56 protein-coding genes and 1 tRNA gene (1 of these 57 only partly in view) are annotated in these 55,595 nt (G+C 61.6%); 29 read left to right on the top strand and 28 right to left on the bottom strand.

The window, feature by feature from the left end; translation table 11 throughout:
- Positions 1-163: 163 nt before the first annotated feature.
- The 3 genes from N2A41_RS20460 to ftsE all read right to left on the bottom strand — a co-directional run bounded on the left by N2A41_RS20460 (position 164) and on the right by ftsE (position 2,613).
- Positions 164-874: a YdcF family protein gene (locus tag N2A41_RS20460; RefSeq protein ID WP_170257059.1), complete on the bottom strand. Its 711-nt coding sequence runs from the start codon at positions 872-874 to the stop codon at positions 164-166.
- 73 nt (positions 875-947) lie between these two features.
- On the bottom strand, positions 948-1,961 hold the full coding sequence (locus N2A41_RS20455) for a cell division protein FtsX (protein ID WP_017966348.1): 1,014 nt from the start codon (positions 1,959-1,961) through the stop codon (positions 948-950).
- The gene (gene ftsE / locus N2A41_RS20450; RefSeq protein ID WP_003543317.1) at positions 1,954-2,613 is read right to left on the bottom strand and encodes a cell division ATP-binding protein FtsE; all 660 of its coding nucleotides are present in this window, start codon (positions 2,611-2,613) and stop codon (positions 1,954-1,956) included. Before ftsE ends, N2A41_RS20455 begins: the two co-directional genes overlap by 8 nt.
- 205 nt (positions 2,614-2,818) lie before the next feature.
- On the opposite strand from ftsE, the gene N2A41_RS20445 reads away from it, so the two are divergent.
- The 4 genes from N2A41_RS20445 (at position 2,819) to N2A41_RS20430 (ending at position 4,725) form a co-directional block, all read left to right on the top strand.
- Positions 2,819-3,469 (top strand): hypothetical protein, encoded by a 651-nt coding sequence (locus tag N2A41_RS20445; RefSeq protein ID WP_260111078.1) that lies wholly within the window; start codon positions 2,819-2,821, stop codon positions 3,467-3,469.
- A gap of 134 nt (positions 3,470-3,603) precedes the next feature.
- Positions 3,604-4,146, top strand: coding sequence for a hypoxanthine phosphoribosyltransferase (gene hpt / locus N2A41_RS20440; RefSeq protein ID WP_003543314.1), 543 nt, complete (start codon positions 3,604-3,606; stop codon positions 4,144-4,146).
- On the top strand, positions 4,139-4,381 hold the full coding sequence (locus N2A41_RS20435) for a hypothetical protein (protein WP_170260996.1): 243 nt from the start codon (positions 4,139-4,141) through the stop codon (positions 4,379-4,381). Before hpt ends, N2A41_RS20435 begins: the two co-directional genes overlap by 8 nt.
- Positions 4,366-4,725 (top strand): response regulator, encoded by a 360-nt coding sequence (locus N2A41_RS20430; protein WP_003543311.1) that lies wholly within the window; start codon positions 4,366-4,368, stop codon positions 4,723-4,725. Before N2A41_RS20435 ends, N2A41_RS20430 begins: the two co-directional genes overlap by 16 nt.
- Positions 4,726-4,973: 248 nt before the next feature.
- Here the strand turns inward: N2A41_RS20430 and N2A41_RS20425 are convergent, their stop codons facing one another.
- From N2A41_RS20425 to argH, 4 genes are all read right to left on the bottom strand, one after another.
- Positions 4,974-7,628, bottom strand: a complete 2,655-nt coding sequence (locus tag N2A41_RS20425) for a TIGR02302 family protein (RefSeq protein WP_260109576.1) — start codon at positions 7,626-7,628, stop codon at positions 4,974-4,976.
- Between the two features lie 165 nt (positions 7,629-7,793).
- Positions 7,794-9,062, bottom strand: coding sequence for a diaminopimelate decarboxylase (gene lysA, locus N2A41_RS20420; protein WP_017966352.1), 1,269 nt, complete (start codon positions 9,060-9,062; stop codon positions 7,794-7,796).
- 11 nt (positions 9,063-9,073) lie between these two features.
- Positions 9,074-9,286 (bottom strand): LPS translocon maturation chaperone LptM, encoded by a 213-nt coding sequence (lptM, locus tag N2A41_RS20415; protein ID WP_260109575.1) that lies wholly within the window; start codon positions 9,284-9,286, stop codon positions 9,074-9,076.
- A 132-nt stretch (positions 9,287-9,418) separates the two neighbouring features.
- Positions 9,419-10,822: an argininosuccinate lyase gene (argH, locus tag N2A41_RS20410; RefSeq protein WP_170260999.1), complete on the bottom strand. Its 1,404-nt coding sequence runs from the start codon at positions 10,820-10,822 to the stop codon at positions 9,419-9,421.
- 40 nt (positions 10,823-10,862) lie between these two features.
- On the opposite strand from argH, the gene tlpA reads away from it, so the two are divergent.
- On the top strand, positions 10,863-11,525 hold the full coding sequence (tlpA, locus tag N2A41_RS20405) for a thiol:disulfide interchange protein TlpA (protein ID WP_170257055.1): 663 nt from the start codon (positions 10,863-10,865) through the stop codon (positions 11,523-11,525).
- Between the two features lie 178 nt (positions 11,526-11,703).
- Here the strand turns inward: tlpA and N2A41_RS20400 are convergent, their stop codons facing one another.
- The 7 genes from N2A41_RS20400 to N2A41_RS20370 form a co-directional block, all read right to left on the bottom strand.
- Positions 11,704-12,585, bottom strand: a complete 882-nt coding sequence (locus N2A41_RS20400) for a 3-hydroxybutyryl-CoA dehydrogenase (RefSeq protein ID WP_222386999.1) — start codon at positions 12,583-12,585, stop codon at positions 11,704-11,706.
- 151 nt (positions 12,586-12,736) lie between these two features.
- On the bottom strand, positions 12,737-13,666 hold the full coding sequence (locus N2A41_RS20395) for an electron transfer flavoprotein subunit alpha/FixB family protein (protein WP_170261002.1): 930 nt from the start codon (positions 13,664-13,666) through the stop codon (positions 12,737-12,739).
- Between the two features lie 25 nt (positions 13,667-13,691).
- Positions 13,692-14,441: an electron transfer flavoprotein subunit beta/FixA family protein gene (locus tag N2A41_RS20390; RefSeq protein WP_260109574.1), complete on the bottom strand. Its 750-nt coding sequence runs from the start codon at positions 14,439-14,441 to the stop codon at positions 13,692-13,694.
- Between the two features lie 183 nt (positions 14,442-14,624).
- The gene (locus N2A41_RS20385; RefSeq protein ID WP_260109573.1) at positions 14,625-15,410 is read right to left on the bottom strand and encodes a rhomboid family intramembrane serine protease; all 786 of its coding nucleotides are present in this window, start codon (positions 15,408-15,410) and stop codon (positions 14,625-14,627) included.
- Positions 15,411-15,443: 33 nt separating this feature from the next.
- A complete protein-coding gene (locus N2A41_RS20380) occupies positions 15,444-16,022 on the bottom strand; it encodes a cob(I)yrinic acid a,c-diamide adenosyltransferase (protein WP_260109572.1) in 579 nt (192 codons plus the stop codon).
- Between the two features lie 21 nt (positions 16,023-16,043).
- Positions 16,044-16,247 (bottom strand): twin transmembrane helix small protein, encoded by a 204-nt coding sequence (locus N2A41_RS20375; protein ID WP_017966362.1) that lies wholly within the window; start codon positions 16,245-16,247, stop codon positions 16,044-16,046.
- 18 nt (positions 16,248-16,265) lie between these two features.
- On the bottom strand, positions 16,266-17,099 hold the full coding sequence (locus tag N2A41_RS20370) for an SDR family oxidoreductase (RefSeq protein ID WP_260109571.1): 834 nt from the start codon (positions 17,097-17,099) through the stop codon (positions 16,266-16,268).
- 76 nt (positions 17,100-17,175) lie between these two features.
- Here N2A41_RS20370 and N2A41_RS20365 point away from each other — a divergent pair, with 76 nt between their 5' ends.
- Positions 17,176-18,099: a YihY/virulence factor BrkB family protein gene (locus N2A41_RS20365; RefSeq protein ID WP_170281923.1), complete on the top strand. Its 924-nt coding sequence runs from the start codon at positions 17,176-17,178 to the stop codon at positions 18,097-18,099.
- Here the strand turns inward: N2A41_RS20365 and gluQRS are convergent.
- Positions 18,064-18,945, bottom strand: coding sequence for a tRNA glutamyl-Q(34) synthetase GluQRS (gene gluQRS, locus N2A41_RS20360; protein ID WP_260109570.1), 882 nt, complete (start codon positions 18,943-18,945; stop codon positions 18,064-18,066). The genes N2A41_RS20365 and gluQRS overlap by 36 nt on opposite strands.
- Between gluQRS and N2A41_RS20355 the strand changes: the two genes are divergently transcribed.
- Entirely contained in the window at positions 18,944-19,636 is a 693-nt protein-coding gene (locus N2A41_RS20355; protein ID WP_260109569.1) for a DNA-3-methyladenine glycosylase family protein, read from the top strand. The two genes, gluQRS and N2A41_RS20355, sit on opposite strands and share 2 nt — an antisense overlap.
- A gap of 111 nt (positions 19,637-19,747) precedes the next feature.
- Complete coding sequence (locus N2A41_RS20350) at positions 19,748-20,305, top strand: HNH endonuclease (RefSeq protein ID WP_017966367.1); 558 nt, start codon at positions 19,748-19,750, stop codon at positions 20,303-20,305.
- 73 nt (positions 20,306-20,378) lie between these two features.
- Here the strand turns inward: N2A41_RS20350 and N2A41_RS20345 are convergent, their stop codons facing one another.
- Positions 20,379-20,900 carry a disulfide bond formation protein B gene (locus N2A41_RS20345; RefSeq protein WP_017966368.1) on the bottom strand — a complete coding sequence of 174 codons (522 nt, stop codon included), beginning with the start codon at positions 20,898-20,900 and terminating at the stop codon, positions 20,379-20,381.
- Positions 20,901-20,922: 22 nt separating this feature from the next.
- Entirely contained in the window at positions 20,923-21,519 is a 597-nt protein-coding gene (locus N2A41_RS20340) for a YqaA family protein (RefSeq protein ID WP_017966369.1), read from the bottom strand.
- Positions 21,520-21,715: 196 nt separating this feature from the next.
- Here N2A41_RS20340 and N2A41_RS20335 point away from each other — a divergent pair, with 196 nt between their 5' ends.
- Positions 21,716-22,006, top strand: coding sequence for a hypothetical protein (locus N2A41_RS20335; protein ID WP_017966370.1), 291 nt, complete (start codon positions 21,716-21,718; stop codon positions 22,004-22,006).
- 117 nt (positions 22,007-22,123) lie between these two features.
- Positions 22,124-22,453 carry a hypothetical protein gene (locus N2A41_RS20330; protein WP_260109568.1) on the top strand — a complete coding sequence of 110 codons (330 nt, stop codon included), beginning with the start codon at positions 22,124-22,126 and terminating at the stop codon, positions 22,451-22,453.
- A 52-nt stretch (positions 22,454-22,505) separates the two neighbouring features.
- Here the strand turns inward: N2A41_RS20330 and N2A41_RS20325 are convergent, their stop codons facing one another.
- Entirely contained in the window at positions 22,506-24,254 is a 1,749-nt protein-coding gene (locus N2A41_RS20325) for a cation:proton antiporter domain-containing protein (protein ID WP_260109567.1), read from the bottom strand.
- A 121-nt stretch (positions 24,255-24,375) separates the two neighbouring features.
- Positions 24,376-24,714, bottom strand: a complete 339-nt coding sequence (locus N2A41_RS20320) for a hypothetical protein (protein ID WP_260111134.1) — start codon at positions 24,712-24,714, stop codon at positions 24,376-24,378.
- Between the two features lie 13 nt (positions 24,715-24,727).
- Between N2A41_RS20320 and N2A41_RS20315 the strand changes: the two genes are divergently transcribed.
- Positions 24,728-25,015, top strand: a complete 288-nt coding sequence (locus tag N2A41_RS20315) for a hypothetical protein (protein WP_017966374.1) — start codon at positions 24,728-24,730, stop codon at positions 25,013-25,015.
- A gap of 80 nt (positions 25,016-25,095) precedes the next feature.
- Here the strand turns inward: N2A41_RS20315 and N2A41_RS20310 are convergent.
- Both N2A41_RS20310 and N2A41_RS20305 read right to left on the bottom strand, forming a co-directional pair.
- Positions 25,096-25,180 (bottom strand) — tRNA-Leu (locus N2A41_RS20310).
- A gap of 125 nt (positions 25,181-25,305) precedes the next feature.
- Positions 25,306-26,601 carry an MFS transporter gene (locus tag N2A41_RS20305; protein WP_017966375.1) on the bottom strand — a complete coding sequence of 432 codons (1,296 nt, stop codon included), beginning with the start codon at positions 26,599-26,601 and terminating at the stop codon, positions 25,306-25,308.
- 129 nt (positions 26,602-26,730) lie between these two features.
- On the opposite strand from N2A41_RS20305, the gene N2A41_RS20300 reads away from it, so the two are divergent.
- The gene (locus N2A41_RS20300) at positions 26,731-27,309 is read left to right on the top strand and encodes a TetR/AcrR family transcriptional regulator (protein WP_011653696.1); all 579 of its coding nucleotides are present in this window, start codon (positions 26,731-26,733) and stop codon (positions 27,307-27,309) included.
- 89 nt (positions 27,310-27,398) lie between these two features.
- Here the strand turns inward: N2A41_RS20300 and N2A41_RS20295 are convergent, their stop codons facing one another.
- Complete coding sequence (locus tag N2A41_RS20295) at positions 27,399-28,379, bottom strand: aldo/keto reductase (RefSeq protein WP_260109566.1); 981 nt, start codon at positions 28,377-28,379, stop codon at positions 27,399-27,401.
- Between the two features lie 217 nt (positions 28,380-28,596).
- Between N2A41_RS20295 and N2A41_RS20290 the strand changes: the two genes are divergently transcribed.
- On the top strand, positions 28,597-30,228 hold the full coding sequence (locus N2A41_RS20290; RefSeq protein WP_260109565.1) for an AMP-binding protein: 1,632 nt from the start codon (positions 28,597-28,599) through the stop codon (positions 30,226-30,228).
- On the opposite strand, the gene N2A41_RS20285 is transcribed toward N2A41_RS20290, so the two are convergent.
- From N2A41_RS20285 to secA, 3 genes are all read right to left on the bottom strand, one after another.
- Positions 30,225-31,502 carry a GNAT family N-acetyltransferase gene (locus tag N2A41_RS20285; protein WP_260109564.1) on the bottom strand — a complete coding sequence of 426 codons (1,278 nt, stop codon included), beginning with the start codon at positions 31,500-31,502 and terminating at the stop codon, positions 30,225-30,227. The genes N2A41_RS20290 and N2A41_RS20285 overlap by 4 nt on opposite strands.
- Positions 31,503-32,918: a lipopolysaccharide biosynthesis protein gene (locus N2A41_RS20280; protein ID WP_260109563.1), complete on the bottom strand. Its 1,416-nt coding sequence runs from the start codon at positions 32,916-32,918 to the stop codon at positions 31,503-31,505.
- Positions 32,919-33,096: 178 nt separating this feature from the next.
- Positions 33,097-35,814: a preprotein translocase subunit SecA gene (gene secA, locus N2A41_RS20275; protein ID WP_260109562.1), complete on the bottom strand. Its 2,718-nt coding sequence runs from the start codon at positions 35,812-35,814 to the stop codon at positions 33,097-33,099.
- A 246-nt stretch (positions 35,815-36,060) separates the two neighbouring features.
- Here secA and N2A41_RS20270 point away from each other — a divergent pair, with 246 nt between their 5' ends.
- The 6 genes from N2A41_RS20270 to N2A41_RS20245 all read left to right on the top strand — a co-directional run bounded on the left by N2A41_RS20270 (position 36,061) and on the right by N2A41_RS20245 (position 40,179).
- Positions 36,061-36,945, top strand: a complete 885-nt coding sequence (locus N2A41_RS20270; protein WP_170257038.1) for a peptidylprolyl isomerase — start codon at positions 36,061-36,063, stop codon at positions 36,943-36,945.
- A gap of 112 nt (positions 36,946-37,057) precedes the next feature.
- Complete coding sequence (gene argJ / locus N2A41_RS20265; protein ID WP_260109561.1) at positions 37,058-38,299, top strand: bifunctional glutamate N-acetyltransferase/amino-acid acetyltransferase ArgJ; 1,242 nt, start codon at positions 37,058-37,060, stop codon at positions 38,297-38,299.
- Complete coding sequence (locus tag N2A41_RS20260) at positions 38,280-39,086, top strand: GNAT family N-acetyltransferase (protein ID WP_260109560.1); 807 nt, start codon at positions 38,280-38,282, stop codon at positions 39,084-39,086. The genes argJ and N2A41_RS20260 overlap by 20 nt, the downstream gene beginning before the upstream one ends.
- Positions 39,083-39,496 (top strand): 8-oxo-dGTP diphosphatase MutT, encoded by a 414-nt coding sequence (mutT, locus tag N2A41_RS20255; RefSeq protein ID WP_170278765.1) that lies wholly within the window; start codon positions 39,083-39,085, stop codon positions 39,494-39,496. Before N2A41_RS20260 ends, mutT begins: the two co-directional genes overlap by 4 nt.
- Positions 39,497-39,622: 126 nt before the next feature.
- Complete coding sequence (locus N2A41_RS20250) at positions 39,623-39,937, top strand: hypothetical protein (RefSeq protein WP_260109559.1); 315 nt, start codon at positions 39,623-39,625, stop codon at positions 39,935-39,937.
- A gap of 74 nt (positions 39,938-40,011) precedes the next feature.
- Entirely contained in the window at positions 40,012-40,179 is a 168-nt protein-coding gene (locus N2A41_RS20245) for a Flp family type IVb pilin (RefSeq protein WP_017966387.1), read from the top strand.
- Between the two features lie 15 nt (positions 40,180-40,194).
- Here N2A41_RS20245 and N2A41_RS20240 read toward each other — a convergent pair whose 3' ends face one another.
- Positions 40,195-41,079: a class I SAM-dependent methyltransferase gene (locus tag N2A41_RS20240; RefSeq protein ID WP_260109558.1), complete on the bottom strand. Its 885-nt coding sequence runs from the start codon at positions 41,077-41,079 to the stop codon at positions 40,195-40,197.
- 77 nt (positions 41,080-41,156) lie between these two features.
- On the opposite strand from N2A41_RS20240, the gene N2A41_RS20235 reads away from it, so the two are divergent.
- The 4 genes from N2A41_RS20235 to N2A41_RS20220 are packed head-to-tail and all read left to right on the top strand — an operon-like array spanning position 41,157 to position 43,515.
- Complete coding sequence (locus tag N2A41_RS20235; RefSeq protein WP_260109557.1) at positions 41,157-41,933, top strand: ComF family protein; 777 nt, start codon at positions 41,157-41,159, stop codon at positions 41,931-41,933.
- A gap of 31 nt (positions 41,934-41,964) precedes the next feature.
- Positions 41,965-42,222 carry a glutaredoxin 3 gene (gene grxC / locus N2A41_RS20230; protein WP_260109556.1) on the top strand — a complete coding sequence of 86 codons (258 nt, stop codon included), beginning with the start codon at positions 41,965-41,967 and terminating at the stop codon, positions 42,220-42,222.
- A 10-nt stretch (positions 42,223-42,232) separates the two neighbouring features.
- Complete coding sequence (locus tag N2A41_RS20225; protein ID WP_260109555.1) at positions 42,233-43,090, top strand: carbon-nitrogen hydrolase family protein; 858 nt, start codon at positions 42,233-42,235, stop codon at positions 43,088-43,090.
- Entirely contained in the window at positions 43,087-43,515 is a 429-nt protein-coding gene (locus tag N2A41_RS20220) for a DUF1178 family protein (RefSeq protein WP_260109554.1), read from the top strand. The genes N2A41_RS20225 and N2A41_RS20220 overlap by 4 nt, the downstream gene beginning before the upstream one ends.
- A gap of 79 nt (positions 43,516-43,594) precedes the next feature.
- On the opposite strand, the gene ubiG is transcribed toward N2A41_RS20220, so the two are convergent.
- Positions 43,595-44,341, bottom strand: a complete 747-nt coding sequence (gene ubiG, locus N2A41_RS20215) for a bifunctional 2-polyprenyl-6-hydroxyphenol methylase/3-demethylubiquinol 3-O-methyltransferase UbiG (RefSeq protein WP_260109553.1) — start codon at positions 44,339-44,341, stop codon at positions 43,595-43,597.
- A 296-nt stretch (positions 44,342-44,637) separates the two neighbouring features.
- Between ubiG and N2A41_RS20210 the strand changes: the two genes are divergently transcribed.
- From N2A41_RS20210 to clpB, 6 genes are all read left to right on the top strand, one after another.
- The gene (locus N2A41_RS20210) at positions 44,638-45,912 is read left to right on the top strand and encodes an aspartate kinase (RefSeq protein ID WP_260109552.1); all 1,275 of its coding nucleotides are present in this window, start codon (positions 44,638-44,640) and stop codon (positions 45,910-45,912) included.
- 89 nt (positions 45,913-46,001) lie between these two features.
- Positions 46,002-48,269: a phosphoenolpyruvate--protein phosphotransferase gene (ptsP, locus tag N2A41_RS20205; protein WP_017966394.1), complete on the top strand. Its 2,268-nt coding sequence runs from the start codon at positions 46,002-46,004 to the stop codon at positions 48,267-48,269.
- A 29-nt stretch (positions 48,270-48,298) separates the two neighbouring features.
- Positions 48,299-49,378 carry a peptide chain release factor 1 gene (prfA, locus tag N2A41_RS20200; protein ID WP_222386983.1) on the top strand — a complete coding sequence of 360 codons (1,080 nt, stop codon included), beginning with the start codon at positions 48,299-48,301 and terminating at the stop codon, positions 49,376-49,378.
- Positions 49,375-50,235 carry a peptide chain release factor N(5)-glutamine methyltransferase gene (prmC, locus tag N2A41_RS20195; protein ID WP_170257030.1) on the top strand — a complete coding sequence of 287 codons (861 nt, stop codon included), beginning with the start codon at positions 49,375-49,377 and terminating at the stop codon, positions 50,233-50,235. The genes prfA and prmC overlap by 4 nt, the downstream gene beginning before the upstream one ends.
- Positions 50,236-50,577: 342 nt before the next feature.
- A complete protein-coding gene (locus tag N2A41_RS20190) occupies positions 50,578-51,333 on the top strand; it encodes a DUF4167 domain-containing protein (RefSeq protein WP_260109551.1) in 756 nt (251 codons plus the stop codon).
- Between the two features lie 252 nt (positions 51,334-51,585).
- Positions 51,586-54,186, top strand: coding sequence for an ATP-dependent chaperone ClpB (clpB, locus tag N2A41_RS20185; protein WP_017966398.1), 2,601 nt, complete (start codon positions 51,586-51,588; stop codon positions 54,184-54,186).
- Positions 54,187-54,251: 65 nt separating this feature from the next.
- On the opposite strand, the gene N2A41_RS20180 is transcribed toward clpB, so the two are convergent.
- Positions 54,252-55,595 carry the 3' portion of a M23 family metallopeptidase gene (locus N2A41_RS20180; protein WP_170263031.1) on the bottom strand. The gene runs 597 nt beyond the window's last position, so 1,344 of the gene's 1,941 nt are visible here — the last part of the coding sequence; its start codon lies off the right edge, out of view; it ends in the stop codon at positions 54,252-54,254.

Raw genomic sequence — 55,595 nt, 5'->3', positions numbered from 1 at the left:
CCGTCATAAAAAGCGTTTGATGCTGCCCTGATGTAAAAGGCTGAAGCATTCCAGCAAAAGTGCGCAGCAACAGATAGCGCATGCCCCCGAAAATCGGAATCGATTTTCCGAACGGATTGTGCGCACGTCTAAAGCGATAGAGCTTCCTATCCGAAGCGCGGCTTTATTGCTGGCCGGACGCATTTGCCGAGCGCAGCCCGGTATGGCGGCCGAAGCCGGTGATGTTGCGGGTGCCTGCCAGCAGCACTTTCGCATATTCGGCAAGCATGACGCGCATCGCATTCGGATCGGTGAACCAGTTGCTGCTCTTCAAATCCGAATTGACCACGGGATAAGCGATAAATTCGATGTCGGGATCGACATAGGAGAGTTCGGCGAGGCTTCGCGGCATGTGGTAATTGTTGGTGACGATCAGAACGCTCCGGTATCCCTTGGCGTGGATCCAGTTCGAAGCCTCCTCAGCATTGCCGATCGTGTCGATCGCATCGTAGCCGATATCGACACAGCAGGAGAAGAGATCGGCCGAGCCCTGCGTCATCTTGCGGATCTGTGCCGGCGTCGTCGTCGGGTGGACGCCGGAAATGAGCAAGCGCTTGCCGGCACCCTTCTGCAGCAGCTCCACAGCCTGGTCGATGCGCTGGTAGCCACCCGTCAGTACCACGATCGCATCCGCCTTCGGCTCGGCCGGCGGCCTGAGTGTCGTCACCGAATCAGCGAAACGCAGAAAGCCGCCGAACACCAGGGCGATTACCAGCAGGCAGCCAAAGCCGCCCCAGCGCAGCAGGCGGCGGATCGGCCCGCGCCGCGGCAGCAAACCCGCCGAGCGATCAAGCTCCGGGTCCTGATGAATCGGGTTGGGTGTCGTATGTCCCATGGTCATGAATCGTGATTATACGCTGATTGCGGCACGGAACAGACGCTTTCATGGCAAAACGGCACGGTCACGATCAACTTCCGATGCCGTCGGTGCGTGTCGGGTCCGAGCGTAGTGTATCGATTTCGTAGATTGTCCGCATGACGGTCAGCCGCGCGGTGAAGGTGGTGAGGAGCGCGATGACGATCATCGTTGCGAAGATGCCGGCATAACCAAGCACGCCGACGGAGAAGGTGCCGAAGAGCGCGGTCGCCTGGTCCGTTTCCGGGGTGGCGAGGGTGCGGCTTTGCCAAAAACCGGCGGTGGCGAAGAAGAGAGCGGCAAGCGCGCTGCCGATCGCCGAACCCTTGAGGCTGATCTTCAGGAAATGCTTCTGGAATTCGGTGGCGACGAAGGAGCTTTCGGCGCCGACGAAATGCAGCACTTCGACGACGTGCCGATTGCCCGACAGCGCGCCGCGCGTGGCGAAGACGACGGTGAGCACCATCGCCGTGAAAACCAGGAGCAGGATGCCGGTGCCAATCATGACCGTCGTGTGCGCCATAGACACCAGCCGGTCGACCCAGGTGCGGTGATCATCGAGGCTGGCCTGCGGGATACTGTCCTTCAGCAGCGACCGCATCGAATCGAAATCCGGCGGATTGCTCTCGTCGATGGTGATGATGACGAGGCGGGGAACGGGCAGATCCTTGAGATCGAGGCCGGGGCCGAGCCAGGGTTCGAGCAGGCGAGCGGTCGCCGCCTCGTCAACGATCTGGCCGCTCTTGGTGCCGACGAAGGTCAGCGCCAGGTCGCGCGCCTGGGTCAGCGCCTTTTCCATGTCGAGATTGTCGTCCGGCTTGATCTGAATGGTGATCTCGCGGGAGATCTGGCTCTCCCAGCTTGCCGCCGTCGAGCGCACCATGCTGACGCCGCCGAGCGTCAGGCAGGCGAGAAAGGCCATGATTGATATCACCACCATCAACGCACTGCCCTGGATGTTGGACGGCGGCAGGATCGGCGCGGTCGGACGCACGCGCAATTCCGGCCGCTTCTGCTGGATCTTGGCAGCCGCCTTTTCGGGGTTTCTGGACGGGGGCTCAGTCATAAATATCGAGATGCCCCTCTGAGAGGATCATGCGGCGCGCTTCCACCTGTTCCATCAGCGCCAGGTCATGCGTGGCGATCACGACCGCCGTGCCGAGGCGGTTCAGCTCGAGGAAAAGGTTGAGCAGGCGTTTGGCCATAGGCGGGTCGACATTGCCTGTGGGTTCGTCGGCCAGCAGCACTTCCGGCCGGTCCATCAGCGCCCGGGCGATTGCGGCGCGCTGCTTCTCGCCGCCGGAGAGCACGGGCGGCAGCACATTGATGCGTTCGCCAAGGCCGACCCATTTCAACAGCTCCAGCACGTCGGTCTTGTAGGAGCTCTCATCCTTGCCGCGCACCCGTAAGGGCAAAGCGACATTCTCATAGGTAGTGAGATGGTCGAGGAGGCGGAAATCCTGGAAGACGATGCCGACGCGGCGGCGCAGAAGCGGCAGTTCGGGGCGAGGGATTTCGGAAATGTCGCGCCCGAACATGCGGATCAGGCCGCGTGTCGGCTGCAGAGACATGAAAAGCATCCGCAGCAGCGACGTCTTGCCGGCACCCGATGGGCCTGTCAGGAACTGAAAGGATTTCTTCGGGATGTCGAAGGTCAGGTCCCGGAGGATTTCCGGGCCCATGCCATAGCGCAAACCGACATTCTCAAAGTGGATCAACGGGCAGCTCAGTCTGTTGTGGGTTTCACCGCACGACTTGTTAACCAACACCGTTAACAGCCGGTAAATTTTGCTGGAAAGACGCCCGTTTGATGGCAATCTTTGCGAAGCATTAACCATTAAAATTTACGACTGAGCGGGATTCGTTTCAATGCCAGATTTCTCCTGGCAACGAAACCATGTGGACATCTGCGAGGCAGCCACCATGGAAGCATCCTCCTTCAGTCGCCGGACGCCGGGCCAGGCCTATGATTTCCTGCCGCCGGAACCCGCCAATCGTCAGTACCGCTCGGCGCGACCTGCCGATATCTCCGACGCTGAATTCGTTACCCTCGGCAACTTGCGGACCAGGGAATTCAGTGCAAGGACCCATAACGACAACCGCAAGCGCATGGCTGCCGCACGCGCCGCCCCGCCGCCCATGCCGGCAATGGCTGCTTCCGTTCTGCAGACCATGGAATCCTGGCTGCAGCGCGCGTCGACGCGGAGCTTCGCAGCGCTGGTGCTGGCGCTCGTCGTGCTCGTCTTCGGGCTTGCGGGTGGTTTTTCCGGCCTTTCCGGCGCGCGCGCCACTTCCGGAGCGCCGCTGCATTTCACCCACGTCACGGTGACGCCGCGTGATGCAAACGGCATGCGCGTGCTCGTCATCAACGGCATCATCGAAAACGAGGGCGGCACGACGCAGACGGTGCATCCGATCCGTGCCGATCTGGTGACCGACGAGCGGCTGACGGCAAGCATCGTCATCGACCCGCCGGCCGATGTGGTCTATGGCGGCCAAAGCCGAGGCTTCTCGGCTCGCGTCCAGCATGCCGGCGGAAGGACGCCGGAGGTCCGGCTCTCCTTCCTGCCATAGATGTAACAGGACATGAAATGGCCGACTTTCTCGCCACAGGCCGGGCCAATCCCGTTAATTTCATTGCCAGCGAGGCTGTTTCAGGCTCGCATATGTGCTAACGGCTTACCCTTCTTTTCATGGAGCAAGCCCTTATGCCTGTCGTGCGCGGAAAAAACATAGAGCCGCTTTTCACCGCCGAGCAGATCGCCGAGCGCAATCATTCGATGGCGCGGGAGATCGCCAGTGGCCCGACCAAGGACCTGCTCGTCATCGCCGTGCTCAAGGGCTCCTTCATTTTCGCCGCCGACCTGATCCGCGCCCTGCATGATAGCGGGCTTGCCCCGGAGGTTGAGTTCATCACACTGTCGAGCTATGGCATCGGCACGGTTTCTCAGGGCGTACGTATCGTCAAGGATATCGATAGCGACGTGCATGGCCGCGACGTCCTGTTGATCGACGATATCCTCGAATCCGGCCGGACGCTGCTCTTTGCCAAGGAACTGCTCTTCGAGCGTGGCGCGCGCAACGTCACGATCGCCGTGCTGCTCGACAAGCGCGTCAAGCGTAAGGAAAAGCTGGAGGCCGACTATGTCGGCTTCGAATGCCCTGACTATTTTGTCGTCGGCTACGGCATGGATGTCGCCTATGCCTTTCGCGAACTGCCCTTCGTCGGCGTGGTGACCGGGGATGCCTGAGCTGCTGCATAATTCCTCAAATCGCAATCGATTTAAGGATAAAGTTATGCAGCAATTAAAAGTGTTACAGCGTCCTTTGCGCGTCTTAAAGGCGCGCGGCGCTGTAATGCTTTCAAGACGAGTTGTTAACCATCTCGCCCATCGCTTCGTCATCTTTACCGATCGAAAAGGAAAGTCTGGTGATTTCCGTCGCGGGGCTGACGACGGAGCGATGCACATATGGCAAGAATTCTGATTACGGAAGACGAGGACTCCCTGCGGTCGTTCGTAGCCCGAGCCCTGCGGCTCGATGGCCACGAGACCGACGAAGCGGCCGATGGAGCCGAGGGCTTGGAGAAGCTCAAGGACGGGGTCTACGATCTGCTGCTTTCAGACATCCGCATGCCTGTGATGGACGGCATTGAACTCGCCCATCAGGCAAAAGACGCTTTTCCTGGCTTGAAAATCCTGCTGATGACCGGCTATGCCGAACAACGCGAACGGGCCGACGATCTTGCCGAGAAGATCATCGATGTCGTCGCCAAACCATTCGCGCTTCCCGATATCCGCAAGGCGGTCGCCCGGGCGCTTGTCGCTTAGAGCCAGGATGCCGAAAAGTGTCAGCGCTTTTCGGCATCCTGGCTCTATTTCTCTGATTTAGATCCAGGTTCAGCTTCTAAAGCGCGTCGCAATCTTTCAGATTCGCTGCTTGCGCTTTAGGTCTTTATTCCCAACGCATGTCGTTCGCGCAAAACCGCTGCACAGTTTTGCGCGACATGCTTTAGGCCGATCCGGTCTAGAATCATCCTTTCCCGTGCGCGTCCTATTTTTGCGCGGAGTCGTAAGGCCTACTGGATGTCCAGCAACCGTTCGAGATATCGCCGTTCCATTTCCTGCGGTGGATTGTTGCCGAGCTTTTCGCGGATCGCGTCAAGGATTTCTCGCGCCCGCTGAACGTCGATTTCGTCAGGCACCTTCACGCTGTTGTCGCCGAAATCCGGTCCTTGGGTCCGGCGCGGCCGGCCGAGCGGGTCGCGGCCGTTCTGGTCGCCTTGGCCTACCTGGCCGTTCGGACCTTGACCCTGCTGGCCCTGCTGCGCCTGCATCATCTGGTTCATCATGTCGCGGGCGCCCTGGCGAAGCGCTTCCAACGCGCGGCCCTGGCCCTCGACGGCCGGTTGGCCGCGGCCCTGGCCGAGTTCACGGCCGGCGCCTTCCATTTCGCGTTGCGCCTGGCCAAAACCCGGGCCGGGCTTCATTCCCATCTCGCCGAGGCTCTTCTGCAATTCGCCGAGTTGCTTGCCCAACCCATCCTGCTGCGCGCGCAGCTGTTTCAGCGCCTCACGCAGCTGCTCGGCCGTCATCTGGTCGGAGGGCTGCTGTCCATCCTTGCCTTGCCGGCCCTGCTGCTGATCCTGCGGCTCGCCGTTTTCTCCGGGGTTCATCTCGTCGAGCAGCGGATCGTTCTCGCCCATGTCGGGCTCGCCGCGTTGCATGCGGTCCCTGAGCTGCTGGTCGAGCCGGAAGGTCTGCTCCATCAGCTTTTGCTGGTCGCGCAGGATCTCGCCGAGCTTGTCGATCTGCTTGCGGGCCTCGCTGTTTTCCTGGCTCTGCTGGCTGCGCTGCGGCCGGCCGGCCTGCAGGTTGTTCATCATCCGCTGCAATTCCGACAGCATCTGCTGGGCCGCGTCACGATTGCCGGAGCGGGCGAGATTTTCGATCTGATCCATCATCCGCTCCAGATCCTGCTGGCGCAGAATGTTCTGCGCGTTCTGGTTCGGCTGCATCGGCGCGTTCTGCATGCGTTGGGCGAGCTCGGTCATATAGTCCTGCATCGCCTTGCGCAGCTCGTCCATCAGCTTCTTGATCTCCGCGTCCGGGGCGTTGCGGTCCAACGCGTCGGCGAGGTTCTGCTGGGCCTCGCGCAGCTTGCGCTCGGCCAGCGAAAGATCGCCGTCCTCCATGCCGAGGGCGATCTCCCACAGATATTGGGCCGTATCCTTCAACGCATCATCGCCCTTTGCGAGCTTCATACGCGTCAAGGCGGATTCCAAGAGCAGGTAGTTGGTGAGCTTCGGGATGGTCTCCTCGGGGCGGATGGTCAGCGCCTCGTTCAGGGCGATTGCCTGCGGCATCTTGCGCGTATCGAGCGCGAAAACCTGCCGTTCCTCGGCGACGGCCGCGGCAAGCGGCTCGTTGAAGGGGCGTGACGGCAGCGTCATCTCATGCGGCGGGCTGCGGCCGGTCTGGCCGGCGGCATCCTTGGCGACGAGCGTGATGCGCACACGTTTGCCGGCAAGCGGATGTTCGGTCAGGTTCCGGCTGGTCACAGCCTTGGCGTCGCGGGCGTTGCGGCGCGGAATATCCAGCCGGTATTCCGGCAGTGGATAGAGCGGCGTTGCCGTCGGATCGGGGTCGACAGGAACGATTTCCGCATGCGCTTCCTGGACGCCGTAATCGTCCCTGACGGTGAAGCCGATTTCAAGCGCGCCGTTGACGCTGGGCTTCGGCAAACCGTCGAAGGCAATTTCCGGCGCCTTGTCGGGCAGCACGTTGAAGCTCCAGCGGCGGCCGTTGACCTCGAGTGCGCCGTTCTCCTGCAGCTTCATCATATGCGTCTGCGCGACGAGAGCCTGGCTGGCCGGTGCCGCCGTCTCCTGCTCGCTGCCTGATACCGCCGTCTGCTGCGGCTTGGTATCGGCCTGCACGGCGATATCCTGCGCCTCGCCGTTCGCCTTGCGGAACACGACCTTTTCGGCCGTCCTTCCGCCGCTGACCCGGACAGTGAGGCCTGAAAACTGGGGAATGCCGATCGGCGCCTGCTCGCTCCCGTCAGCCGTAAGGTAAACCGGAGCGCGGCCGGTATAGGAAGGCGGCGTTACCCAGGCGTCGATGCGCACCGCCGGATCGTTAACCACCTGCGCGGGCGCTGCCTGCAACGCGTCGCGGATCGAGCCGCCGTTGATCGATAGCGAATAAGCGAAGGCCGTGACGAGCAGCAGCGCCGGGACGGCGCGCAGGGCGAAACGATCATGCGCGGCGATATCAGGTCGCGGCAGTCCGGCATCGAGCGCTGCGATCTTTTCAGCCATGCGCGTCTGGTGCTCGCGCCAGAGCGCGCGGCCGAAGGGCGTATCGAAGGCCGGCTCGTCTTCCTGGACGGTGACCGGCTGGTGCGGCAGGCCGTTGCGCTCTTCCAGCACGCGGTCGGCCTCGGCGATCCTCGGCCAGCGCAAGGTGCGGAAGGGGAGGAGCGAGACGAGAAAAGCGGCAGCAAAGGCGATGAGCAGCAGGATGCGCAGCCAGTCCGGCACGCTGCGGAAGAGACCGAACCAGGAGGCGGAGAGGTAAAAGGCGATGACGGACAGTACCGGCATCAGAGGCGGCAGCAACTGCTCGAAAAGGAGCACGATGCGCGCCAGCAGGCGTTTCGTCGTCACCAGCCGGGCAAGCGAGGGACGGAAGGCAAATGCACCTTTCTTCTGCCTCGAGGGGCTTGTCATCGGTCCGGTCTCCGCGATCTGGCGTTCTGGAACAGAGGGCGCTTCCGGCGATTGCGGGGCAATACGCTCATGAACGAAAGGATAACACTCTTTGTGGCGAAGGCGAGGGCGAGCGGCCGGTAATACCGGCTTTTCACGTTTATTCGCCAAAAAGTGATGGCTTGTTCAGTCGAGCCAGGCCGGAACGGAATCGAGGCTGATCAACTCGGCATAGGTTCTGCGCGGTCGAATCGTATGGAAATCGCTGCCCCTGACCAGAACTTCGGGCACCAGCAGGCGGCTGTTATAAGTGCCGGCCTGGACCGCGCCATAGGCGCCGGCAGTGCTGACGGCCATCAGGTCGCCGGGCTTCGGCATCGCCATCTCGCGGTCGAGCGCCAGATAGTCGCCGGTCTCGCAGACGGGGCCGACGACATCGGCGCGGATGCGCGGCGCGTTGGCCGCCGAAATCGTTACAGGGCGAATCTCGTGATAGGCCTCGTAGAGCGTCGGGCGGATGAGATCGTTCATCGCGCCGTCGACGATGACGAAGGTCTTTTCGCCGCCATCCTTCACATAGAGGACTTCTGTCACGAGAATGCCGGCATTGCCGACGATCAGGCGGCCGGGTTCGGTGATGATCTTGCAGTCCAGGCCGCGCAGCTGGTTCTTGACGATTGCCGCGTAGGCGTCCGGCAGCGGCGGCGGATTGTTATCGTCCTTGTAGGGAATGCCGAGGCCGCCGCCGATATCGACGTGGTGGATGGTGTGGCCGTCGGCACGGAGCGTCGCGACAAGGTCGTGCAGCAGCTTGAAGGCGTCGTCGAAGGGCTGGAGTTCGGTGATCTGGCTGCCGATATGCATGTCGATGCCGGTGACCGCGATGCCGGGCAGCTTGGCGGCATGGGCATAGATGGCGCGGGCGCGCTCCCAGGAGATGCCGAACTTGTTTTCCTTCTTGCCGGTCGAGATCTTGGAATGCGTCTTCGCATCGACATCCGGGTTGATGCGGAAGGAGACCGGCGCTTTCTTGCCCGCGCTCACGGCGCGCTGGTTGAGAATTTCAAGCTCGGGCTCGGATTCGACATTGAAGCAGTAGATGCCGGCCTCAAGGGCGAAATCCATCTCGGACGGCGTCTTGCCGACACCTGAGAACATGATGCGGTCTGCCGGAATGCCGGCGGCAAGCGCGCGGCGCAGTTCGCCTTCAGAGACCACGTCGATGCCGGCGCCGAGACGGCCCAGCGTCTTCAGCACTGCCTGGTTCGAATTCGCCTTCATCGCATAGCAGACCATGGAGTCCATGTCGGCGAAGGCTTCCGAAAAGACGCGGTAATGACGCTCCAGCGTTGCAGTGGAATAGACGTAGAAAGGCGTGCCGACCGCCTTGGCGATCTCGGGAACGGGAACGTTCTCGGCATGAAGGACGCCGTCGCGGTACTCGAAATGGTTCACGGGCTTGTGCCTTAAAGAAGGGGATCGAGAAGGAAGGGCTTGTCGACGGTTCCCGGCTGTTTCGTGGGCTTGGAAACGTCGCCTTCCTTGGTTGCCGCAGCGCTCGGCGGATCGAGGTCGCCCTTGCGCCCGCATCCGGCAACGGCAAGGCCGATGACGGCGAGAGCCGCCGTCAGGCGGACGAGGTGGGGCAGGCTCTTCATGGATATCCTCTTCTGCGGCATGTGACGGCATCATTCATATCGAATGACGGACATCTTCATAGCGAAGTTTATCCGCCTTGTGCACCCTGATTGTTGGCGGTCTTTCCGCGCCTGCAGGAAGGGTGCGGCGGCTTTTCGCCGGCCCTGTATCTCTTAGTTGCGGGCGCGCCAGAAGGCGATCTGCCTGCGTACTTCGGACGGCGCCGTGCCGCCGAAGCTCTTGCGGCTGGCGACCGAGGCCTCGACGGTCAGCACATCATAGACCTTGTCGGTGATGTCGGGATGGATCGCCTGCAGATCGGAGAGCGGCAGCTCGGCAAGGTCGCAGCCCTTGCTTTCGGCGAGTGCAACGGCGCGGCCGGTGACGTGATGGGCGTCGCGGAAGGGGAGGCCTGCTTCGCGCACCAGCCAGTCGGCAAGATCGGTCGCCGTCGAATAGCCGGAGCCGGCCGCCGCCTTCATGCGTGCGGTGTTGACAGTCATGTCGCGCATCATGCCGGTCATGGCGGCGATTGCCAGTTCCAGGCTCTCGGCTGCGTCGAAGACCTGTTCCTTGTCTTCCTGCATGTCCTTGGAATAGGCGAGCGGCAGGCCCTTCATGATCGTCAGCAGCGCCACCAGCGAGCCGTTGATGCGGCCGGTCTTGGCGCGCACCAGTTCGGCAGCGTCCGGGTTCTTCTTTTGCGGCATGATCGACGAGCCGGTCGAGAAGGCGTCGGACAGGCGCACGAAACCGAATTGCGGGGTCGACCAGATGACGATCTCTTCCGCCAGACGCGACAGGTGCATGCCCGCAATCGCTGCGATCGACAGGAATTCGATGGCGAAATCGCGATCGGAGACCGTATCGATGGAGTTGCGGGTCGGCTCGCGGAAACCGAGCGCCTTGGCCGTCATATGGCGGTCGATCGGATAGCCGGTGCCGGCGAGGGCGGCGGCACCGATCGGGCTTTCATCCAGATGCTCGATGGCGTGGCGCACGCGCGAGCGGTCGCGGCCGAACATTTCGACATAGGCCATGCAGTGGTGGCCGAAGGTAACGGGCTGGGCGGTCTGCAGATGGGTGAAGCCCGGCATGACGCTTTCGGCATGTTCTTCGGCGCGGTCGAGGAAGGCCGCGATCAGGCCGGTCAGCATCTGCTCGGTTTTCTCAAGCTCTTCCTTCACCCAGAGACGGAAGTCGAGCGCCACCTGATCATTGCGCGAGCGGGCGGTGTGCAGCCGGCCGGCGGCCGGTCCGATCAGCGTCGCCAGGCGTGCCTCGACATTCATATGGATGTCTTCGAGCTGACGCGAGAATTCGAAATTGCCGCTTTCGATTTCTGACAGGATCGTGTTTAGCCCGTGAACGATCTTGTCCTTATCGTCAGCAGAAATAATCCCTTGATGGGCAAGCATCGTCGCATGGGCAATGGAACCGCGGATATCCTGCGCGAATAGCTTCTTGTCGAAACCGATCGAGGCATTTATCTCCTCCATGATCGCGTCCGGGCCGGAGGCGAAGCGACCGCCCCACATCTGGTTGGAGGATTTGGTGTCCGTGTTGTCGTCGGCCATGAAGGTGCCCGCCTTGAGGATGCATGTCCAGGAGAATGAAATGACGACAAGAAAACCCCTCGGGCTGCCATCCCTGAAATGGATCGCGATAGCCGCCGTTGCGGGTGTCGTTGCCGGTGCGGCAGCGGTATACGTGAAGGAGACGGGGATTGGCAATGGCGGCGGCGAAACGGCGTCGGCCGAATGCAAGCTCGCCAAAGACCGCATCGCCGGCATTACACCGCTGATGAGGGGACAGGTGGCCGCCATGGTCGCCGCCAATGAGCCGCGCAAGCTGACCGCCATTTCCTTCAACGGGCCGGACGGCAAATTGCTGACGCTCGATCATTTCGCCGGCAAGATCGTGCTTCTCAATCTCTGGGCGACATGGTGCGTCCCCTGCCGTGAGGAGATGCCGGCGCTGAATGCGCTCGAGAAGGAGATGGGCAGCGACCGGTTCCAGGTGGTGCCGGTCAATATCGATACCGGCGACGACGAGAAGCCGAGGACCTTCCTCGCGGACACCGGCGTCGATGCGCTGCAGCTCTATCGCGACAATACGATTTCGGTATTCAACAGCCTGAAGAAGGAAGGCCTCGCTTTCGGGCTGCCGGTGACGCTGCTGATCGATGACAAGGGATGCCTGATCTCCGCCATGAACGGCCCTGCCGCCTGGGACAGCGAGGATGCCAGGGCGCTGATCAAGGGTGCGATCGGATCGTGAGAACCCCGGTCAGGAGTCTCCGTCGCCTTTTATGAGGAACACACCCGCAAGTCCGATGAGTACGAAGCATTGCAGCAGGAACATCGGAGTTTCGGTCGACATTGCGTTTCCTCGCGTTCACGGCAAGGAAAGCATTTCGCGGGCGCTCGGTCCATTCAGCCTTTCTGATGATGTCAGCTTAGCGCGTCGGGACCGGCACTTCGCCGCGATAGTCATAGAAGCCGCGGCCGGACTTGCGTCCGAGCCAGCCGGCCTCGACATATTTCACCAGCAGCGGACAAGGACGATATTTCGAGTCCGCCAGGCCGTCATGCAGCACCTGCATGATCGAAAGGCAGGTGTCGAGGCCGATGAAATCGGCAAGCTGCAGCGGCCCCATCGGATGGTTGGCGCCGAGCTTCATCGCCGTATCGATGGCGTCGACGGTGCCGACGCCTTCATAGAGCGTGTAGATCGCTTCGTTGATCATCGGCAGCAGGATGCGGTTGACGATGAAGGCCGGGAAATCTTCGGCGACGGTTATGGTCTTTTCCAGGGTGCCGACGAATTCCTTGGCGGCGGAGAAGGTCTTTTCGTCGGTGGCGATGCCGCGCACCAGTTCGACCAGCTTCATCACCGGCACCGGGTTCATGAAATGTATGCCCATGAAGTGTTCGGGGCGGTCGGTGGCGGCAGCAAGCCGCGTGATGGAAAGCGAAGAGGTATTGGTGGCAAGCAGCGCTTCCGGCTTCAGGACCGGACAGACCTGCGCGTAAATCTTGCGCTTGACCGTTTCATCCTCGGTGGCGGCCTCGATCACGAGATCGGAGGGGGCGAGATCGTTGACATCGGACGAGCCTGATATGAGCGACAAGGTCGACTTGCGTTCCGCTTCGGTCATCTTGCCGTTCGTCACCAGGCGGGCAAGATTGCCGTTGATGGTGGCAAGGCCAGACTCGATGCGGTCCTGGGAGAGATCGTAGATGTGGACCCTGTAACCTGCGGCGGCCGAAACATGCGCGATGCCGCAGCCCATCTGGCCGGCACCGATAATACCAATATTCTTCAACACCGCATTCATCTCCAAACCCCCGCACGGCATTCGCCCCCGCGCCGCCGTATTTTTCTAGCAATACTGCCGGACGAAGGATCGCCCGGCAGCAGTAGTAGTAGCCCGATAAAAGATAATTTTCCAGTCATTCGCAAGTGCGAAAGAAAAGCATTTGACGCAGCTAGAGCGCCTTTTGCAATTCCGGCAAGACATCGAAGAGATCGGCGACCAATCCGTAGTCGGCGACCTGGAAGATCGGCGCCTCCTCGTCCTTGTTGATGGCGACGATCACCTTCGAATCCTTCATGCCGGCCAGATGCTGGATGGCGCCTGAAATGCCGCAGGCAATGTAGAGATCAGGCGCCACCACCTTGCCGGTCTGGCCGACCTGCCAGTCGTTCGGCGCATAACCGGCATCGACGGCGGCTCTGGATGCGCCGACGGCGGCACCGAGCTTGTCGGCCAGCGGCAGGATGACTTCCCTGAACTTTTCCGCCGAACCGAGTGCCCGGCCGCCGGAGATGATGATCTTGGCCGAGGTCAGTTCCGGCCGGTCGGAGGCCGACAGCGCATCGGCGACGAAGGTGGAAAGACCCGGATCGGATATCGCCGGGATTGCCTCGACGGTGGCCGAGCCACCCTCCGGCGCGGAGGCAAAGGATGCGGTGCGCACGGTGATGACCTTCTTGGCATCGCTCGCCTGCACCGTCTGGATGGCGTTGCCGGCATAGATCGGCCGCTTGAAGGTGTCGGACGAGATCACCTCGATGATCTCCGAGATCTGGGCAACGTCGAGAAGGGCAGCGACGCGCGGCAGCACGTTCTTGCCGACGGAGGTGGCGGCCGAGATAATCGTGTCGTAGCTGCCCGCCAGCGAAACGATCAGGTCGCCGAGCGGTTCGGCCAGATTGTTGGCGAGTTCGTCGCTTTCGGCGAGCAGCACTTTCGAGACGCCGGCAAGCTTGGCGGCTTGTTCGGCAGCAGGCTTGGCAGCTTTGCCGGCAACGAGAATATGAACATCGCCGCCGATCTTGGTGGCGGCCGTCAGCGCCTTGGCGGTCTGATCGGACAGGCTGGCATTGTCGTGGTCAGCCAAAAGAAGAATGGTCATGATATTGGCTCCTGTTCCCAGCTGATTACAGCACGCCGGCTTCGTTCTTGAGCTTGTCGATCAGTTCGGCGACCGACTTGACCTTGACGCCGGCCTTGCGGCCGGACGGCTCCTCGGTCTTCAAGACCCTGAGGCGCGGTGTGGTGGAGACGCCGAAGTCGGCGGGGCTCTTCTTGTCGAGCGGCTTCTTCTTCGCCTTCATGATGTTCGGCAGCGAGGCATAGCGCGGTTCGTTCAAGCGCAGATCGGTGGTCACAACCGCCGGCAGTTTGATCTCGATCGTCTGCAGGCCGCCATCGACTTCGCGGGTGACGGTTGCTTTGCCATCACCGATCTCGATCTTCGAGGCGAAGGTCGCCTGGGCAATTCCCATCAGTGCTGCCAGCATCTGGCCGGTCTGGTTGCTGTCGTCATCGATCGCCTGCTTGCCTGATATGATCAGCCCCGGCTGTTCGGCATCGGCCACAGCCTTGAGGATCTTGGCAACCGTGAGCGGTTCTACAGCATCGTCGGTCTCGACCAGGATCGCCCGGTCGGCGCCCATGGCAAGGGCGGTCCGCAGCGTCTCCTCGGCCTTGGCCGGACCGATCGACACCACCACCACTTCCTCGCACTTGCCGGCTTCCCTCAGCCGCAGCGCCTCTTCCACCGAGATCTCGTCGAACGGGTTCATCGACATCTTCACATTGGCAAGCTCGACACCCGTGCCATCCGGCTTCACCCGGATCTTCACGTTATAGTCGACAACCCGTTTGACTGGGACGAGTATCTTCATGGGGTCCTTCCTTCAGGAGAAACTGGCTTCGGAGCCTTTTTTAGAAAATGCGCGCTTAGGCGCCGCTCCGATTGTCGAATGGCGACATGGATACGCGTTTTTCCTCCAAATTCAACGCATGCATGACGCCGGCAAGCGATTTGCCTCGGCAATATGTGGACGTTTACGTTCACGTCAATATCGTCAGTGTCGGCCCCAGGAAAAGCGCTGCGCCGTCCGCCCGTCCGTGCCGGCCGCGATGGCCGGGCCGATGCCCGGGTCGTTTCTGACGGCGCGAGGCGTGACGATCTGCCGGTCGAAGAGCGGCACACCAGGCCGGCGGAACACCAGGATCAGGAAAGCGCCGGCAAGGATGCCGCCGACATGCGCGCCCCAGGAAACGTCGCCGTCAGACGCGATCGCCAGCATGAAGAACTGCTGCCCGATCCATAAAAGCAGCGGCACGAAGGCCGGCAGGGGCAGCGGCACACGGAAAAACACCAGCACCCAGACCCGGACGCGTGGATGCAGCATGACATAGGCGGCAACGACGCCGGAGACCGCCCCCGATGCGCCGACCAGCGGCGCTTCCGAGGTCATGGTCAGCAGGCCGTGACAGAATGCGCCGGCGGCGGCACAGATGAGATAGAAGATCAGGAAGCGCAGATGCCCCATCGCATCCTCGACATTGTCGCCGAAGACCCAGAGGAAGATCATGTTGCCGGCCAGATGCCAGAAGCCGGTATGAACGAAGGCGTAGGTGAGGTAGGTGAGGGGTTCCGGCACGATCTCCAGCCCTTGCGCCAGCACCGCGTGGCCGAAGGCGATTGCCGGGATATAGCCGAGCCCGACGGTCGTCGCCTGGGCTGCCTGTTCGTTCTCAAAACTGGTCAAAAGCCAGACCGCGATATTCAACGCCATCAATGCGAGCGTCACCCACTGAACCTTGATATGTTTCAGGGTATTGGCATCGTGAAGTGGTATGAACATAAAGGCGCCCCGGCGATCGTGATCGCGACAAGCCTATCTGTTTTTTCCCGGAACCCAAAGCACATCCGCATGGCCCCGGTCATTTGCATGACGTGCTGCGACGAAGAGGAAATCGGACAGGCGGTTGACATATTTCATCGCCGGCTCGCCGAGGATTTCGCCGTCGGTGCGGGCAAGCGCCACCATCAGACGTTCGGCACGGCGCGCAATCGTGCGGGCGAGATGCAGATGGGCGGCGGCCGGGCTGCCGCCTGGCAGGATGAAGGATTTCAGCGGCTCCAGATCGGCGTTCAGCTGGTCGATATCGCGCTCGACGCGGTCGACCTGCGTCTCCGAGATCCGCAACGGTTCATAGGCCGGCGGTTCGCCGGTGTCAGGGGTGGCGAGATCGGCGCCGAGATCGAAGAGGTCGTTCTGGATCGACATCAGCATGGCGTCGAGTTCAGGCAAGCCGGCCGTGTACAGCCGCGCCAGGCCGATCGCGGAATTGGCCTCGTCGATCGTGCCGTAGGCCTCGACGCGCAGATCGTCTTTGAGCCGGCGTGGGCCGGAAACCAGCCCGGTCGTGCCGTCATCGCCCGTTTTCGTGTAGATCTTGTTGAGCTTGACCACAGTTTCCTCCTTGAATCCCGATCAGGTCGGGCGGCCACCGCCGGTCAGCCAGAGCGTCAGCATGATCAGGATGACGGCGATCGCCTGCAACAGCACACGAAGCTGCATCAGCTTGTTGGAACGGTTGGCGTCGCCGCCCTTCATCATGTTGAAGAGACCGCGGATCAGGACGAGGGCGACGACGCCCATGACGATGATCGCGAGGATATAGGTGACCGTGGACATGGCGTTCAGCTTTCTCAGTCAGTCCGTCCAGCGCATCAGGCGGTAGAAGAGGTCTGCCGGAAGCAGCCGCTTCAGGAACATGCCCTGCTTGGCCGGAGTCGTTACGGGATAATGTGGCCTTGGATTTTTCGAGTTCAATGCGTGTTTCAACACGGAATAGACCGCTTCCGGGCCGAGCTTGTGGCGGTTGACCGGCCCCGATCCGTCGAGCCTCGCCAATTGCCTGACGTAATCGACCGCGTGCGGCGAATTCTCGAGATCGATATGCTCCTTGATCTTTGCGAGCGCGTTGGCGGTGAACCGTGTAGCGATCGGTCCCGGCTCAATCAGGCTCACATGGATGCCGCTGCCCTGCAGCTCCATGCGTAGGGTGATGCTGAGGCCTTCGAGCGCGAATTTGGAAGCGGTGTAGGCGCCGCGATAGCGATAGGGGACGACGCCGAGGATCGACGAGCATTGCACGATCCGCCCTTGGCCGCGTTTGCGCATCGGCGGAATGACCTGCCGCGTCAGCTCATGCCAGCCGAAGAAATTCGCCTCGAACTGCGCGCGCAGCGCTGCCGTCGATAGATCCTCGACGGCGCCCGGCTGGCCGTAGGCGCCGTTATTGAAGAGCGCGTCGATGCGACCGCCGCTGCGTTCCAGAACCGCGCCGACCAGGTCGGAAATCGTCTCGGTCCTGGTATAATCCATCAGGAAGGCTTCGATGCCTTCCGCTTCCAGCCCCCTGAGATCTTCCGGTTTGCGCACCGTCGCGAAGACACGCCAGCCATCGACTTTCAGCGCCCGCGCGCAATGAGCGCCGATACCGGACGAACATCCGGTCACGACGATGGTGCGCTCTCCCGCCATGGAATGATTCCTGTACAAAATGGGACTCGTTTCCCATATTCGGCCAGAGGATACAATCTGGAAAGCCGGAGACCGAATGCCGAAGGTGCTGCGCACGATCTACGACGTGGTCTATGACGCGATCTGTCACATGATCGAGGACGACGGCTTCGCCATGGCAAGCCATGTGGCGTTGTCGAGCCTGCTTGCGGTTTTCCCCTTCCTGATCTTCGGCACCGCGCTTGCAAGCTTCCTCGGCGCCGATCAGTTCTCCTCGACCGCCATACACCTGATCTTCGACACCTGGCCCGAGGCGATCGCCAAGCCGCTCGCCGACCAGGTGCTGCAGGTGCTGACCATTCCGCGCGGCGGGCTGCTGACGATCTCGGTGCTGGCCGCCGCCTATTTCGCCTCGAACGGTGTCGAGGCGCTCCGCATCTCGCTCAACCGCGCCTACCGGGTACAGGAAACACGGCCCTGGTATTTCACGCGTCTCGCCAGCCTCGGCTACGTGCTGATCGCGGTCATCATCTTTGCCGCGATCAGCATCCTGCTGGTCGCCCTGCCGCTGGCGCTCGATTATGCGCGCGGCTGGTTTCCGCTGTTTGCCGATACGCTCGACATCGTGTTCAGCTGGCGCATCTACGGCACGCTGGTGGTTCTGACGGTCGGACTGCTGGTCATGCATCTCTGGCTGCCGGCCGGCAAGCGGCGGGTCTTCGACGTCATTCCCGGCGTACTGTTGACGCTGCTTCTCTGGCTCGCCGGCGCGCTGATCTTTGCCTATTATCTCGCGACCTTCGCCAATTATACGGCAACCTATGCCGGTCTCGCCTCTGTCATGATCGTGCTGATCTTCCTCTACATGGTCGGCGTCATCTTCATCATCGGGGCGGAGATCAACGCGGCGCTGATCAAGTTCCGCGTCTTCCGGATGTTTTCGCACACGCTTTCGATCGTCGGCAGAGAGCGTGTCGAAAGCCAGTCAGAGCCCGACAAGGCGGCGAATATCCGCAACTGACATGCCCTGGGCGCGCAATTCGCCAAGTGCGGTGTCGCCCTCGCTTTTCGAAAGTTTGCGGCCGTCGGCGCCGAGAATGAGACGATGATGGTGATAGACCGGCTGCGGCAGGCCGAGCAGCACCTGCAATAGCCGATGCACCGATGTCGCGTGGAAGAGGTCGAGCCCACGCACGACATGGGTGACACCCTGCAGCGCATCGTCGACGACCACGGAAAGATGATAGCTCGATGGCGCATCCGAGCGTGACAGGATGACGTCGCCCCAGACGTTGGGCTCGGCGGCGATCTCACCTGTCCTGCCGTCGCCGATTTCCGTCCAGAACAGCAGTTCGCCGATCAGGTCGAGCGCCTTGCGCATATCGAGCCGCCAAGCATGTTTCTTTCCCGAGGTCAGCATGTCCCGCCATTCGTCTGCCGAACGCTCGCGATCATTTACGGGATAATGCGGGGTGCCGTCGGGATCGCGCGGCCAGGATTCACCCGCCGCCTCGTAGGCGGCGACGCGCGCTTTCACCTCGCCGCGCGTCAGAAAGGCCGGATAGACCAGTCCGCGCTCGATCAGTATGTGCAGCGCCGCCTGATATTCGGGGAAATGTTCCGACTGGCGCCGCACCGGGCTTTCCGACTTGATATCAAGCCATTCGAGATCGCTGAGGATGCCGGCCTCGAACTCGGGCGTGCAGCGCGTCTGGTCGATATCCTCGATACGCAGCAGCAAGCGGCCTTGTTCGGCCTCCGCCATGTCGCGGTTCAGCAGGGCCGAGAGGGCATGGCCGAGATGCAACGGTCCGTTGGGGCTCGGCGCAAAACGAAAGACAGGTTTTTGACGCTCACTCGTGGTCATGCTTTCTTCTGCCATGAATTCGAATTTTGAACCACTGCGAGGCAAAGTGCAGATCATCCGCAACGAAGACGATGTCAGGCAGGGGCTCGAAGCGCTGCTTCGCCTCGATCCGCGTCTTGCACCGATCGTCGCGGAGGCCGGGCCCATTCCGCTGCGGCTGCGCGAACCCGGTTTTGCCGGCCTTGCCCATATCATCGTCTCGCAGATGGTGTCGCGCGCCAGCGCCGACGCGATCTGGCGGCGCATGCTGCCGGCGGATGGTCTTTTGACTGCCGAAGGCTACGTGCTGCTTCACGCCGACGCATGGCGCGAATTCGGCTTGTCGCGCGCCAAGGCCGAGACGCTGTCGCGGATTGCCGAAGCGGTCGCCTCCGGCCGCCTCGATCTCTCCGGGCTCTGCCTGAAGCCGCCGGGCGACGCACTTGGCGAACTGACCGCGCTGAAAGGCGTCGGACCGTGGACGGCAGAGGTCTATCTGATGTTTTGCGGTGGCCATGCCGATGTTTTCCCAGCCGGCGATGTCGCGCTGCAGAATGCCGTCGGGGCGGCTTTCGGTCTTGCAGCACGGCCGCCGGCAAAGGCGCTGACCCAGCTTGCGGAAGTCTGGTCGCCGTGGCGTTCGGTGGCGGCACGGCTTTTCTGGGCCTATTACGCCACGAAAATGCGCCGTGACATGGTGCCGATCGGCTGATCGGCAACACTCTTCAAATTGCCTTTATCCTCTGAATTTATTGGACTTCACAATCCTGTAACAACCGGCCTAATATACAGGTGCAGATGCCGAATCGATCAGGAGAGTCCCTTGACGATTGCAGTCTCCCCACAGGCCCTGCCAGCGCTCGTCCTGAACGCTGACTACCGGCCACTGAGTTATTACCCCTTGTCGTTGTGGTCCTGGCAGGACGCGATCAAGGCGGTATTTCTCGACCGTGTGAACATCATTGCAGAATATGAACATTCGGTTTCCTCGCCGAGTTTTTCGATGCGGCTTCCGAGTGTCGTGTGCCTGAAGACTTACGTTCAGCCGTCCCGCAATCCCGCCTTCACCCGGTTCAACGTCTTCCTGCGCGACCGGTTCGAGTGCCAGTATTGCGGCGCTGATGACGACCTGACCTTCGACCACGTCATCCCGCGCGCCCATGGCGGCGAGACCACCTGGGAGAATGTCGTGGCAGCCTGCTCGCCCTGCAATCTGCGCAAGGGCAGCAAGCTTCCGAAGCAGGCAGGCATGTTCCCGGCGCAAAAGCCCTACCAGCCGACGGTACAGGATCTGCACAATAACGGCCGGCTGTTCCCGCCAAACTATCTGCATCAAAGCTGGCTCGACTATCTCTACTGGGATACCGAACTACAGCCCTGATCGAACGGCCTGCAGCATCGCGCGTCTTTTCAGACGCGCAAAAGGCGCTGTACATTTCGGTTTCCTGCATAATTTATGCAATGGCGGCCTTGCGAACGCCGACAAAGGCGAAGGCCGCAAGCAGGATTCCGGCAATCACATTCCAGCCGGCAAAAGACAGGCCGAGCACGCGAAGCGCCGCGTCGGTGCAGGACGGGCCTTTGATGGTGTTGAGCTCACCGAGCAGATCGCCGGCATTGGTCGTCATGCTGCTTGCGGTCGTCGAGCAAGTGGCCGGGCCGGGCCAGAAATGCCATTCGACGCCGGCGTGATAGACACCCATGCCTGCCGTCACCAACATCAGGATGCCGGCCGCGAGAATGAGCGCCCGGGTGATCCAGTTCGGCAGTCCGACGAGTTCGGAGATTGCGGCCAGGATCGCGATCGGGATGGCGTAATAATAGGGCTGACGCTGCAACAGGCAGAGCGCACAGGGAATATAGCCGCCGATATACTGGAAGCCGAGCGCCGTTCCGACCGCCGCCGCCATGCCGATGGCGAGCAACAGGGAATAAATAAAGCCGGGGCGGGCGAGAGGCGAGGAAGTGGCAGTCATGGCGGAGCTCCGCGAAATTGGCTCAGTGGGCAAACAGTTTATAAGCGATTCCGAGTGTGATGAGGACGCCGGCACCGATGCCGACGATCTGACCAAGGCGTTTCTCGACGAAGTGGCGGATCGGCTCGCCATATCGACGAAGCAGCCACGCCAAAAGCAGGAACCGAGCACCACGAGCCACGATGGCCGAGATAACGAAGAAGCCTAGATTCATGCCGATGACGCCAGCCATAATGGTCACGACCTTAATCGGCGGAAGGTGTGCTAAGCCGGAAGTCACCAGCAATAGTAACAGGATTTCCCATTCGCCGTGGATCGCGCTTCGCAATCGCTCGAAATCATCGAATTTGCTGTAGAACTCAAGAACTGGCCTGGCGATTGCGTCATAGGCGTAATAGCCGAGCGCCCAGCCGGCGATGCCGCCGAGCACGGAGGCGACAGTTGCAATCAGCGCATAACGATAGGCGCGTTCCGGCTTGGCAAGCGCCATCGGCAGGAAGAGCACATCGGCGGGGACGAGAAAGACGGAGCTTTCGACGAAGGCGATGACGGCGAGCCAGACTTCGGCCGATTTGCGCGAGGCCAAAGACATGGTCCAGTCGTAAAGTCTGCGGAGCATTCCGTTTCCTTCCTGTTGCGGTGCAAAAAGCTTTAGGGGCCGTGCGCGGCGCTGTAAATGCTCGCCCGTGTCCTTCCTGCCACCGCCGTCGAAAAATTTTCGTGATGCAGGCCATCGGCGCCTCTCCCAAGATTTCACGGGATTGCGAATCGGCCATTCTGCGGCAAGCTGATTTAGGGTCGACGTGCAGGGTGGCATGAGAATGTTCAAAGTGATCGAAGGCGGCCGTGGACAGGCCGTGCAAATGGATGGGCTCTCCGCAGAGGGGCGTGGACCAAGCAAAGACGACGTGCGCCGGGAGGCTGCGCGACGGATCAGCGAGAGCGGTTATCATCTGTCCCGCGTCCGGGAATTCGCGACCGGCGTGCCAATGCTGGCGTCTCTCAAACACTTGTCGCTGCAGATCGATTTCGCAGCCGAGGCGTTGTCGCGGCTCGATCCAATCCCGGAGGATTTCTGCGTCGACGGTTATTGGCCGGCGGGCTGAGGCAATCCCGCTACGGCGCCGCGCGTCTGGGGATTTAATCCCTATGCCTGTCGGAACAACGGCTTTGGCGCATGGTTTCCTTCTCATGATCAACAAAATCCCGAGGAGGATATTCCCATGCGGATGAAACTTGCTGCAGTCTCGCTGCTCGCTCTTGGCATGGCGGCGTCGGCTTTCGCACAGAGCAACCCGCCGCAGGCTCCGACCAACAGCGGCGCCAATACGCCGAGCAGCTCGGAATATAACAGCACCGGCAACAGCGGCAGCGGCACGACGGTACCACTGGATCCGAATGCAACGAACAGCACGACGAACAATGGCTCCGGCGGTTCGATGAACATGCCGATGAACAAGGCAAATTGCCCGGACCAGCCGAGCGGCAATTCGCTTCAGACGCAAGGCGGCAACAGCGGCACGACGACCAACGAAGCTTGCCTCGACAAGTAGTCTATCATTTTGCGAAACGCCGCAGCTCTATCCGAGAGCTGCGGTTCCCGTCTCAGGATAGGTCCATCGACTTTTCCCATTGCTGCCGCAGGACGTTCATTTCCGTCCGCTTCTGGGCCATTTCGCTAACGGCGGCACGCAGATGCGGATGGTGCGACATGAACATGTTGAAGTCGCGCCGCTCGAGCACCTCGAACTGGCAGAAGTCGACGGCGATGACGTCGGCGGTGCGCCGTCCGCCAGTCAGCAGCGCCATTTCCCCGAAGAAGGCGCCCGGCTCCAGGCGTATCGCGCCGCTGGCGAGCCGCACTTCCACCGCGCCAGAGGATATGAAATACATGCTGTCGCCGCGGTCGCCGCGGCGGATGACGCGTTCGCCAGGCGGCGCGGATTTCGCCTTGAAGAGCAGCAGCAGTTCCTCCTGCGCGTCCTCATCGACCTCGGAGAACAGCGGGAAAGTCTCGATCAGCTGCTGCATCTTCAGTTGATGCTGGCGCTCGCGCTCTTCGCCGAGCTCCCTGATCTTTTCGAGCTCTTTGCCGAGCGCCTTTTGTCTGCTCCTGCCGTAGCTTTCCCAGAGGGAGGGCCATTTCGAATGGATGTATTTCTTCAGGCCGTCGGTCGCAAAGATCACGATCGGATTGAGGGTGATCGACAGGATTGCGGCGGCCAGGATCAGATCCTGGCCCTCATGCGGCAGGAGCCCGAGTGAGACGCCAAGGCCGGCGAGGATGAAGGAAAATTCGCCGATCTGGGCAAGGCCGCCGGCCAGAGTCAACCCCATGCTGATCGGATATCTGAGCAGGATGACGATCAGGAAGGTGATGATGCCTTTGCCGAGGATGACGAGTGCCAGCGCGCCGATCACGGCGAGCGGCTGACGCACCAGGATCGAGGGATCGAAGAGCATGCCGACGGAGACGAAGAACAGCACGGAGAAGGCATTCTGCAGCGGCAGCGAGTCGGCCGCCGCCCTGTGACTGAGCTGGGATTCGCTCATGACGACGCCAGCGAAAAAAGCGCCGAGCGCAAAGGAGACGCCGAAGATCGCCGCCGAACCGAAGGCGATGCCGAGCGCGATCGCCAGCACCGTCAGCGTAAAGAGTTCGCGCGAGCCGGTGCGGGCGATCATCGTCAGCAGCCAGGGCACGATGCGAGGGCCGAGGAAGATCGCCATGGCGGCGAAGGCCACCACCTTCAGCAGCGTCAGGCCGATCGTCAGCACCAGCGGCAGGTCGCCGAGCCCATGATTGGTCGTAATGCTGGCATTGCCACCCAGAAGCTCTGCGAGCGCCGGCAGCAGCACCAGCGCCAGCACCATCACCAGATCCTCGACGATCAGCCAGCCGACGGCGACGCGTCCGCTCGCCGCGCTGACGAGATTGCGCTCCTCCAGCGCCTTCAAGAGCACGACGGTGCTCGCCACCGACAGGCTGAGGCCAAGGACGATGCCGGCGCCGAGGCTCCAGCCCCAGAGCTTGCAAAGACCGATGCCCAACAGGGTGGCGAGGATAATCCGCCCGATCGCGCCCGGCACGGCGATGCCGCGCACGGCGAGCAGGTCGGATGCGGAAAAATGCAGGCCGACGCCGAACATCAAAAGGATGACGCCCATCTCGGCGAGCTGGCCGGCAAGGGCGGTATCGGCGACGAAGCCCGGCGTGAACGGGCCCATCAGGATGCCCGCCATCAAATAACCGACGAGCGGCGGCAGCCGAAGCCTGTCGGCGCCATAGCCCAGGATCGCTGCGAAAACGAAACTGACGGCGACCGTCGCGATGAGTCCTACTTCCTGATGCACGTCCGCCCTCTCTTGTGATCGCGGCGGCCACTCTGGACGAAGCGCAAGCAAAATTAAACAGTTGATTTGGGGGATAAAGCCTTCGTTCTCACCACCTGCGTCTTGCCTCGTTACCCTTTCATTAAGAAAGGAGAAACGACATGCGGAAGAGTACGGCATCACCATCAGCGAGCGCGGCGTCACTTTCGGTGCCGTGCGCGAACGTGAGCACCGCCGCTATCGCGATAATGCCTGCGAAACCAGGAGCATCACCCGACAGGCCGACGAAGGTGAGGTCACCAGGACGCTCCGGCGCTGCAATAAACGAAAAAATGTGCGATAAGGACGAAGCCTGGTCCCGACGAGCCGGGTTTTCGCCTTTTGTGGCACGAATATCGCAATGCGGTGGTGAAAGTCGTCTGTCGGTGTTATGAGCACGCCTTTGGTAAAAGCGCGTTCCCAGCGCAAACACCGCCCGCACAGGATCTTTTAGTATGATTGAGCTTACGCCGTCCCAGATTGCCGCACTTAAACTCGCCAGGGATGGAGACCTTTATCCTCAGCCGGCCAATAAATGGACGCACGAGAACGCGACAGTGACTTATGCACGAACTGACCGGTGGAAAGAGCGGCCTCAGAAAATAAAATCGGTCACCGCCAAGACGCTGGGCGAGTTGAAGGAGCCGGGTTTTCTGGAGAGGCGGCATCTGGATGACGACGCATCAAAAGACGTCTACGGCATCACGATGGCCGGCAAGATGTGGTTGCTGAAGAATAAGTAAGCTTCGCTAGATACGAATTATGTTGCGTGGTCCTGTGTCGGGTTTTTGAGGCAGGGACACTACGTGACAATTTGAGATGATGGTGCCCCATGCCGGAGTCGAACCAGCACTTCTTTCGAAACTCGATTTTGAGTCGAGCGCGTCTACCAATTCCGCCAATGGGGCAACGGATACGAACGGGCGGCTGTCTAACATGCGAGCGCCCGGACGCGCAAGACGGGCAAGCGAAGTTATCGGACTGATCCGGTAGAGAGATCCGGCCTCGCTTCGAGGCCGGATCCTGTCTGATATCAATGGGCGGCGGCCGGTGCCGGGTTGCTCAGGCCGGACTTCTTCAGCGTAATCGCCAGGATCGAGGCCAGCAGGCAGAAGGCGCCGGCGACGAAGAAGGCGGGCAGGTAGCTCGAAAGCTCCGTGCGCGAGAGGCCGGCGCCATAGGCGGCGGTGGCGGCTCCCAACTGATGTCCGGCAAAGACCCAGCCGAAGACGAGGCCGGTCTTTTCTCGGCCGAAGCGGTCGGCGGCGATCTTGACGGTCGGCGGCACGGTGGCGATCCAGTCGAGACCGTAGAAAATGGCAAAGATGGAGAGGCCGTAAAAGCTGAAATTGCTGAAGGGCAAGTAGAGCAGCGACAGGCCGCGCAGGCCGTAATACCAGAAGAGCAGCCAGCGATTGTCGAAACGGTCGGACAGCCAGCCGGAACCAATGGTGCCGAAGAAATCGAAGATGCCCATGACAGCCAGCACACTGGCCGCGGCCACCGGTACAATGCCGAAATCGCCGCACAGGGTGACGAAATGGGTCTGGATCAGGCCGTTGGTGCTGAGACCGCAGATGAAGAAGGTGGCAAAGAGGATCCAGAAGGTCGAGGTCTTTGAGATTTCCTTGAGGACGGTGATCGGCGTCATCAGCGCGGCGCCGAGAGAGGTGCTTGCCGGCGGCGGCGTCACCTGCGTTTCGCCGAAGGAGGGCAGGTCGAGATCGGCCGGCCGGTCGCGCATGAAGGCAAGCACGGCAAGGGCTGCAACCATGATCATGGCGCAGACGAAAAACACCGTCGAGCGCCAGCCGTAACGTTGCGTCAGTTCCGCCATCAACGGCAGAAAGACGAGCTGGCCAGTGGCCGAGCTTGCCGAGAGCATGCCGACGACGAGGCCGCGATGCTTGGTGAACCAGCGGCTGGAGACCGTTGCGGCGAGCACCATGGCCGTCAGACCCGTGCCGAAGCCGACGACGATACCCCAGAGCAGCAGCAACTGCCACAGCGTCGTCATGAACAGCGAACCGACGAAGCCTGCGCCGATCAGCGCTAAGGCGAAGACGATGACCTTGCGCACGCCGAAATAATTCATGAAGGCGGCGGCGAACGGACCCATGAAGCCGAAAAGGATCAGACGGATCGCAAGGGCCGAGGAAATCTGCGATGTCTCCCAGCCGAATTCGTCCTGCAGTGGCTTGATGAGAACGCCGGGTGCGCCCATGGCGCCGGCGGTGACCAGCATGGTGAGGAAGGTCGCGGCGACGACGACCCAGCCGTAATGGATGTTGCGTCGGGCAAGGGAGGAGGCAAGGGCTGTGGAAACCATGGGCAAGATTCCGGTTGAATTCAGGTCTTAGGAGATACTGGATCGATTTACATGATGGGCATCATATTTCTTGCGTATTGATGATGGACGTCATATATTTTGTCAAGCGCCTATTTCTGGAGATGACGAATGCGGGTCAGCCGCGAAAAATTTGCCGAGAACCGCGAAAAGATCCTGAGCGTTGCCGGCGTGCTTTTCCGCGAAAACGGTTTCGACGGGGTGGGCGTCGCCGACATCATGAAGGCGGCGGGACTGACGCATGGCGGCTTCTACGGTCATTTCGGTTCGAAGGACGACCTGGCGCTGGAGGTCAGCCGCAAGCTGATCGACAAGGTCGAAACGCGCTGGAAGGAACATATCGCCGAATCGCCAGACCGGCCGTTGGCCGCTCTTCTCGATCATTATATCCACTGGCGCACGGTTGACGATCCCGGTGGCAGCTGCGTCTTCGCAACGCTGATCCAGGAGGTCAGCCGCAGCCGCGGCGCGGTCCGCGCGGTCTTCAGCGATGGGCTGTCCGTGCTGGTCGACACGCTTGCCGATATCGTTCCCGGCGAAACGGAAGAGGAGCGTCGTGCCAATGCGACGACGACACTGTCATCGATGATGGGTGCTGTCATTCTTGCCCGCGCGGTCGAGGACAGGGCGCTTGCCGAGCAGTTTTTGGTGACGATGCGCCGGCAGCTCGATCCTGAAAGCCAAACATAATCTCAGTCGCGAAAGGCGATGGTTTCGATCTCCCTCTCCGCGCGGAGAGGGATCTACTTTGCATGTGCTGAGGACCGAGAAGCCAGCGGCTACTTGAAACCGGCGATGGCGTGCGGGACGTAGGGTGCTTCCAGTGCCGCGATTTCCTCAGCGGTAAGCTTGACCGAGAGCGAGGCAACGGCGTCTCTGAGGTGGTTGGGTTTGGACGCGCCGATAATCGGGGCGGTCACCGCACTCTTCTGCAGGATCCAGGCGGTTGCGACCTGGGCGCGGGAGATGTTGCGGGCAGTGGCGACTTCGGCCACGGCCCCGACGATCTTGCGGTCGGCATCGATGGACTGGGTGTAGAGCGTCTTGCCGAATTCGTCGGTTTCGCTGCGTGCCGTCGTCTCGTCCCAGTCACGGGTCAGGCGGCCGCGGGCAAGCGGGCTCCAGGGGATGACGGCGATCTTCTGATCTTCGCAGAGTGGCAGCATTTCGCGCTCTTCCTCACGGTAGAGCAGGTTCAGGTGGTCCTGCATGCTGACGAATTCGGTCCAGCCGTTCAGTCTGGAGACATAGAGCGCCTTGGCGAATTGCCAGGCATACATGGAGGAGGCGCCGATATAGCGGGCCTTGCCTGATTTGACGATGTCGTGCAGCGCTTCCAGCGTTTCCTCGATCGGCGTCGTGTAGTCGAAGCGGTGGATCTGGTAGAGATCGACATAGTCGCTGCCGAGACGACGCAGACTGTTGTCGATCTCGTCGAAGATCGCCTTGCGCGACAGGCCGGCGCCGTTCGGGCCCGGCCGCATGCGGTTGAACACCTTGGTCGCCAGCACGATGTCCTCGCGCTTGGCGAAGTCTTTGATGGCGCGGCCGACGATCTCCTCTGACGAACCGTTGGAATAGGTGTTGGCGGTGTCGAGGAAATTGATGCCGAGGTCGATCGCCTGCTTGATCATCACCCGGCTTTCTTCTTCCCGCAGGCTCCAGGCATGATTGCCGCGGCCGGGATCGCCGAAGGTCATGCAGCCCAGGCAGATTTTCGATACTTCGAGACCGGTCTTTCCGAATTTTACATATTCCATGAAACGACTCCGTGATGAATTGGATGACCCCCAGGCGGCTCTCCATGATTTAGCGCGAGATGGCCAAAGTCGCAGGGCGGCAAATGAAGAATCTATGCTGCATGCGCACAATGATCCGTGATCGACTTCTGAAGCTCATCGCTGTCGATTCCGGCTGCAGCTTGCACATCCGCGCCGCAAGATGTTAGCTGACGCAGCATTTTATCGGAATCCGACCATGCAGCTGCCGTCACACGATCGCTACGACGATCTCTATCGCGATTTCTCCTGGCGGATTCCGGAGGATTTCAATATCGGCCGCGCCGTCAGCGACGACTGGGCCGCAAGAGATCCGGAGCGTGTCTGCCTTGAGCATTTCAGCCTTGACGGCGATCATCGCGCAATGACCTATCGCGCGCTCGCCGACCTTTCCTCGGCTTTTGCAAATGCGCTCGTTTCACTTGATATCAAACGCGGCGATCGCGTCGCGCTGCTATTGCCGCAATCCTTCGAAACGGTGATCGCGCATGTGGCGATCTATAAGACCGGCGCGATCGCGCTGCCACTGGCGCTGCTCTTCGGCGTCGAGGCGCTGGAATACCGGTTGAAGGCGGCAGGTGCCGCGGCCGTCGTCACCAACGGCTTCGGTCTCGAACGCATCCGGCAGATCCGCGGACGCCTGCCGGCGTTGAAGCATATCGTCAGCATCGACGGGGCGAGTGCCGATGCGACTGCTTTCGCCGAACTGGCGGATGGCCATCCCCCTGTCTTCGACATCGCCAAGACCGGTCCGGATGATCCGGCGCTGATGATCTTTACCTCCGGCACGACGGGGCCGCCCAAGGGTGCGTTGCATGGTCATCGCGTTCTGCCCGGCCATATTCCCGGTATGCAGTTTGCCCATGAGGGTTTTCCGCAACCGGGCGACAAGGTCTGGACGCCGTCCGACTGGGCTTGGGCGGGCGGTCTGCTCAATGCGCTGCTGCCGAGCCTTCTGCTCGGCGTTCCCGTCGTCTCGTCGCCGGCGCAGAAATTCGATGCCGGCATGGCTTATCGCATCATGGCTGAGATGAAGGTGCGCAATGCCTTCATTCCACCGACGGCGCTGAGATTGATGCGGTCCGTGTCCGATCCGCGCTCGAAATATGATCTGGTGCTGCGCACCATCGGCTCGGCCGGGGAGGCGCTCGGCCGCGAGACCTATGAATGGGCGCGGCATACGCTCGGCATCACCGTCAACGAATTCTACGGCCAGACGGAGTGCAATTTCGTGCTCGCTTCCAGCGCTGCTTATGGCGTCACCAAGGCCGGTGCTATCGGACGGGCAGTGCCCGGGCATCGCGTCGCGATCGTCAGCGAGACGGGCGACGAGTTGCCCGTCGGCGAACCGGGCCAGATCGCCATCGCCGGTCCCGATTCTGTCATGTTCCTCGGCTATTGGGACGATGCGGCGGCGACCGAACGAAAATTCGCCAAGGGCTGGCTGCTCACCGGCGATATCGGCCGGCAGGACGCTGAGGGCTACGTCACCTTCGAAGGCCGCGATGACGACGTCATCACCTCGTCGGGATATCGCATCGGCCCGGCCGAGATCGAAGACTGCCTGATCGGCCATCCCGCCGTGCAGCTTGCCGCCGCCGTCGGCAAGCCCGATGCCGTGCGCACTGAAATCGTCAAGGCCTATATCGTGCTTTCACCTGGCCATCATCCAAGCGAGGCGCTGGCCGCCGACATCAGGGAATGGGTGAAGACGCGGCTTTCGATGCACGAATATCCCCGTGAGGTGGAATTCATCGATGCCTTGCCGCTGACGACCACCGGCAAGGTGATCCGCCGACTGCTGCGGGAGAGGGCGGCGGCTGAAGGTTAGCCTCGCCCGGCAAGCGACATGATCTTTTCGCGCAGCATCTTTGCCATGTTGCGGGTGCTGCGGTACATGTGGAGCTGGGCGGTGACCTGGCGCATGTCGCGGTCGCCGTTCTGCATCAGGCCGATCACCAGCGTTCCCATCTCCTCGCGCTCCTGCCAGAAGCGGCTCATGATCGGATGATCCGAGACGGCGCAGGAATCGGAGCGCACGATATTGGCATCGTCGAGATGCCATTCGGTGAGTTCGCTCATCAAAAGCTTGCCAGGCGAATAGCGGGCATAGTTTTCATCGTAGGCGGTCTTCCAGGTATAGGCCTCGCCGCCCATCATCAGCACGACGATGGCGGCGATCGCCTTGCCGTTGAGATCGATCGTGTGAATGCGTACGGCATCGACGGCGGCAAGGTTCGACACCGCCTCGCGGGCGAAGGCCGTATGATAACGATCGGTGACGAGAGCGCTTCGCCGCTTGCCCTTCCAGCCCCCGGCTTCCATTGCCAGGAATTCCTCGAAGCGGACATGAATTTCGCGCGGCTGGCGGGCGACGGCATAGACCGTTGTTCCCTGTTCCTCCAGCAGGCGCCACTGCCGGCGCATCTCGCGCATATGCGAGGAGGAGATGGTTTTGCTGAGATAGGCCGGCGCCTCTTCCTCGCTCTGCAGCATCGGGCGCAGGTAGGGATTGGTGACGGTGACGGGAAGATTGCGGCTGAGCGCCACGGCCTTGAGCATCCGCACGAAGATGCCGTTCAGCCTGAGATCCGGCAGAACCAATATGCCGGGCAGATTGAGATCGCGGGCGGTCAGTCCCTCGAAGAGATTGTCGAGGGTCTCGGCGGCATCCTCGCCATCGACGAGCGGCGTGCCGAGTGGACCGAAGCTGTTCGACCAGCCGCGGATGATCGACGGGCCGACGGCGAAGCCCGGCTTGTCGACCGAAAACGGCAAGAGGAACCGCATGCGGCTGCGGTCGGCATTGTGATCGCGGATCAGGGCGAAGTTCACCTGCCGATCTTCGAGCCGCGGCATGGCGGGGGCGAGGAAGCGGCCGGAGAAAAAGACGTTCGGCTCCATCGCCCGGTTGGAGAGGAAATCGAGCTCATCCTGAAGGTCATAACCCAGCTTGCCGGGATAAAGGCAGAGCTCGCGCCCCGGTCGGCCGATCTCGGCGCGAGCCTCGGCCCGCGGTGCTTCGAAATTCAACGCGGCGAGATCATGCACCATGCGGTTTGCGGCGCTGTCGGTGCTTTCGGTAACGGGGGGTACACGCACCATCTATCGAACTCTCATTTCAGGCGTTGCGGTGGAGGGGCTGGCGAAGGCGAAAAGGACGATGCCGAGCGTGCGGCGCACGGCCATATGCAGCAGGATCGCCTCGACAGCCATGGCGGAGGCGGTGGCGATCGCCGTGCCCTCGATGCCGTAATGTGGGATCAATGCGAGGTTGAGGCTGACATTGGCCGTCAATGCGCCGGCATAGAGTGCGACGCAGAAATTCTGCTTGCCTGCCATCATCAGCAGCGTTTCGGCCGGGCCGACCAGCGATTTGGCAAGGATGCCGGCGAGCAGGATCGCCATCACCAGATAGCCTGATGTAAAGGCGCCGCCGAAGAGCGACAGCAGCAGATGGCCGGCCGCAAGCACGACAAGGCCGACCCCGAGTGCCGGCCAGAAGGTCCAGCGGGCGGCGTCGATGGCAGCGGTTGCCAGTTGGGCGTGGTCGCCTTCGGCGATGATCGAGGAAAAGCGCGGGCCGGAGGCCGCCTTGACCGAGAAATTGATGAAATGCACCAGCGCCATCGTCTTGGCGGCGGCGAAATAGATGGCGACGTCGTGCGGCTCGAGGAAGATGCCGACGACGACGACATCGGAATTGGTGAGCAGGAAGCTCACGCCCTCGATCAGGAAAATCGGGAAGGCGACGCTGAACCAGGCGAGGAAATCGACCTTGCGCGGGCCTTCGTCATAATGCCGGCGAAGGCGGTAGAGCGTTGCGACATACTGGCCGAGAGCGGTGACGAAGGTGGCGACGAGTGCTGCCTGCATTGCGGTGACGGCCGTGTGCTCGGCGCCGATGGCAATCGCGATCAGCATGAAGAGGATGATGAGGATCGGGCGGACGATGTAGACCGGGCTCAGCGCCATCACCGGCCAATGGTTCGCCCGTGATGTGCCTTCCAGAATGTCGCCGAGCGCGATCATCGGCATGGCGAGCAGGCCGATGAAGATCGGGACGAGATAGTAGACCTGGATCATATCGCCGAAGAAATGCAGCCCGAGCATGCCGGCGGCGAGCACCGCCGTGCCGGACAGCAGCGCGAAGATCCGCGCCGTGCCGGTCAGGCCGCGGATTTCCTCGAAGGCGCCGGCAGCCCTGTATTGCGGCAAGAAGCGGACGATCGCGGTGTGGAAACCGAGGCATGAGAGATCGCCGAAGACGACGACCAGCACCCAGACGAAAACGAAGATGCCGTATTCATACTCGCCCACCAGCCGGGCAAGCACGATCTGGGAGACGAAGGCGAGTGCTGCGCTGAGGATACGGATCGAAAACGCCGTCAGCGCCATGCGCTGGGCGGCCGCCTTCTCCCCGCGTTCGGTGAGCACGGCCGCAAGCATGCGCAGCGTACGGCCGCCGATTGGGCGCAGGCCCGCGGACAGCATCTTCTCCGCTGTTTCTATGACCGCCATGATGAACACGCAAAACTCTGAGGTCAGGCAAATCGCCCCTGAAGTCTTGACAGGACAGGGTTAAGAAACGGTTCCGGATCAGGCTGCCGTCCAACGCTGAATTCCGGTTTTCCGACGTTGCCGAAGAAAAGAAAATGCCGCCCGAAGGCGGCATTTCGCGGATCTTTGCGGACTTGCCTCAGACCCGCTCGAAGGCGCCGTGGCAGTGCTTGTATTTCTTGCCGGAGCCGCAGGGGCAGGTCTCGTTGCGGCCGACCTTGCCCCAGGTGGCGGGATCATCCGGGTTGCGGTTTTCAGGAGAAACGATGACTTCCGATGCCTGGTAGATCGCCGGAGCGAAATCGTCCTCGCCGGTCGTCGGATCCAGGTGATGGGCCTGCATCAGCGGCGGTTCAGGCTCGGCAGGCGCCTGCTGCACCAGTTCGACGCGCATCAGCTGGGCGGTGACGGCCTCGCGCAGATTGTTGAGCAGCGCGGTGAACAGCTCGAAGGCCTCCGACTTGTATTCCTGTAGCGGATCGCGTTGGGCATAGCCGCGGAAGCCGATGACGGAGCGCAGATGGTCCAGGTTGACGATGTGCTCGCGCCAGAGATGATCAAGCGTCTGCATGACGATCGAGCGTTCGACATAATGCATGATGTCGTCGCCGAAACGCTCGGCCTTTTCCGTGAAGGCCGCATTGGCGGCTTCGGTCAGGCGCTCGCGGATATCGTCCTCGCCGATTCCTTCTTCCTTCACCCAGTCCTCGACCGGCAGGTCGAGATTGAGGATGTTCAAAGCGCCGGTCTTCAGGCCGACAGCATCCCATTGTTCGGCATAGGCGCGCTCGGGGATATGCTTGTCGACCATGTCCTCTATCACCTCGCGGCGCATGTCGGAAACGGTCTCGGATATGTTGGTCGATTCCATCAGTTCGAGGCGCTGCTCGAAGATCACCTTGCGCTGATCGTTGAGAACGTCGTCATACTTCAACAGGTTCTTGCGGATATCGAAGTTGCGAGCTTCGACCTTCTTCTGGGCGCGCTCCAGGGCCTTGTTGATCCAGGGATGGACGATCGCCTCGCCCTCCTTGAGGCCGAGCTTGGTCAGCATGCTGTCCATGCGGTCGGAGCCGAAGATGCGCATCAGGTCGTCCTGAAGCGAGAGGTAGAACTTCGAGCGGCCGGGGTCGCCCTGACGGCCGGAGCGGCCGCGGAGCTGGTTGTCGATGCGGCGGCTTTCATGGCGTTCGGTAGCGATGACGTAGAGACCGCCGGCTTCGAGCGCCTTCTGCTTAAGCTGTTTGATCTCCTCGATGATCGCCTGGATCCGGGCGTCACGCTCCGGACCGGCTTCGACTTCGCCAAGTTCGCGCTCGATGCGCATGTCGAGGTTTCCGCCGAGCTGGATGTCGGTGCCGCGGCCGGCCATGTTGGTGGCGATGGTGATGGCACCCGGCACGCCGGCCTGGGCGACGATATAGGCTTCCTGCTCGTGGTAGCGGGCGTTCAGCACCTTGAAGTCGTCGAAGCCCTGCTTGCGCAGGCGTTCGGCGAGCAGTTCCGATTTCTCGATCGAGGTGGTGCCGACCAGCACCGGTTGGCCACGCTTGTGGGCGTCGAGGATCTCCTCGATGATTGCCTTGAACTTCTCGTCGAAGGTCCGGTAGACCTCGTCGTCCTCGTCGAGGCGCTTGATCGGCAGGTTGGTCGGGACCTCGATGACATCGAGATTGTAGATGTTGGCGAATTCTTCCGCTTCCGTCTGCGCCGTGCCGGTCATGCCGGCGAGCTTGTCGTACATGCGGAAGTAATTCTGGAAGGTGATCGAGGCCAGCGTCTGGTTTTCCGGCTGGATCTGTACCTTCTCCTTGGCTTCGAGCGCCTGGTGCTGGCCTTCCGAATAGCGGCGGCCCGGCATCATACGGCCGGTGAACTCGTCGATAATGACCACTTCGTCGTTGCGGACGATATAGTCCTTGTCGCGCTGGAAGAGCTTGTGTGCTTTCAGCGCATTGTTGATGTGGTGGACGATGGCAACGTTCTCAATGTCGTAGAGCGCGTTGCCCTTCAAGAGGCCGGCCTGGCGGAGCAGGTTTTCCAGCTTCTCGGTGCCCTCTTCGGAGAAGTTGGCCGAGCGCTGCTTTTCGTCGATCTCGTAATCGCTCGGCGCCAGCATCGGAATGAAGGCGTCGATCGTATTATAGAGTTCGGAGCGGTCGTCGAGCGGACCGGAGATGATCAGCGGCGTGCGCGCCTCGTCGACGAGGATCGAGTCCACTTCGTCGACGATCGCGAAGTTGTGGCCGCGCTGGACCATCTGGTTCTTCTCGTACTTCATGTTATCGCGCAGATAATCGAAGCCGAGTTCGTTGTTGGTGGCGTAGGTGATGTCGCAGGCATAAGCCGCGTGGCGTTCCTCGTCGGAAAGGCCGTGGACGATGACGCCGGTGGTCATGCCGAGGAAGCCGTAGACGCGGCCCATGTTGGCGGCATCGCGCTGGGCGAGGTAATCGTTGACGGTGACGACGTGCACGCCCTTGCCGGAAAGCGCGTTCAGATAGACCGGCAGGGTGGCGACGAGGGTCTTGCCTTCGCCGGTCTTCATCTCGGCGATCGCATTCGAATGCAGGATCATGCCGCCGACCAGCTGTACGTCAAAAGGTCGCAGGCCGAGGACGCGGCGCGAGGCTTCGCGCACGACGGCAAAGGCCGGGATCAGAATGTCGTCGAGCGTCTTGCCCTCGGCGAGCAACGCGCGAAACTCCACGGTCTTTGCCGCGAGCTGCTCGTCCGTCAGGGCCTTCGTCTTCTCTTCGATAGAGTTGATGGCAATGACGTTCGGCTGGAAGGACCGCACGCGGCGGTCGTTGGAAGACCCAAATAACTTGCGGGCTATACCGCCAAAGCTGACCATATGACTGGCCCTTTCTCAATATTCATCCCCGGCGTTTCTTGTTCGCGGCCCAGCCGAAAATCAGGCGCGCGCCTTAAAACGCCCGGAAACTGTTCTGGACGCGAGGTTGCGTGACAGATAAGAGGGGGGTCGAATGATGTCAACGGATTTGGCGGATACAGAAAGGCCACAATCCGGTGTTGATGGCTATTTTGGGCTGGATTCAGGGGATGCTGAAACCGGCAATGTAACTGTGAAGGGTATTTCATGTTGAGCACCAACAAACTTGCCGTTCTGGCGTTTGCAACTTTCGTTGCGCTCCAGGCCCCGGCCTATGCCGATGACGCCGTCATCGCCACGGTCGGCGCCCTGGAGATCCACCAGTCGGAACTCGACCTCGCCGTCGCCAATCTCGACCCGCAGCTGGCGCAGCTTCCCGATGACCAGAAGAAGGTCGCAGCCCTTTCCGCCGCCATCGACGTGAAGCTGCTCGCCGCTGACGCTGCGGCCGAGAAGCTCGATCAGACCGACGAATTCAAGAAGCGCATGCAGTATCTCACCGATCGCGAGCTTCACAATGCCTATTTCAAGAAGCATGTTGTCGACATCGTAACGCCTGACGAAGTCAAGGCCCGTTACGACAAGGAAGTCGCCGCCCTGCCGAAGCAGGAGGAAGTCCACGCCCGTCATATCCTCGTCAAGACCGAGGACGAAGCCAAGGACATCATCAAGCAGCTCGACGCCGGCAAGGATTTCGCCGAACTCGCCAAGGAAAAGTCCACCGATCCGAACAAGTCGGAAGGCGGCGACCTCGGTTATTTCTCGCGCGGCCGCATGGTCAAGGAATTCGAAGACGCAGCCTTCGTGCTTGAGAAAGGCACCTATTCAAAGACGCCTGTTAAGACCGATTTCGGGTTTCACGTCATCAAGGTCGAAGATAAGCGCGATGCGCCGCCGCCGCCCTTCGATCAGGTGCAGGATCAGGTTCGTCAGCTCGTCATGCGCGACAAGTATCTTGCGCTTCTGAACCAGGCGAAGGCCTCGTCCAAGATCGAGATCACGGACGAGACGCTGCGCAAGGGTTACGACCAAGCCAACAAGCAGCCGGAGCCGGGCAGCGAGCCCGTCGCGCCGGCGCCGCAGCAGCAATAATAATCGCCTAGGGCCCGGTTCTTCCGGGCCCTTCATTATCGTGGTTGTCGCATTTCCGGACGGCGAACCGGTTTTCCATTTCGCCTGGAAATGCTCATTGGCAGGTCTCATCATGTCCGGTTCCGTCTCTCCGCTCGCTCCGAAATCCTTCGTCTCGATGCCACCGCTGCGCGGCGTGCGCATGGCGACGGCTTCCGCCGGCATCAAGTACAAGAACCGTACCGACGTGCTGATGATGGTCTTCGACAAGCCGGCGACCGTCGCGGGCGTTTTTACCCGCTCCAAGTGCCCGTCGGCGCCGGTCGATTTCTGCCGCGCCAACCTCCCCCATGGCAGCGCCCGGGTCGTCGTCGTCAACTCAGGCAATGCCAATGCTTTCACCGGCCTGAAGGGTCGCCAGGCGACCGCGCTGACGGCGAAGTCGGCTGCCGCTGCCGTCGGCTGTGCCGAGAACGAGGTCTATCTGGCCTCGACCGGTGTCATCGGCGAACCGCTCGATGCCACCAAATTTTCAGGCGTTCTGGAACGGATGCAGGTCGAAGCGACCGGCGATTTCTGGTTAGAGGCCGCCAAGGCGATCATGACGACCGACACCTATCCGAAGGTTTCGACCCGCAGCGCCGAGATCGGCGGCGTGGCCGTGACGATCAATGGCATCGCCAAGGGCGCCGGCATGATCGCGCCTGATATGGCGACCATGCTCTCCTTCGTCGTCACCGATGCCGACATCGCGCCTGCCGCGCTGCAGGCGCTGCTGTCCGACGGCGTCGGCCCGACCTTCAATTCCATGACCGTCGACAGCGACACCTCCACCTCCGACACACTGATGCTGTTTGCAACGGGTGCCGCAGCCGAGGACGGCCAGGTCCGCATCGACCGCGCCGACGACCCGCGCCTTGCCGCCTTCCGAGCCGCACTCAACGAAGTGCTGAAGGATCTGTCGCTGCAGGTGGTGCGGGACGGCGAGGGCGCCACCAAGATGCTCGAAATCACCGTGACGGGCGCAGAGAGCGATGCCGCCGCCAAGCGTATCGCGCTGTCGATCGCCAATTCGCCGCTGGTGAAGACGGCGGCCGCCGGCGAGGACGCCAATTGGGGCCGTATCGTCATGGCCGTCGGCAAGTCCGGCGAGATGGCAGACCGCGACCGGCTTGCCATCTGGTTCGGCGACATCAGAGTCGCCGTCAATGGCGAGCGTGACCCCGATTATTCCGAGGAGGCGGCCTCGGACGTCATGAAGGCGCAGGATATCCCCGTCAAAGTCGATATCGGACTCGGCGCCGGCACTGCAACGGTCTGGACCTGCGACCTCACCAAGGAATATGTTGCGATCAATGGCGACTATCGGAGCTGATCGTTCATTGGCGCAGGCATCCATTTCCCTCCACAATCTGCCGCTGGTCCGCAGGCTGGAGGCCGTCGGCTTCCGCGCCTGGCCGGCGGCATCCGTGCAATATGACGGCAGCTGGCAGGTGCGGCTGACGGCCGGTCACCCGTCCAACCGGCTGAATTCGATCGTGCCGCTCGATCCTTCGGATCATCGCGACGTCGAAATCCGCCTCGAAAAAGCGCGCCGGAAGTTCGAGGCCTATGGACGCGCTGCCGTGGTCCGCCAGACGCCGCTTGCCTCGCCAGTGCTGATCGAACTTCTGCGCACGCAGAACTGGACGCGCTTCGATGAGACGGTGGTGATGACCTGCGACCTTGCCGAGGCGGAGCTGCCGGATACGCTCGATCACCTGCCGACCCATGACGTCGGCCGGTTCGTCGACGCCAATCTTGCCGTCGACCAGGCGCCACTGAGGCTGAAGCCGGCGCTTGCCGAGATCATTTCGGCGATCAAGCCGCCATCCGGCCTGTTCATGATCGAGAATGCGACGGACGGTCCGCTTGCGACCGTTCTCTGCGTCCAGGACAATGACCTTGCCGGCATCATGTCGCTTTCGGTCTCCGAGACGCGGCGGCGCGAGGGGCTTGGCACCGAAATCCTGACCTCGGCGCTACGCTGGGCGCGCATGCGCAGCGCCCGTTCGGCCTGGCTGCAGGTGAAGCTGTCCAACCGCCCGGCTATCGCACTCTATGAGCGCCTCGGTTTTCGCGACGCCTATCATTATTGCTATTGGCAAAAGGAGCCGCGATGAGCGAGGCAGGCCGGAAGATATTGCTGGTCGCCGCCTGTGCGCTGATCGATGCCGATGGGCGTATCCTGTTGGCGCAGCGTCCCGAGGGAAAGTCGCTTGCCGGGCTCTGGGAGTTTCCCGGCGGCAAGGTCGAGCCCGGCGAGACGCCGGAGGAAACGCTCGTGCGCGAGCTCGAGGAAGAGCTCGGCATCATCACCAAGATCGCCTGCCTTGCGCCGCTTACCTTTGCCAGCCATTCTTACGAGACCTTCCATCTTTTGATGCCGCTTTATATCTGCCGGCGCTATGAGGGCATTCCCCGGGGCCGGGAGGGCCAGGCGCTGAAATGGGTGCGTCCGCAGGCGCTGCGCGATTACCCGATGCCGCCGGCCGACGAGCCGCTCATCCCGATGTTGCAGGATTTACTTTAGCGTTATCTGATTATTATTGTGCCACACCGTTTTCGGCTGTGGATATTAATGGATCGTTTAACACCTTCTGCCAAAGATCGGCCTCAATCAAGCATCTGGCGTGCGTGTATAAAAAGGCTTGACGTCATGGACGATGATTTCTGGAAAGCTGTCCGGGAAAAGGAACGGGCTTCGTCTGCCTCGCGCAGGACGGGTGCGCTGAATATCGCCCTTCTGTTCGGCACGGCGGTGGTCGCGCTGACGCTCATTCTGACGCCGATGCTTGCGGATTCCTCGAAGAAAAGCGTCTTTGCCAGCGCGCCGGCCGATTTCGATAAGATCACGACGGGATCAATCCCGAAGAGTGAAAGCGGCAAGCGTTACACGATCCGCCGCAGCGTTCTTCAGGAGACGCCCGGGTCGGTCTGCGTCGTCCAGGGCTATGGTGTCGGCGGTTGCTGAAGAATGCCGGCCGTCGCCCGATAGTCGTGGAATTGGTCGTTTGCAGTCGATTTCGCTCAGAGGGTCGCGTAATAATGCGTATTTTGAAAGCATTTCTTGCTGATAACAGAGGTGCGACGGCAATCGAGTATGGCTTGATCGCCGCCCTCATTTGTGGCGCGCTCATCTCCGGTCTCGGAGCCTTCACCGGCGCCTTGCAAGGCGTGTTTAACGTGATCGGCAACAATCTGCCCGCGAATTGAAGACGCTGCCGCCCGCTACTGCTTGAGCTTGTGCTCGTCTACCTTCAGTGCATCGGCAAGGCGCGCCTTGGCCGAACCTGGCCTGAGCGGCTTTTGCTGGCTCTCGTGGGCAGACCATCCCGAGACATAGATGATCGAAAAGGTGGCGCGGATACGTCCATCGGGATCGGAATAACGTTCGGCGTAGATCTCCGCTGCGCGCAGGAAGAAGGCGCGCGTCAGGGGCATCCGGGCACGGGCTGCAAGTGGATTGCTCATGCCCATCGCTCTCAGATCCCGCATCAGCGGAAAGAGCGAATCATATCGCACCGTATAGTTCTCAGCGTCGATCACCGGCAACGTGAAGCCGGCGCGCTGCATGAGGCTGCCGACGTCGCGCACATCGGCGAAGGGAATGACACGCGGGCTTGCACCGCCTGTCATCTCGACCTCGGCGGCCAGCAGCACGTCGCGCAGTTCCTGCAGCGTGCCGGCGCCGGCGATCGCGGCCATGAACAGGCCGTCCGGCTTCAGGGCGCGGCGGATCTGGATGAAGACACCCGGCGTATCGTTGGTCAGATGCAGGCTGAGCGGCGCAAGGATAAGATTGGCCGATTGCGGTTCGAGCGGCACCGCCTCCAGCGGCGCCTCGATCAAGGTTTCGCCCGGTCCGGCATAGGCCTTCTCGCTTTCGATGCGGATCATCGTGCCGATTTTGCCCGTCGCTAGCGCGGCACGGGCGGCAGCACCGGTTGCGCCATGCAGTTCGACGGCGGTCTCGAAAGTCCGCTCGACCACCGTAAGCCTCTCGGCCATTTCCTCAGCGGCAATGTCGAGCAGGAAGGCGGCTTTCGGGTCGTCGTTTACAAGCGCGCGATGGCGATGTGCGGCGATCAGGGCTCTGTCGAAGATCGTTTCCATGGCGATGTCCTTAGTCCCGCGCCGCCTTTGCGGCAAGACGATTTTCCTTTCGTGGAGAACGCGCTAGTCTCTCGGGCATGGGGCCAATCGAATTGAAAAGACCGGCAGAATTCTTGCGGACGCATCTCTTGCGGCCGTTTTCGGCGCTTGCCGATTTCTTTTATCCGCCCGCCTGTTCCGTCTGCGGTATTTCGACCGGCGGCCATCGCGGGCTCTGTGCGAAATGTTGGTCCGGTATCCGCTTCATCGAACGGCCTTATTGCGAGGTGCTCGGCATTCCCTTCTCGCACGATCTCGGCGCCGGGATCCTCAGCGCCGAGGCGATCGCCAACCCGCCGCCCTTCGACCGGCTACGGTCGGCAGCGACCCACGATCATGCGGTCCGTGATCTCGTCCATGGGCTGAAATATCGCGATCGCACCGATCTGGCGCCGATGATGGCCGCCTGGATGCTGCGGGCCTCCGATGGGACGGTCGATAGCTGCGATGCGCTGATCCCAGTGCCGCTGCATCGCACCCGTATGCTGGCGCGCAAGTTCAACCAGGCAGCAGAGCTTGCCCGCCACATGGCAAAGCTCTCGGGCAAGCCGCTGCTTGCCGCCACGCTTATTCGCGTCAAGCGCACCAGCCAGCAGGTCGGCCTTGGCGCCAAGGCGCGCGAGGACAATGTCAGGGGTGCTTTTGCGATCGCCAAGGGTTGCGAAAACGACATTTTCGGCAAACGCATCGTCCTTGTCGACGACGTCTATACAACAGGGGCGACGGTCGCTGCGGCAAGCCGGACACTGCGCAAGGCGGGTGCGGCTGAGATCACGGTTTTGACCTTTGCAAGGGCTCTCTCGGAGCCTATATGACAGAAATACCCGGCGTCGGTCTGGAGAGATTATGGTACCCGTCACCATCTATACACGGCAGTTTTGCGGCTATTGCAGCCGCGCCAAGTCCCTTCTCGAAGAAAAGGGCGTCGAATATGTCGAGCACGACGCGACCTTTTCGCCGGATCTTCGCCAGGAGATGATCGGCAAGTCGAACGGGCGTACGACCTTTCCGCAGATATTCATCGGCATCGAACATGTCGGCGGTTGCGACGATCTCTTTGCACTCGATCGGGCCGGCAGGCTCGATCCGATGCTGGCAGCTTGAGGAAGAGCCGATGAGCTTCAAGGCCGCCGCCGTCCAGATGTGCTCCGGGGTCGATCCGGTGAAGAATGCTGCGGCCATGGCGCGGCTGGTGCGCGAGGCCGCTGGCCAGGGCGCGACCTATGTACAGACGCCTGAAATGACCGGCATGCTGCAGCGGGACCGTGCGGCGGCACGCGCCGTGCTTGCCGACGAGGCGCATGACGTCATCGTCAAGACAGGCTCAAATCTCGCTAGAGAACTCGGCATCCACATGCATGTCGGTTCGACGGCGATCGCGCTTGCCGACGGCAAGATCGCCAATCGCGGTTTCCTGTTCGGTCCCGACGGCAGGATTCTCAATCGCTACGACAAGATCCATATGTTCGACGTCGACCTCGACAATGGCGAGAGCTGGCGAGAAAGTGCCGCTTATACAGCCGGCTCGGAGGCCCGCGTCCTGTCGCTGCCCTTTGCGGAAATGGGCTTCGCGATCTGCTACGACGTGCGTTTCCCTGCACTCTTCCGCGCCCAGGCCATGGCCGGCGCCGAGGTGATGACAGTTCCTGCTGCCTTCACCAAGCAGACCGGCGAGGCGCATTGGGAGATCCTGCTCAGGGCACGCGCGATCGAGAACGGGGTCTTCGTCATCGCCGCTGCGCAGGCCGGCCGGCACGAGGACGGGCGCGAGACTTTCGGCCATTCGATGATCATCGATCCCTGGGGCACGGTGCTGGCGTCGGCCGGCGCCGCCGGCGAGGCGGTCATCGTCACCGAGATCGATCCCGGCGCGGTCAAGGCCGCGCATGACAAGATCCCGAACCTGAGGAATGGCCGGGAATTCTCGGTCGAGAGGATTGCGGGGGCAATCGCCGGAGGCGTCGCCGCTTGATCCGCTATTCCCTCACTTGTGACAATGCCCATGAATTCGAAGGCTGGTTTTCGGAAAGCGCCGATTTCGACCGTCAGGTCGAATCCGGTTTCCTGACCTGCCCGGTCTGTCATTCCGCCGCCATTTCCAAGCTGTTGATGGCGCCTTCGGTGTCGACCGCGCGCGGGAAGGACGAGAGGCAGACGCTGGCGATGGATGCCATGCGCCGCGAGGCCCTGCAAAAACTCAAGGAGGCCGTTGCGGCGGTCAAGGCCAATTCAGAGGACGTCGGCACGCAGTTTACCGAGGAAGCCCGCAAGATCCATTATGGCGAGGCCGATGCCCGCGGCATCATCGGCCAGGCGACGGTCGACGAGGCGCAGGCGCTCCTGGAAGAGGGCATCGAGATCGCGGCCATTCCGGTTTTGCCGGAGGACGTGAACTGACATCCAGTCCGGGCGTCTGGCCGCCTACAATTTCGGCCTGCTTCTGCTGAAAGTGCAGCCGGCTTATTGACGGCGGGAATTATGCCGGCCGCTTCGCCAGCAGCATATAATTGACGTCCATATCCTTGGACAGGTTCCACTGGTTCGACAGCGGATTGAAGAAGACGCCGGTCCGGTCGGTGATCTCAAGGCCGCTTGCCGCCAGCGGCTTTTCCAGTTCTTCCGGGCGCACCAGCTTTTCATACTGATGGGTGCCGCGCGGCAGCCAGCGCAGAATGTTCTCGGCGGCGAAGATGGCAAGCGCTGCCGCCTTCATCGTGCGGTTGATGGTGGCAACGAAGATCAGGCCGCCGGGGCGGACCATTTTCGCGCAGGTGGTCATGAAGAATTCGACATCGGCGACGTGCTCGACAACTTCCATGTTCAAGACGATATCGAAGGTCTCGCCAGCATCCGCAAGCTCCTCGGCGGTGACGGCGCGATAGTCGACCGAAACGCCGGAGGCTGCGGCATGGGTGGAGGCGATGCCGATATTCTTCTCGGACGGATCGGCGCCGACGACGGAGGCGCCCATGCGAGCGACAGGTTCGGACAACAGGCCGCCGCCGCATCCGATATCGAGCACACGCAGACCCTCGAGCGGGCGCGGGCTTTTCGGATCACGGCCGAAATTCTCGCAGACCTTGTCTCTTATATAGGCGAGCCGGACGGGATTGAATTTGTGCAGTGGTTTGAACTTGCCGGTCGGGCTCCACCATTCCGCTGCCATCGCCGAGAAGCGGTCCACTTCGCCCTGGTCGATCGTGCTTCTGGCGGTTTCCGTCATCGTCCACTCCTTCATTCGTGACATGTGAAGTCGGACGATCGGGGGCATAAGTCAAGGGCGCGGATCAGGGGATTGGCGAGCGCGGATCCGCTCGCCAATAGCTTTTATCGCGTGCGCTTGCCTCCCCCCGCCAAACTCGCTATGAGACGCCGCAACTTGGGGCCTTTGGGGACCTGGGCTTTAGAGCGGTTCCGGAAGTTGGGAATCCGGCTCTTGGGCCTAGCGGTCTGCCCCAGAGCTTTCGTGATGCCGGGTCCGGTTTTCCGCTTTCCCGGCGCCAGTCGTGGTAGAGGCATATGGCACGCATCGTAATGAAATTCGGCGGCACGTCCGTCGCTGACCTGGACCGCATCAAGAACGTTGCCCGCCACGTAAAACGCGAAGTCGATGCCGGGCACGAGGTGGCGGTGGTGGTGTCGGCCATGTCCGGCAAGACCAACGAACTGGTCGGCTGGGTCCAGGGCACGCCGAAGGTGATCGGCGCCAATTCTCCATTTTACGATGCGCGGGAATATGATGCGGTGGTCGCATCAGGCGAGCAGGTGACCTCCGGGCTGCTGGCCATTGCATTGCAGGCGATGGATATCAATGCCCGTTCCTGGCAGGGATGGCAGATCCCGATCCGCACCGACAACGCGCATGGCGCGGCACGGATCATGGAGATCGACGGCTCCGACATCGTCAAGCGGATGGGCGAGGGGCAGGTCGCCGTCATCTCCGGCTTCCAGGGGTTGGGACCCGACAACCGTATCGCGACGCTGGGGCGCGGCGGATCGGATACCTCGGCCGTCGCAATCGCGGCAGCAGTCAAGGCGGACCGCTGCGATATCTATACTGATGTCGACGGCGTCTACACGACCGACCCGCGCATCGTGCCGAAGGCGCGCAGGCTGAAGAAGATCGCCTTCGAGGAAATGCTGGAAATGGCCTCGCTCGGCGCCAAGGTACTGCAGGTGCGCTCGGTCGAGCTTGCCATGGTACACAAGGTGCGCACCTTCGTGCGCTCGTCATTCGAAGATCCCGATGCTCCGGGCATGGGCGATCTGTTGAACCCGCCCGGAACGCTGATTTGTGACGAGGATGAAATCATGGAACAGGAAGTAGTCACCGGCATCGCCTATGCCAAGGATGAGGCTCAGATCTCGCTACGCCGTCTTGCCGACCGGCCGGGCGTTTCCGCGGCGATCTTCGGGCCGCTCGCCGAATCCCATATCAATGTCGACATGATCGTCCAGAATATTTCCGAGGACGGATCGAAGACCGACATGACCTTCACAGTACCATCAGGCGACGTCGAGAAGGCGATCAAGGTGCTCGGCGACCATAAGGAGAAGATCGGCTACGATGTCGTGCAAAACGAATCGGGGCTGGTGAAAGTATCGGTCATCGGCATCGGCATGCGCAGCCATGCGGGCGTTGCTGCTACCGCATTTCGTGCACTTGCCGAAAAAGGCATCAACATCAAGGCGATCACCACCTCCGAGATCAAGATTTCCATCCTGATCGACGGTCCCTATGCAGAACTCGCTGTCAGGACTTTGCATTCCTGCTACGGTCTGGATAAGAATTGATTCCCAGCGGGCGCCCTGCCCCTTCAGGTTGAGGAGACGAGGGCCGGCCCGCCGGGACTGAGTGCGTTGTTTCGGGAGCTTGAGACGCCATGAGAGACCTTTCCGGCGGTCCGCGCGTGCTGCTCAGGCGGTTGCGCGAGTTAATGGCGGAGCCGCTGGAGCCGCAGGAGCGGCTTGACCGGATCGTCCGCCAGATCGCCGGCAACATGGTGGCGGAGGTTTGCTCCGTCTATGTGCTGCGCGCCGACGGCGTCCTCGAACTCTATGCGACAGAAGGCCTCAACCGTGAGGCCGTGCACTTGGCGCAACTGAAGATGGGGCAAGGCCTTGTCGGCACCATCGCGGCCTCAGCCCAGCCGCTCAACCTTTCCGACGCGCAGTCGCACCCTGCCTTCCGCTACCTGCCGGAAACGGGCGAAGAAATCTACCATTCCTTCCTCGGCGTGCCGATCCTCAGGACGGGGCGCTCGCTTGGCGTTCTCGTCGTGCAGAACAAGGCGAGCCGCAACTATCGCGAGGAAGAGGTTGAAGCGCTCGAGACGACGGCGATGGTGCTTGCAGAGATGATCGCCACCGGCGAGCTCAAGAAGATCACCAAGCCGGGCCTCGAACTCGACCTGACGCGTTCGGTGACGGTGGATGGCGACACTTACAATGACGGCATCGGCCTCGGTTACGTCGTGCTGCACGAGCCGCGCATCGTTGTCACCAACCTGCTGAACGAGGATGCCGAGAAGGAAATCCGGCGGCTGGCCGAAGCCATGGGCTCGCTCAGGATTTCGATCGACGACATGCTGTCGCGTCGCGATGTCTCGATGGAGGGCGAACACCGCGAGGTGCTCGAAACCTATCGCATGTTCGCCCATGACCAGGGCTGGGTGCGCAAGCTCGAGGAGGCGATCCGCAACGGCCTGACGGCGGAAGCGGCGGTCGAGAAGGTGCAGAGCGACACCAAGGCGCGAATGATGCGGTTGACCGACCCATATCTGCGCGAACGCATGCATGATTTCGAGGATCTGGCGAACCGTCTGCTCAGACAGTTGACCGGTTATACCGGCCGGACGACCGCCGAAGGTTTCCCCAGCGACGCAATCATCCTGGCGCGCGCGATGGGAGCAGCCGAACTGCTCGATTATCCGCGTTCCAATGTCCGTGGGCTGGTGCTGGAAGAAGGAGCAGTGACGAGCCACGTGGTGATCGTCGCGCGCGCCATGGGTATTCCGGTCATCGGCCAGGCAGCGGGCGTGGTGGCGCTCGCCGAGAACGGCGATGCCGTGATCATCGACGCCGACGAGGGACATGTGCATCTGCGGCCGATGGCCGATCACCGGCGCTCCTACGAGGAAAAGGTCCGCTTCCGCGCCAGGCGGCAGGAGCAGTTCCGGGCGCTGCGCGCCGTCGAGCCGGTGACCAAGGATGGGCAGCGGATCGCGCTGATGATGAATGCCGGCCTGCTGGTCGACCTGCCGCAGCTTTCGGAATCAGGCGCCGAGGGCATCGGCCTGTTCCGGACCGAACTGCAGTTCATGATCGCCTCCACCATGCCGAAGGCGGAGGAGCAGGAGCAATTCTATCGTAATGTGATAAAGCAGGCGGCGGGCCGTACCGTAACCTTCCGTACGCTCGACATCGGCGGCGACAAAGTGGTGCCGTATTTCCGCGGCCATGAGGAAGAAAATCCGGCACTCGGCTGGCGCGCCATCCGGTTGTCGCTCGACCGGCCGGGACTGTTGCGCACCCAGTTGCGCGCCCTGCTGAAGGCATCGGCCGACACCGAGTTGAAGCTGATGGTGCCAATGGTCACCGAGGTTTCCGAGCTGAAGATGGTGCGCGAGCTCTTGCAGAAGGAAGTGCAGCATCTGTCGCGTTTTGGCCACGGGCTGCCGCGCAAGCTGCAATTCGGAGCAATGCTGGAGGTCCCTGCACTGCTTTGGCAGCTCGACGAACTGATGGAGGCGGTCGATTTCGTCTCGGTCGGTTCGAACGATCTCTTCCAGTTCTCGATGGCGGTCGATCGCGGCAATGCGCGGGTCTCGGACCGCTTTGATCCGCTCGGCAAGCCGTTCTTGCGCATCCTGCGCGATATCGTGCGCGGGGCGGACCGGAACAAGACACCGGTGACGCTCTGCGGCGAGCTCGCCAGCAAACCGATCTCGGCGATGGCGCTGCTCGGCATTGGTTTCCGCTCGATCTCGATGTCGCCGGCCTCGATCGGACCGGTGAAGGCGATGCTGCTCGGGCTCGATGTCGGGGCGCTGACGAAGGCGATGGATGAGGTGCTGGACGATCACCACGCCTTGATGCCGATGCGCGAGGTGCTTGCCCGCTTCGCCGAGAGCCACAATATTCCCCTTTAGACAGAGATTAAGAAGAATCGGAGTGAAGGGTGGCGAAGCTTCCCGTTGAAAAGATGCGCGAGCTGGAACGCCGTTTCGGCGAAATCGAAGCGCGCATGTCCGCTGGCCCGGCTGCCGATGTCTATGTGAAGCTCGCATCCGAATATTCGGAGCTGCAGCCAGTCGTGACGAAAATCCGCGCCTATGAGAAGGCCGTCGCCGAGCTCGCCGACCTCGAAACGCTGCTCGAGGACAGGTCGGTGGACCGCGAGATGCGCGAACTGGCCGAACTCGAGCTGCCCGAGGTGAAGGAGCAGATCGAGTCGCTCGGGCAGGAGATGCAGATCCTGCTTCTGCCGAAGGACGCAGCCGACGAAAAGAGCGCGATCCTCGAAATCCGCGCCGGCACGGGCGGTTCGGAAGCCGCCCTTTTCGCCGGCGATCTCTTTCGCATGTACGAGCGCTTTGCGGCGGAAAAGGGCTGGAAGGTGGAGGTGCTCTCGGCGAGCGAGGGCGAAGCCGGAGGCTATAAGGAAATCATCGCGACGATCACCGGCAGGGGCGTCTTCGCCAAGCTGAAATTCGAATCCGGCGTGCACCGCGTGCAGCGTGTGCCGGAAACCGAGGCGGGCGGGCGCATCCATACGTCGGCCGCAACGGTTGCTGTGCTGCCGGAGGCCGAGGAAATCGACATCGAGATCCGGGCTGAGGATATCCGCATCGACACGATGCGCTCTTCGGGTGCGGGCGGCCAGCACGTCAATACGACGGACTCGGCGGTGCGCATTACCCACCTGCCGAGCGGCATCGTCGTCACCAGCTCGGAAAAATCGCAACACCAAAATCGCGCCAAGGCGATGCAGGTACTGCGCTCCAGGCTTTACGATGCCGAGCGGCAGAGGGCCGACAGCGAGCGTTCTGCCGATCGCAAGAGCCAGGTCGGCTCGGGCGACCGCTCGGAACGTATCCGCACCTATAATTTCCCGCAGGGACGGGTAACGGACCATCGCATCAACCTAACGCTCTATAAGCTCGACCGGATGATGGAAGGCGAGATCGAGGAGGTCGTCGACGCGCTGATGGCCGATTACCAGGCCAGCCAGCTGGCGCAGCTCGGCGAGCAACAGTGAGCTCAACGGTCGCCGATATGCTTGCCGATGCGCGCCGCCGCTTCACCGAAGCAGGTATCGTCGATGCGGCGACCGATGCGCGGCTGCTTGTCGCGGGCCTTCTGAAACTGTCGCCGACCGAGCTGTTGACGCGATCGGCCGAGAGGCTTTCTGCCGAGCAGGCAGAAGTGATTTTCAGAGCGCTGGAGCGGCGGCTTGGTCATGAGCCGGTGCATCGCATTCTCGGCGAACGGGAATTCTATGGCCTGCCGCTTCGGCTCTCGGCCGAAACGTTGGAACCGCGGCCGGATACGGAAATTCTGGTCGATACGGTTCTCGTCTACCTCAAAGACCTTGCAAAGGCGCAACGCCGTCTCCATATCCTTGACATGGGAACCGGGACCGGGGCGATATGCCTTGCGCTTTTGAGCGAATGTCCTGATGCGTCAGGTGTCGGCAGCGACATATCGGCGGATGCACTTTTAACGGCAAGATCGAATGCAGAAAGAAACGGGTTGCAGGATCGTTTTGAGGCCGTACAGTCGAATTGGTTCGAGGACATCCAGGGATCCTTTCACGCGATTGTCTCAAATCCGCCCTATATTGCTTCCAATGTCATTCACGATCTCGCTCCCGAAGTGACCAAATTTGATCCGGCTACGGCTCTGGATGGCGGCCCGGATGGGCTTGACGCTTACAAAGCCATAGCTAAGGATGCGGCAAGGTTCATCAGGCCCGATGGGGTCGTCGGACTGGAGATCGGCTACGATCAGCGAAACGACGTGACGGCGATCTTTGAAGCGAAAGGCTTCAGGTGCCTCAAATCCGTGAAAGATTATGGTCAGAACGACAGGGTGCTCGTGTTCGCGCTCGCGTGAAAGACGATAATGCGGCATTGGACGAGACATTATTGTTATTGCGAAGAAAAGGCTTGGATTTCCCGGTGAAGCAATATAGGTTGCGGTCACGTGTTGGGCAGATGGGAATGAACGAGATTCGTTCGGTACTTGGTTTGCCTCGGGGGTCCGCTCTTTTAAACGAGAGTTTCAACGGTTGAACACGACCCAATGCGTGAATCAGTCAAACTGACTTGAGAACCAAGCGGCAGGTCGGCGCAAAGGCGCAGTATGCTCGCGGCACAAAGGTCCTGACCCGGTTTTCCGGTCATGGCGGTTGGTGCCATGTATCCATCACAAACAGAGAATTCAGGTGAACGATCGATGAGGCCAGGACAGCAGAACAAGCGCGGTCGAGGGCGTGGTAACAATAATAACGGCGGCGGTGGCGGCGGTGGAAATAACAATAACAACAATTTCAACCGCAAGGGCGGCAACCCGCTAACCCGGACCTATGACAGTTCCGGCCCCGATGTGAAGATTCGCGGTACTGCGCAGCATATCGCCGAAAAATACGCACAGCTCGCCCGCGATGCCCAAAGCTCCGGCGACCGCGTGATTGCCGAGAACTATCTCCAGCACGCCGAACATTATAATCGCATCATTGCCAGCGCCCAGGCGCAGATGCAGGAACGCTTCCAGCGCGACGACCGCGGCGAGTACAATGATCGCGACGGTGCGGACCGCGACGGCGACGATATGGACAACAATGAGAATGACAATGACGGCGACGATGTCGTTATTGTCCAGCCGCCGCAGAGCAGGCCACACCAGCCGCAGCAGAGCAGACAACACCAGCCGCAGGCACAGCCGAAGCCGGTAGCCGCTCAGGCGCCTGCACCCCAATCTGAGATCAACGATGGAACCGGCCCGCAGCCGGAGATCGAAGGCATTCCGGCCGAAGTCGCGATGGACGAGGAAGGTGCCGGCGGCCAGCCGCGCGAACGCCAGCCCCGCCGCCGCAGCACCGGCAGCCGTCCCCGTCGCCCGCGTCGCGGCGCTGAGGGCGAAGAAGCAGCCGCTGAAGGCGAGGGTGCCTCTGCCGAGGCGCCAGTGCTGGCTGACGTCGCATCGGAATGAGGATTTCGCTTTCCCTTCAGGGGAGAACGTGACGCTCATGCCATCAGCTCGAATTGCCTTGAAAATCCCCGGCCTTGTGCCGGGGATTTTCATTTTACGGGCTCTTTAAACTTGCAGAACAGGCTACCATATTCTCCTCGAACTGCTTCGCCCGAATCCATTACGGGTCACGCGCGGCCTGCCTTTTCAGGGGGTCGATCTCAATCATCGGTCTGCGCCTCGTCAGGGCAGGGCGATCCATGGAGGTAGAATATGAATATCGAGAAATATTCGGAGCGGGTGCGTGGTTTCATCCAGTCCGCCCAGACCTATGCGCTGGCGCAAGGTCACCAGCAATTCACACCCGAACATGTGCTGAAGGTCCTGCTCGACGATGATCAGGGCATGGCGGCGTCGCTGATCGAACGCGCCGGCGGCGATGCCAAGGCCGCCCGCCTAGCCAATGACGCGGCTCTCGCCAAGTTGCCGAAGATCTCCGGCGGCAACGGCAACATCTATCTGGCACAGCCGCTCGCCAAGGTGCTTTCGACCGCCGAAGAAGCGGCGAAGAAGGCCGGCGACAGCTTCGTTACCGTCGAGCGCCTGCTGCAGGCGCTGGCGATCGAATCCTCTGCCTCGACCTTTTCGACGCTGAAGAATGCCGGCGTGACGGCCCAGGGCCTCAACCAGGTCATCAACGATATCCGCAAAGGCCGGACGGCCGATTCCTCCAATGCCGAGCAGGGTTTTGACTCGCTGAAGAAGTTCGCACGCGATCTCACCGCCGAGGCCCGCGAGGGCAAGCTCGACCCGGTGATCGGCCGCGACGACGAAATCCGCCGCACCATCCAGGTGCTTTCGCGCCGCACCAAGAACAATCCTGTCCTGATCGGCGAACCCGGCGTCGGTAAGACGGCGATCGTCGAGGGCCTGGCGCTACGCATCGTCAACGGTGACGTGCCGGAATCGCTCAAGGATAAGAAGCTGATGGCGCTCGACATGGGCGCGCTGATCGCCGGTGCGAAATACCGCGGCGAATTCGAGGAACGGCTGAAGGCCGTGCTCAATGAAGTCCAGGCGGAAAGCGGCGAGATCATCCTGTTCATCGATGAGATGCATACCCTGGTCGGGGCCGGCAAGGCGGATGGGGCGATGGATGCCTCCAACCTCCTGAAGCCCGCTCTTGCCCGCGGTGAGCTGCATTGCGTCGGCGCCACCACGCTCGACGAGTATCGCAAACATGTCGAGAAGGATCCGGCCCTGGCCCGCCGTTTCCAGCCCGTCGTCGTCGATGAACCGACGGTCGAAGACACGATCTCGATCTTGCGCGGCCTGAAGGAAAAATACGAGCAGCATCACAAAGTGCGCATCGCCGATGCGGCGCTGGTGGCCGCGGCGACACTTTCCAACCGCTATATCACCGACCGTTTCCTGCCCGACAAGGCCATCGACCTGATGGACGAGGCGGCGGCGCGGTTGCGCATGCAGGTGGATTCCAAACCGGAAGAACTCGACGAACTCGATCGCCGGATCATGCAGCTGAAGATCGAGCGCGAAGCGCTGAAAAAGGAAACGGACGTCGCGTCCGCCGACCGTCTGAAGCGGCTGGAAACCGAAGTGACCGATCTTGAGGAACAGGCCGATGCGCTAACGGCTCGCTGGCAGGCGGAAAAGCAGAAACTCGGCCTAGCCGCCGATCTCAAGAGGCAGCTCGACGATGCCCGCAACGAACTGGCGATCGCCCAGCGCAAAGGTGAATTCCAGCGTGCCGGCGAGCTGACCTACGGCGTCATTCCGGATCTCGAAAAGCAGCTCGTCGATGCCGAGAAGCAGGATGGCGACCGAGGCGCGATGGTGCAGGAGGTGGTGAGCCCGGACAATATCGCCCATGTCGTTTCGCGCTGGACCGGTATTCCGGTCGACAGGATGCTGGAGGGCGAGCGCGACAAGCTGCTTCGGATGGAAGATGAGCTGGCGAAATCGGTGATCGGTCAAGGCGATGCGGTTCAGGCCGTGTCACGCGCCGTCCGCCGCGCCCGTGCCGGCCTGCAGGATCCGAACCGGCCGATCGGCTCGTTCATTTTCCTCGGCCCGACCGGGGTTGGCAAGACGGAGCTCACCAAGGCACTCGCCCGCTTCCTCTTCGACGACGAAACGGCGATGGTGCGCATGGACATGTCGGAATATATGGAGAAGCACTCCGTTGCCCGGCTGATCGGTGCGCCTCCGGGTTATGTCGGTTATGACGAAGGCGGAGCGCTGACGGAAGCCGTGCGCCGCAGGCCCTATCAGGTCGTGCTGTTCGACGAGATCGAAAAGGCGCATCCCGACGTCTTCAACATCCTGCTGCAGGTGCTGGACGACGGACGCCTGACGGACGGCCAAGGCCGGACGGTCGATTTCCGCAACACGATGATCATCATGACCTCGAACCTCGGCGCCGAATATCTGACGCAGCTGAGGGACGGCGACGACAGTGACACGGTTCGCGAGCAGGTGATGGAGGTCGTGCGCGGGCATTTCCGGCCGGAATTCCTGAACCGCATCGACGAGATCATTCTGTTCCATCGCCTGAAGCGCGAGGAGATGGGCGCGATCGTCGATATCCAGCTGAAGCGGCTGGTGGCTCTGCTGTCCGAGCGCAAGATCGTCATCGATCTCGACGAGGAAGCCCGCCACTGGCTGGCAAACAAGGGTTACGATCCGGTCTACGGCGCAAGGCCGCTGAAGCGGGTGATCCAGAAGTTCGTGCAGGATCCGCTGGCCGAGCAGATTCTGTCCGGCCAGGTGCCGGATGGATCGACGGTCACGGTGACGAGCGGTTCGGACCGGCTGCAGTTCAGGACGAGACAGACGGTGAGCGAAGCGGCGTAAGCCGGTTTGCCGGATGAATGAGAAATGGCGGCTTCGGCCGCCATTTTCGTTGGGTGGTCAAGACGCTACTTGCTCGCCACCTGGTCCGGAGTCTGGTTGTTCAGCAGCGTATCGATGCGTTTGCGCTCGTCTTCGAATTTCGCCAGCGCCTCGCCCTGCAGCGATTTGCCGCCCGGCAGGCGGATGCGCAGCGGATCGACCTTGGTGCCGTTGACGATCAGTTCGTAATGCAGGTGCGGGCCGGTGGATTCGCCTGTCGTGCCGACCCAGCCGATCACCTGGCCCTGGCGGATCTTGGCGCCTGGGACGACTCCCTTGGCAATGGCGCTCTGGTGATTGTAGGAGGATTCATAGCCGTTGGCATGGCGCACGATCGTCTGGTTGCCATAACCGCCGGAATCCCAGCCGGCTTTTTCGACCGTGCCGTTGCCGGCGGCGATGATCGCCGTGCCGCGCGGTGCTGCCCAATCGACGCCGGTATGCATGCGGGCAAAACCGAGGATCGGGTGGCGGCGCATGCCGAAGCCCGATTTGAAGATGCCGTTTGGCACCGGGTTGCGCAACAGGAACTGGCGGATACTCTTGCCGTTCTCGTCGAAATAATCGACCGTGCCGTCGTCGGGGTCCTGGAAGCGGTAGAAGCGCGTCTGCGTGTCGCCGAAACGGGCGTTGACGTAGAGCAGTTCGGAATCCTCGGTCGCCTGGCCGCCGCTGTCGGCGACGGAGAAGAAGGCCTCGAGACTGTCGGTCGGCCTCAGTTGCGCCTGGAAATCGACATTGCTGGCGAGCAGCTTGATGATCAGCGCCGTCATATCCTTGGTCATGCCGTAGGAAAGGGAAGCACGATAGATGCCGTCATAGACACGCGGCAGGTTCTGGCCGGGGGGCGGTGCAAAGGAATTATCATCGAAGGCGGTGGCGATGGCATCCAGCATCGGCGGCTCGCTGCCAGGCACGTATCTGCCCTTGTCGTCGACGGCCACGGTGACGAGATGGCGCGTGCCGCGGTAGACGCTGGCCCGGATGATCTTTGCCTGCTCGCCTTTCTGAATGATGCCGATGCGCAGCACGTCGCCCTTGTCGAGATCACCAGAACCCAGTTGCTGCGCGATATAGCCGGCAATGCCATCGGCATATTGCTGCGGATAGCCTGAATCCGTCAGCGCCTTGGCGATGGGCGTGTCGACGCGCACGGGCAGGACGTCGTCGGCGAATTCTTCGGTCTGCGGCGTGATCGATTCCGATGCGGAGACCGTCATGTTCTGTTCGAGCACGCGGGCGGACAGACCGGCGGTCAGATCGACGTCGGCGTCCTCGTTGGAGAAGCGACGCGGATCGACGTAATAAAGGGCTGCGAGCTGCGTGTTGCCGTCGGTCAGCACCGAGCCGTTGGAGCGCACGTTCTCTTC

It is taken from the genome of Rhizobium sp. SRDI969, assembly GCF_025152725.1.
GTDB classification, from domain to species: domain Bacteria; phylum Pseudomonadota; class Alphaproteobacteria; order Rhizobiales; family Rhizobiaceae; genus Rhizobium; species Rhizobium leguminosarum_I.
The sequence above is the reverse complement of the archived record's forward strand: the minus strand, read 5'-3'. Positions and strand labels throughout refer to the sequence as shown.

Coding starts and splice junctions, on each gene's coding strand:
- N2A41_RS20300 (WP_011653696.1), top strand. CDS start 26,731: ATGCGGGTCAGCCGCGAAAAATTTGCCGAGAACCGCGAAAAGATCCTG.
- N2A41_RS20335 (WP_017966370.1), top strand. CDS start 21,716: ATGAGAATGTTCAAAGTGATCGAAGGCGGCCGTGGACAGGCCGTGCAA.
- N2A41_RS20445 (WP_260111078.1), top strand. CDS start 2,819: ATGGAAGCATCCTCCTTCAGTCGCCGGACGCCGGGCCAGGCCTATGAT.
- argH (WP_170260999.1), bottom strand. CDS start 10,822: ATGGCCGACGACAACACGGACACCAAATCCTCCAACCAGATGTGGGGC.
- tlpA (WP_170257055.1), top strand. CDS start 10,863: ATGACGACAAGAAAACCCCTCGGGCTGCCATCCCTGAAATGGATCGCG.
- argJ (WP_260109561.1), top strand. CDS start 37,058: ATGTCCGGTTCCGTCTCTCCGCTCGCTCCGAAATCCTTCGTCTCGATG.
- N2A41_RS20225 (WP_260109555.1), top strand. CDS start 42,233: ATGAGCTTCAAGGCCGCCGCCGTCCAGATGTGCTCCGGGGTCGATCCG.
- N2A41_RS20260 (WP_260109560.1), top strand. CDS start 38,280: ATGGCGACTATCGGAGCTGATCGTTCATTGGCGCAGGCATCCATTTCC.
- N2A41_RS20190 (WP_260109551.1), top strand. CDS start 50,578: ATGAGGCCAGGACAGCAGAACAAGCGCGGTCGAGGGCGTGGTAACAAT.
- clpB (WP_017966398.1), top strand. CDS start 51,586: ATGAATATCGAGAAATATTCGGAGCGGGTGCGTGGTTTCATCCAGTCC.
- ubiG (WP_260109553.1), bottom strand. CDS start 44,341: ATGACGGAAACCGCCAGAAGCACGATCGACCAGGGCGAAGTGGACCGC.
- N2A41_RS20210 (WP_260109552.1), top strand. CDS start 44,638: ATGGCACGCATCGTAATGAAATTCGGCGGCACGTCCGTCGCTGACCTG.
- N2A41_RS20455 (WP_017966348.1), bottom strand. CDS start 1,961: ATGACTGAGCCCCCGTCCAGAAACCCCGAAAAGGCGGCTGCCAAGATC.
- N2A41_RS20390 (WP_260109574.1), bottom strand. CDS start 14,441: ATGAAGATACTCGTCCCAGTCAAACGGGTTGTCGACTATAACGTGAAG.
- gluQRS (WP_260109570.1), bottom strand. CDS start 18,945: ATGACCACGAGTGAGCGTCAAAAACCTGTCTTTCGTTTTGCGCCGAGC.
- N2A41_RS20250 (WP_260109559.1), top strand. CDS start 39,623: ATGGACGATGATTTCTGGAAAGCTGTCCGGGAAAAGGAACGGGCTTCG.
- N2A41_RS20285 (WP_260109564.1), bottom strand. CDS start 31,502: ATGGTGCGTGTACCCCCCGTTACCGAAAGCACCGACAGCGCCGCAAAC.
- N2A41_RS20370 (WP_260109571.1), bottom strand. CDS start 17,099: ATGGCGGGAGAGCGCACCATCGTCGTGACCGGATGTTCGTCCGGTATC.
- N2A41_RS20435 (WP_170260996.1), top strand. CDS start 4,139: ATGCCTGAGCTGCTGCATAATTCCTCAAATCGCAATCGATTTAAGGAT.
- N2A41_RS20375 (WP_017966362.1), bottom strand. CDS start 16,247: ATGTCCACGGTCACCTATATCCTCGCGATCATCGTCATGGGCGTCGTC.
- ptsP (WP_017966394.1), top strand. CDS start 46,002: ATGAGAGACCTTTCCGGCGGTCCGCGCGTGCTGCTCAGGCGGTTGCGC.
- N2A41_RS20295 (WP_260109566.1), bottom strand. CDS start 28,379: ATGGAATATGTAAAATTCGGAAAGACCGGTCTCGAAGTATCGAAAATC.
- N2A41_RS20365 (WP_170281923.1), top strand. CDS start 17,176: ATGCCGAAGGTGCTGCGCACGATCTACGACGTGGTCTATGACGCGATC.
- N2A41_RS20345 (WP_017966368.1), bottom strand. CDS start 20,900: ATGACTGCCACTTCCTCGCCTCTCGCCCGCCCCGGCTTTATTTATTCC.
- N2A41_RS20355 (WP_260109569.1), top strand. CDS start 18,944: ATGCTTTCTTCTGCCATGAATTCGAATTTTGAACCACTGCGAGGCAAA.
- N2A41_RS20385 (WP_260109573.1), bottom strand. CDS start 15,410: ATGTTCATACCACTTCACGATGCCAATACCCTGAAACATATCAAGGTT.
- N2A41_RS20270 (WP_170257038.1), top strand. CDS start 36,061: ATGTTGAGCACCAACAAACTTGCCGTTCTGGCGTTTGCAACTTTCGTT.
- N2A41_RS20290 (WP_260109565.1), top strand. CDS start 28,597: ATGCAGCTGCCGTCACACGATCGCTACGACGATCTCTATCGCGATTTC.
- mutT (WP_170278765.1), top strand. CDS start 39,083: ATGAGCGAGGCAGGCCGGAAGATATTGCTGGTCGCCGCCTGTGCGCTG.
- N2A41_RS20430 (WP_003543311.1), top strand. CDS start 4,366: ATGGCAAGAATTCTGATTACGGAAGACGAGGACTCCCTGCGGTCGTTC.
- grxC (WP_260109556.1), top strand. CDS start 41,965: ATGGTACCCGTCACCATCTATACACGGCAGTTTTGCGGCTATTGCAGC.
- N2A41_RS20460 (WP_170257059.1), bottom strand. CDS start 874: ATGGGACATACGACACCCAACCCGATTCATCAGGACCCGGAGCTTGAT.
- secA (WP_260109562.1), bottom strand. CDS start 35,814: ATGGTCAGCTTTGGCGGTATAGCCCGCAAGTTATTTGGGTCTTCCAAC.
- N2A41_RS20280 (WP_260109563.1), bottom strand. CDS start 32,918: ATGGCGGTCATAGAAACAGCGGAGAAGATGCTGTCCGCGGGCCTGCGC.
- N2A41_RS20245 (WP_017966387.1), top strand. CDS start 40,012: ATGCGTATTTTGAAAGCATTTCTTGCTGATAACAGAGGTGCGACGGCA.
- N2A41_RS20305 (WP_017966375.1), bottom strand. CDS start 26,601: ATGGTTTCCACAGCCCTTGCCTCCTCCCTTGCCCGACGCAACATCCAT.
- N2A41_RS20395 (WP_170261002.1), bottom strand. CDS start 13,666: ATGACCATTCTTCTTTTGGCTGACCACGACAATGCCAGCCTGTCCGAT.
- lptM (WP_260109575.1), bottom strand. CDS start 9,286: ATGCCGCAGAAGAGGATATCCATGAAGAGCCTGCCCCACCTCGTCCGC.
- N2A41_RS20425 (WP_260109576.1), bottom strand. CDS start 7,628: ATGACAAGCCCCTCGAGGCAGAAGAAAGGTGCATTTGCCTTCCGTCCC.
- N2A41_RS20235 (WP_260109557.1), top strand. CDS start 41,157: ATGGGGCCAATCGAATTGAAAAGACCGGCAGAATTCTTGCGGACGCAT.
- N2A41_RS20240 (WP_260109558.1), bottom strand. CDS start 41,079: ATGGAAACGATCTTCGACAGAGCCCTGATCGCCGCACATCGCCATCGC.
- N2A41_RS20340 (WP_017966369.1), bottom strand. CDS start 21,519: ATGCTCCGCAGACTTTACGACTGGACCATGTCTTTGGCCTCGCGCAAA.
- N2A41_RS20315 (WP_017966374.1), top strand. CDS start 24,728: ATGATTGAGCTTACGCCGTCCCAGATTGCCGCACTTAAACTCGCCAGG.
- hpt (WP_003543314.1), top strand. CDS start 3,604: ATGCCTGTCGTGCGCGGAAAAAACATAGAGCCGCTTTTCACCGCCGAG.
- N2A41_RS20330 (WP_260109568.1), top strand. CDS start 22,124: ATGCGGATGAAACTTGCTGCAGTCTCGCTGCTCGCTCTTGGCATGGCG.
- N2A41_RS20400 (WP_222386999.1), bottom strand. CDS start 12,585: ATGAATGCGGTGTTGAAGAATATTGGTATTATCGGTGCCGGCCAGATG.